Origin of the sequence: Dictyobacter kobayashii (assembly GCF_003967555.1) — a bacterium.
Taxonomy (GTDB): Bacteria; Chloroflexota; Ktedonobacteria; order Ktedonobacterales; family Ktedonobacteraceae; genus Dictyobacter; species Dictyobacter kobayashii.
Genome location: NZ_BIFS01000002.1, coordinates 749,727 through 807,397, shown reverse-complemented (window position 1 = coordinate 807,397; position 57,671 = coordinate 749,727). Strand labels below are relative to the sequence as shown.

Sequence of the window (57,671 nt, the reverse complement as noted above, 5' to 3'; positions counted from 1 at the left end):
TAAGTCCTGTGGTGCCGATCTGCCTGTTCGCTAGCCTTGCTAGCGCTACTAAAAGCTTCAGACCTCAGATTGCGCAGGGATCGCTATCTGTGTATAGGCTAGCTCAACTGGCGGATCGGTCTGTGGGCTCTCGAGTTGTCGGATGATTGAGGGGACGCCTGGCACAGCCTCTCCGGCCAGGAGGGTAGTGGCCAGTGTCTTTAATTCTTTGGGCCAGAGGGGAAGCTGAGGAACTGTGGCTAGTGGAATCCAGGCTGGTATTGGAAAATCAGGTCCCTCTTGTTGTAAGGTTTGCCCTGCTCTGATCGGATGGGCATAGACATGCACCTCCAGTGTATATCCATAGTGCATCCTCTTATGGGGACAGGGTGCATAAGTAGGATAGATCCATTCTCCCAGGAAGGCGATGCTGGTGGCCTCTACCTCGATTCCGGTCTCCTCGCGAACCTCGCGGGCGGCACAATCCAGCAGGCTTTCATATGGTTCTAACCCTCCTCCCGGCAATCTCCACGTACCATCGTCATTTAATAAAAGTATTTGATTTTCTTGCAAGACAATTACGCGTGTGCGAATATTGTCATAAATATTCTGGCTCATCTTTTCTCCTTTCTCTGCCAAGCTTCAAATATGGTACCAGTCAGGTACATCCCTGCTATTTGTACCATAATGCCATCCTAAACGCTAGCGGGCGTGCGCATTCGCGCCCGAGCCCATTTATATGTTGTTGCGGCAGGGTGCGATGCACCCTGCCGCAACAACATATAAATGGGCTCGGGGTCAGGTACACCCTGCTCCCTTTTATGTAGGGTTGGGATCAGGGTGTACCTGACCTTGACCGCACCTCTCTCTAAATATTATGAGCGCAGCTCTATTTTATAGTAATAAGTGCAAAAAATGTGTCCACATCTTTGCCATCGCAACCTGAAAAGCATTATGAGCGCAGCTCTATTTTATAGTAATAAGTGCAAAAAATGTGCCCACATCTTTACCACCGCAAAATGAAAAGCATTATGAGATTAGCTCTACTTTATAGTAATAAGTGCAAAAAATGTGTCCACATCTTTGCCATCGCAACATGAAAAGCATTATGAGCGCAGCTATATTTTATAGTAATAAGTGCAAAAAATGTGCCCACATCTTTACCACCGCAAAATGAAAAGCATTATGAGATTAGCTCTACTTTATAGTAATAAGTGCAAAAAATGTGTCCACATCTTTGCCATCGCAACATGAAAAGCATTATGAGCGCAGCTATATTTTATAGTAATAAGTGCAAAAAATGTGCTGGGCACATTTTTTGCACTTATTACTATAAATGGTCGGGCGCGAATGCGCACGCCCACACGCGCCAACGTCGTTATATGGGAGCTAGCCCCACCTAGCTCCCATATAACGACCCCCCAACCCCTTTTTAAAGGTTTTGTGATTGATGATGCGTTGTTCAGAGATAAAGATGCCGAGTAGGATTAAAAACACACCCAGCCACTGGACCAGGGTGATATGTTCATGCAATACCAGGGCGGAACTGGTGATGACCACCGGCAACTCAATTGAACCAAGGATTGAAGCCATCGCAGAACCCACCACCGGGATGCCCCGCGCATACAGATAGAGCGGAATAATCACGCCGAAGAGCCCCAGCAGGACCGCGAAGATCCAGAGATTTGGTCTGGTTGTGCCATTGAAAAGGAAGAATGGCGGGAAGATAAGCAGCGTGGTGATAGCTGACCCGCTGACCATCAAGGTGCTGCGCAGAATGGATGGTACCTGTAACTCGACCCGTCCATTCACGGCCAGATTTCCTGTATAGCTGGCGGCGGCCAGTAAGCCAAAGATAACTCCAATCAGGTTGAGGTGTTCGAAATGCAATGCCTCATAGCCAGCCGCCAGTACCGTTCCAATCAACACTACCACAATCGCGATCCATTGGCTGACTGTTGGCCGGCGTCTCTCAAGCAACCAGGCCAGCAAAAATCCCATCCAGACAAACTGGAATAGCAAGATTACGCCGAAGGATGCCGAGAGCCATTGCAGTGCCAGGTAGTAGAAGACACCGGTCAGCCCACCAAAGACGCCGCTGGCAATTAACTTACCAATTGTCATTCTTGAAAGCGTGCGCAAGTCTTTAAAGGAAGGGATACTGAAGAGCCAGAGGCAGAGGCAGCCAAATAATATCTGACTACTTGTGATCTGCGCCGTCGAAAAACCCTGGCTATAGCTTATTTTGACAATGGTCGATAAAATGCCGAAGGAGGCCGCACCTATCAAGACCAGGATGCTGGCGGTCAATCTTTTCACAACGAATTTCCTTCTACTGATATGCTCAGAAAGTAGGTAGAGCCGGCTATCTGGTCAGCGTGTCATACCTTTGCAGGCAAAAAAAAACCAGCTCTACACCCATCACATAGATGAGGTCTAGCTAGAGTGAGCCGATACTGCCGGTTAGGAAACCCGTATTTGTTATATGAAGCAATAGGAAGATGCCAGATTATATATGTATCTATGCTTCTCTGCTCATTCAGCAACTTTTACGCGGCCAGATTATACCATCCCTACAAAGTCGCTGTCAATCGCGCGGGGTATGGAGTGTGTTTGGTGGACGGCCGCGGCCATCCACCAAACACACTCCATACCTGAAAGAAGGTGTATCTAATATTCGGCGCTGGGTTTGAGGATACGTTTGCGGAAAACCCAGTAGTTCCAGGCCTGGTAGCCCAGGACGATAGGGACAAAGATCAGGGCTACCCAGCTCATGACGGTCAAGGTATAAGGGCTGGATGAGGCGTTATAGATGGTCAGGTTCCAGGCTGGATTGAGGCTGGAGATCATGACACGCGGGAATAGTCCCTGGAAGATGGTGAAGGTGGAGAGGACTATGGTGAGCCCCGTCATGATAAATGCCCAGCCACTGCGTTGGTGGCGCAGAAACCACAGGACCAGCGCCAGGGCGACTCCAGCACCGATGGGGGCAACGCCGGGATCAATACCCAGGTGGCCGAAGACATCGGTGACAAAGTAGCCGATGATGACATAGAGTCCAACCAGGATGATGGCTGGTAACCAGAGTTTCTGGGCCGCACTATGGGCGCGCGCGTTCATTTCTCCGGATGTTTTCAGGTCGAGAAAGATTGCGCCGTGGAGTAGGAAGAGCGCGACGAAGGCCAATCCACCTAATAGTGCATAGGGATTGAGCAGATTCCAGAAGCCGCCCACATACTCCATGTGGCTGTCTATGGGAACTCCTTCGATGATATTAGAGATAGCCACGCCCCACAGAAAACCAGGTAGGGCGCTACCAATAAAGATGGCCCAGTCCCAGAGTGTGCGCCAGCGCTTGCTTTCATCTTTATTGCGAAATTCGAAGGCCACGGCGCGCAGTATCAGTGCCACCAGCATAAGCATCAAGGCCAGGTAAAAGCCACTAAACAGGGTCGCATACCAGTTGGGGAAGGCCGCGAAGATTGCGCCACCGGCCGTAATCAACCAGACCTCATTGCCATCCCAGAAAGGCAAAATTGTTTCAACTATCTGGCGTCGTTCCTCATCTTTTTTGCCCAGGAATGGCATCAGCATGCCTATGCCGAAATCAAAGCCTTCGAGGAAGAAGAAGCCGATGAAGAGGACCGTGATCAAGATAAACCAGACAATATTGAGATCCATGATGTGTTTCTCACCTCTCTATTAATATGCACCCACGACAGGCTCTTCTTGTACTATACTCTCAACTGGCGGCGTAGGATCATCGCTGTGTTTGACATGTTTGACCATCAGGTAGACATCGGCGATAGCCAGTACAGCGTAGAGCAGGGTGAAGACAATGAGTGAGATTAACACACTGGATGCCCCAACGGTTGGCGAGACTGCGCTACTTGTCTTGAGCAGCCCGAAAACAATCCAGGGCTGCCGTCCGATCTCAGTCATTATCCAGCCAGTTGTGTTGCCGATATACGGTAAGGCGATGCAGAACGGTAGCACCCAGAGGAGCCAGCGGATATTTTCCAGCCGTTTGCGCATAAAGAAGAAGAGGGCCAGCAGGCTGATTAAGATCATGGCCATGCCGGAACCGACCATCAGACGGAATGACCAGTAGGTCACGGCTACCGGCGGTACATAGTCACCAGGACCATATTTGGCGACGTATTCTTTTTGTAGTTCGTTGATGCCTGGAACGGTGCCGTTTGGCGTGTTATAGGCCAGGATACTCAAGGCGTCGGGTATCTTGATCGCGAACACATCCTGGCGACTATTCTCGTTGCCGATGGTGAAGAGCGAGAAAGCTGCCGGATCTTCCGAGGTCCACAGTGCTTCGGCTGCCGCCATTTTCATTGGTTGGGTCTGAATCATATGCTGGGCCTGGGTATGACCGGCCATTGCTACCAGGATGCTGGAAATGACCCCGGCCGTAATGGCGATGGTGGCTGAATGCCTGAACATATCCAGATCACCTTTTTGGCGTAGCAGTTTATAGGCGCTGATACCCAGTACAAAGAATGCGGCCGTCGCGACGCCGGCTGTCAGAACGTGTGGATATTGGACCCAGAGATTAGGATTGCGCAGCAGGGCAAAGAAGTCTGTCATTTCAGCGCGCCCGTTGCGTAGTGTATAACCGACCGGCTCTTGCATAAATGAGTTCGCTACCAGGATCCAGAAGGCCGAGATATTAGAACCGATAACCACCAGCCAGATGGCCAGCAGGTGGAGTCTTTTCGGAATGCGATCCCAGCCGAATAGCCAGATACCTAAAAAGGTGGATTCCAGGAAGAAGGCCAGCAGGGCCTCGATTGCCAGTGGTGCCCCAAAGATATCTCCCATAAAACGTGCATAAGAAGACCAGTTCATACCAAATTGGAATTCCTGGACGATACCAGTGGCGATACCCATGGCGAAGTTAATCAAGAAGAGGTGGCCCCAGAATTTAGCCATGCGTTTATAGGTTTCATTGCCGCTGCGCACATAGATGGTCTCCATGATTGCTACCAGCAAGGAGAGTCCGAGTGTCAATGGAACAAAGAAAAAATGATAAACGGTAGTGATACCAAATTGCCAGCGGGCCAGTGTTAAGGCATCCATACGTCCTCCGTGACGTTAAAATAAATATGAATATGTGACTTTTTAAAATGATTGGATGGGATGGACTTTTACAGTGCGGCTACATCCCATCCCTAGAGAGCTATGCGTTAATGTTTTCCTGCCTTGGCCGCTTGTTCCTGCAGGCGTATTACCAGGAGTGGTAGCCGTGTCTCGCCCAACATATGTTCGCTGACATGTTCACCGAACCAGTAGCTGATGCCATGATTGCCATGCGTCACAACCGCGATTGCATCATATCCTGCATAAGGATTATTCGGGGTCGCCAGTCCCTGTTCAGCAGTCTGAATAATGGTCCTGGGAATATCTATATCCAGCACCACTGAAGAAGTTACCTCTAAAGGTAGTGCTCCACTCATTTTTTGTTGGATACTGTCTTTGAGTTTGTTCAGATGGATCCTTGACTCTTCAATCGCGCGCTGATTTGTTTCGTCCGCAAGTTTCTGGCCAGCATGACGTGGTTTTACAATATGGAGCATGTGCAGCTTGCCTACATGGGGTACCGAAAGGGCGGCGCTTAGCTGCGCAGCTGGCAGCAGCGCTTGTTCAGCATTATCTGTACCATCTAGCGCTACCAGGACGCTGAATTGCTTTTCGCTAATAGCGGTATCGATACAACCATCTCTAAGAATAAGGAGCGGAACTGAACTACTGCGGATCAATTCCTGTGCGATACTGCCTAGCACCAGGCGCTTAAAGCCGGTTGCTGCTCGACTGCACATCACAATCAAGTCAATATGTTTCATGTGTGCTAATGATGGCAACAGCTTATGAGGAAGACCAGAGAGCAGTTCGGTCTGGATTACTATACCTCGGAGGAGCTTTGAATACACAATGTTCTCCAAATAGTTCTCGGCCTCGCGAACCTCTTCATCATAGCATTCTTCCATGCTAATTGAGCCATCCATCAGGGTGTAAGGATATTCTCGTGGCTGCGCAAGGATGCGCACAATTGTCATGGTTGCTCCTGTGGAGCGTGCGATCCTGGCGGCTACCGGGAGTGCCTGTTCTGCGCAGGCCGATCCGTCTACTGGAACAAGTATATGCTGCAACATAGACATCCCTCTTCTATTCTTGTGACTGCAACAGTGTCTACTTTTATAGTAAAGGTGGGGTGTCACAATGGAGTCACTGGCTATAAAACATGGATCACATTTGTGTCACGACCACCTCTACCAGCTATGAATGTATAAATGTATAAAGCGCGCGGCTTCTTGGCTTAGACCGTGACTAGCTCGGGTAGCTTTACCAGGTTGGTGGGTCTACCCTGGGCGAAGGCATAAACATTCTCAACGGTAGTATCCAGGATGCGCCGTAGCGCTTCCGTGGTATTGAAGGCAACATGCGGTGTAATAAAGACATTCTGGCGCTTCTGTAATGCCAGGGTTGCCTGGTAGAGTTTATCTTGATCGCTGTTGCTAGCGCTCGTTTCAAAATGTTGCAGCAACTCTTCCCCCTCAAGCGCGTCCAACCCGGCCCCTCTGAGTATGCCTGCTTCCAGTGCCCAGGCCAGAGCCTCGGTATCGACCAGCGAGCCACGGGCGGTATTGATAAGGATGGCGCCTTTTTTCATACCTGACAGCGAGTCCCGGTTAATTAGATGATATGTGCTGGGTAGTGCCGGTGCATGCAGGGTCACGATATCCGCATTGCTCAGCACCTCCGCGCGTGATGTATAGCGGAAACCCAGTACCTCAGCGGCAAATTTATTTTGGACTATGTCGTTTGCTATGACCTCCATACCAAAGCCCCGGGCAATGCGGATCACATGCAATCCGATGGCGCCGGTTCCGATTACACCCAGGGTTTTTCCATAGAGATCAAAGCCCTGCAGGCCTTCCACACTATAGTTTCCCTCCTTGATGCGATCGTAGGTGGTCTGCATTTTGCGCGATAAGGTGAGGAGGAGCGCGAATGTATGCTCGGCGACCGCCGTTTCACCATAGCCTGGTACATTGGCGATGAGAATACCACGCTCGGCTGCGGCTGCGCGATCAATATGATCATAACCAGTTGAACGGGTCGCGATTAATTTCAGGCGGGGCATGGTTTCCAATTGAGCGCGTTTAATATGTGGTTGAATGAACGGCAAGAGAATATTGGTTCGGGCCAATGTATCTTTATCCACCTCATCCAGGGTGCCTTCCAGGATGGTGAGTGAGAAATCTTTATCCAGCTTCATCGCGAGATATTTTCCATCTTCTTCATTGATAGTTGGGACCAGAATATGCATGCGGGTATCATCGTGTGAAGTCAGTGACATGGCTCTGTGTCCTTCCAGGATATAATTGTTTTTTTATTATTGCGCCTTTAAGATCGCAGTAATGTTTTTATTTCTTTTCCTGAGAAGAGTATAGTTTTTTACCCTCACATTGCGGTCACGGTCCGTGAGGGTTGAATCACATCCATGTCACAGGCACTGGTCTATCCGGTCGGCCCTGAGCACGCTCAGCTAGACAATGCTTATAGAGTGTCTTGATCGCAGGGAGGTTTTTCAGTGGAGAGCTGACAATCGTTGTTGCTGGGGGCAGGCAGGTTGGAGAGATGTTTGTTGCCAAATTTTTCCAGGGCCGCGATGACGTCCCCTAGTTCTTGCCCTTTTTCAGTTATATGATACTCGACCCGTGGTGGAATTTCCAGAAACGCCTTGCGTTGCACAAATCCCAATTCTTCCAGTAATTTGAGCCGATTGGATAGGGTCTTAGAACTAATATGATTTAACGTTGCTCGCAAAGTATTGAAGCGCATGGAACCTCGTAAGAGATTCATGATGATTAATAACACCCAGCTATCTCCCAGAAGATGGATGGCACGGCCTAGAGGGGTGGCGGTGCAGTCATTCTGCTGATTTGTTCCATTTGCTTGATCAGATACTTTCATAACCTAACTATAGCATTATTTTTCAGAGAAAACAACTCACTTGACAAATGTAAGTTTTCAATATAATCTTAGTTTCGTAAGGAAACTAATAGGCAATGGGAAACTATTTTGTATCGACTTCCTGCTGCCAGAATAGAAGATGTGCTTACAAAGATTGGAGAATATCTGAAATGTTTATAGCGTATATCGTCCTTGCCGTTATCATGTCGCTGCTTCTCGTTATGTCCGGTGTGGGCAAGTTAAGACGCGATCCCCGTATCGTCCATTCAATCCACGAGGTCATTGGAGTACCGCTGCGCTGGCTACCATGGTTGGCTGCCTGTGAGTTCGCCGGAGCGGCTGGTCTGCTGATTGGTATTGTCTGGTGGCCCCTGGGTGTTGCCGCCGCCATCGGTGTAATCGCCTATTTTATTTGTGCCAGCATCGCCCATATGCGCGTGCGAGACTTCAAAGGTCTATCAGGCCCGCTACCAATCTTATTATTTGCAGTGATCGTCCTCGTCCTTCGCATCTTAAGCATCTAACAGCAACATACCTTATCCTTCCTCAACTATGAGTCATCCCGGATTTTTCAAAAATCCGAAAAACGGGTTTCGCGCTCCCAATGCGGGAGGTGCGGGGAAGACCCTGCACCCCCAGTTTTGGGAACTTTTTCAAAAGTTAGGGATGACTCATATGTTGAGTTTTGTTTCTACCACTTTGAAAAAGTGAAGATCGTGGAGATTATCATGAATGTTTAAGAAGACCATAAGAGAAGTGTAGATATTATGCCACTGATAAGCATAAGCCAGAAACCTATTTGATTAATATCATCATCTTTGATAAATGACATTTTAAATGCAATGATTGGCCCGATAATATAGATATAAATAAAAATGACACCGCACATCACCCCAAAACCTAAACCTGCAAGCATAAAAATAATTTCGATAACTATTCCTATACCAACACCAAATATTGTCGCAAAATAAATGGACATCAATGCACCATAAGCAATCCCATATAATAAGATGCCACAGATGATGCCTGTATTGAATGCCTTTAGCAGATATTTATGATCGATTTTGAATCTCCAGTCTTGATTAAGATTTTTTTTTGCCTTAACCTTATATAGACCTAATTGTTTCAGCCGCATTTTAAGTAGAACAAAAAATAAGATAACAATACACGATAAAAAAAGTGAAGAGAATGGTCCCCAATAAAGTGGCTGCAAAAATATGATCTTAATACAATAGATAAACAGCAACGGAAATGGTATAGCTGCGATAATCCAGAACAGGATAGTTGGCCATGATAACTGATCCCCAATTTTTTTGAATATTGATGAAGTAGCCAGGGGTTTTTTAGGGCTCAGCTTTAATAGATAGCCGATACTTCCTGCTAATAATCCAGCAATTGTACCAATAAATGGTCCAAGTAGCAGACCCACTGCCAGTCCCAGGCCAGTGCCGATAGCACACCATCCCAAAAAGTGATTAGATGCGCTTGCCGTTTTTTTGCTGTTTCCTTTCTGAAGCGATTGAGTAGGAGCGGGTTTAAACAGGACGGCATTTATTAAACCTATGAAAAAACCTAATAATATTCCTCCTACAAATACATAAATTAATAGCTCTTTTGCTATATTGATTAGATTGGTTACGTTAATAGATAAAAATAATAATTTTAGAAATGTAAAAGGGTTAAGATTTCTAGTTGCATTAATTTGTTTATATAAGGCGGGTCTGAAAAGAAGAACCAGTGGAAGCAATCCCAGATCCAGACAAATACTTCCAGCCAGACCACCTATCCCTCCTGTTAAAATACTTTGTGTCATCTTTTCCAATATACTTCTTTTGCGACCAAATATATTTGGCGCACTGTAAAAGCTTCCCAGTACGAGGGTTAATAGAATGAGCGTATAGAGACTATGTTTGTCCTCTAAAAGGATTTTAGTAATAGCTACTAAATCTATATTCATATCAACCCCTTCCCTGTTTTATGTGTATGGATTTATATTATAATGTTTTTTCTGCTGAGCCGATATGTATTTAACACAATAGGATAGATAGTTTGTGGAGCTTTGCTATAACGAATATTGATTACCTTTTGGCAAACGAACAGAGAGGCCATAAGTTGATGCTGAAATGTTATCGCTTTTCTAAAAAATAAGTATTAGACATATCATCTTTCTGACCATATACTTCTTGTATGGGTACCCACAAAAAGAGCCGCAAAGATTTATTTGCGGGCGTCTATGTATGAGTCAGGAAGAGGCATATATGACACAGAATTCAACCCATACGGGTGTATCGCAGCCGGAAGAGCAGGCACAGAACCAGTTGATACAGCAGCGCTTTGGAGTAGTGGCTAAAGATTATGTCACCAGCGCTGTCCATGCTCAAGGACCCGATCTGCCCTGGTTGGTGGAGGTCGCAGCTTTAACGGGTAATGAGGTGGTGGTGGACCTGGCTACGGGAGCTGGCCACACGGCTTATGCGCTGGCCCCCTATGCGCGTGAGGTTATTGCCATCGATTTCACGGTGCCGATGTTGGAGGCAGCCGAGAAGCGCGCTCAGGAATTGCGGCTGGACAATATTCGTTTTGTGGAGGGTGATGCGCACTCTCTTCCTCTGGCCGCTCAAAGCGTGGATGTGCTGGCCTGTCGGCTGGCCGCCCACCACTTCATCGATATCGAGCAGGCTGTACGCGAATGGGCCCGTGTCCTCAAATCAGGTGGAAAATTATTATTGATCGATTCCATCGGCCCTGAAGATCCCACCCTGGATGAGTATGTCAATCTGATTGAGGTACTGCGCGATCCGTCGCATGTGCGCAATCATAGTGTTTCTGAATGGATTGAACTGCTCAACGCGGCTGGCATTGCGGCCCGCCATGAGCGCACCTGGGGTATTCATATGGATGTTCCAACCTGGACCCAGCGTCAGCGCACGCCGGCACAAAATGTCGAGCGTATTCTGCAACTCTTTTCTACTGCCACGGTCGATGCTCGCACCTATCTCAACATCGAACTGAACGACAATATCTATACCTTCGATCTACCTGCTGCCTTGATCACCGGTATACGGGCATAGCCTTTCTGATCCCTTCGCGTCAGCGTATCATCTTTGATCACTGCGCGAGGGAGCAGGCTTGCTGTCAACGGCTCTGTGTGGCGGCATGTACTTCGCTATGGATAGGCGCACTTCTGGCTGTTCTCCAGCGCTGGTAGATCAGGTTGTCAAATGACCAGTCGCCAGCGCCTGAGATGATGAGGGCCAGGGCGAGTGCGCCTGAGAGGATAAAGAACTCGATGCCTTCGCCCTTCTGGTGGCCGGCCCAGTTCATAAAAAATCCATTGTGCAGGTGAACCATGGCGACCGCTACTATCATGATGCAGGCCAATCCGAGCGCCGCCAGGCGTGTGAGTAGTCCGCAGAGTAAGGCCAGCGGCGCAAAGAACTCAGTAAAAATGGCTAGCAGCGCAAAGAAAACAGGAATGTGCTCCATCTGTGTAAATCCGGTGAGCGTTGCCTGGAAGCCATGACCGCCAAACCACCCTAACATTTTTTGTGACCCGTGCGTGATGAAGACCGTGAATAATGCCAGGCGTGCTACCAGCAGGCTGGCATTGATCATTGGACTCGTGGGGGGGCTAAAAAATTTCATTCCGGCTCCTTCTCTATTGAAGAAATGCTTGAGCATCTCAAGTATCTCCCCAATGTTTGAAATGAATAATTAAGTATATCTGCAAATCAGGCAGAAAATACTTAACTATTCATGACATCTTTACACACTTATGACGTATAGCATTGTGGTATTATCTAGCTGATAGGACTTTTTGTCTTTCAGTTGATAAATTATATATAAATATATATCTACTGTATTTAATGGGGCGTCAATAAGAGCTGGATCAAAAAGAGTACGGCGAAGATATAGACCAGTGGATGCACTTCGCGCCAATGGCCAGTGACCAGTTTGGGGATCGGATAGAAGATGAAGCCCATGGCGATACCTACCGCGATACTTGAGGTCAGGGGCATGATCAGGATGGTGATAAAAGCTGGAAAGGCTTCCTCAAAAATCTCCCATTGGATATGTTGCACCTGTCCCATCATCAGCGAGCCAACAATGATCAGGGCCGGCCCGGTGATGGCCGCCACGCCTGAGACGGCGTTAACCAGCGGACTGAAAAAGGCTGTGAAGATAAAGAGGATGGCGACTGTCAGGGTGGTCAGGCCTGTGCGCCCGCCGACCGCGACGCCGGCTGCTGATTCTATATAGGCCGAGGTGGGACTGGTGCCGAACATGGAGCCGGCCAGGGTGGCAACCGAATCAGAGATAAAGGCTCGATCGGCGCGGGGCAGGGTATTTCCCTCCATCAAGCCAGCCTGCCGACTAACTCCGAGCACGGTGCCGGTGGTATCAAAGATGGTGACCAGCACAAATGAAAAGATGGCCCCGTAGAGGCCATAGCGGATGGTGTCATTGATGGCGCTAACAGGATTATAGGCCAGCAGACCTTCGGGTAGCTGTGGTAGCGCCGTCACTCCATGAAATGTTAGCTGGCCTGTGAGCAGGGCGACTATGGTTGTGAAGATGATGCCCACAAAAATTGCTCCTGGCACATTGAGAGACATCAGGATAACGGTAAAGAGCAGTCCTGCCAGTGCCAGTAGTACCTTGCCCGAGTGTAGATCGCCCAGTGCTACCAGATTGGTAGGATCAGCCTGTACGATACCTGTTAACCTCAGACCAATGAAGGCGATGAAGAGCCCGATACCCGCTGTAATCGCATACTTGAGATTTTCAGGGATGGCTTCAATTAATTTTGAGCGTAAGGGGGTTAAGGAGAGCAATACAAAGATGATTGCGGCCAGGAAAACGGCTGAGAAGGCCACATGATAATCAATTCCCTGGTGCCCTCGTGTCACAGAATACGCGAAATAAGCATTGAGCCCCATTCCGGGCGCGATCGCGATGGGATAATTGGCGTAGAGCGCCATCAATAGTGTTCCTACCACCGTTGCAATAATGGTCGCTGTAAAAGCCTGCTGAAACGGTACCCCTGCCGCGCCAAGTACAATTGGATTGACCACAGAGATATATGCCATTGTCACAAATGTCGTCACACCGGCCAGCGCTTCTCGTTTTAGAGAAACCCTGGCGAATTTTCCCTGGAGCATAAACCAAACCCTCGTATATGCACAAACAGTTAGCTATCTGCCACCTCAAAAAGAACGACTTTATGTAAGAAACATCGCCGCCTGATTGTATGCCATGCCATAACTAGAGTTCAAGGACATGCTTTAACCTCGAATGTCCGCGCCAGCCAGATACTGGCGTAGGCTTTTCCAGGTGGAGGGTCTGGCGCGAGTCTTAATCCAGCGCGGCCAGCAGCTTTTGTAATTCAGGGACCAGCCCGACACGGGGCTTAATGTGTCGATAATCGATGCCAAATGAGCGTATCACCTGGCCAAATTCTCGTCTCCATCATCGATCAGCACACTTTCACCGTACGCTATCTGCTGCTTTTGTAGATACGCATCAAAGAAGACACTATGACCGCTGGCATCAACATCGGCTTTGAGTCCCTGCAGATCATAAGAATTAAGTACATCATCAAACAGGGTATGTAACTGTAGTGCCGGTGTCGTCCAGCGTGTGAACGTGTCCATATTATCGGTTGCAACCACTACTTTGATACCTCTGGCCCGCAACCGGCTCACATAGGTCGGAACCTGTGGTGACACAAATTGCATGCGGCTACAGCTCAGTTCCAGCTCTGCCAGCAGCATCTCAGGATCTAAGTCCACGTGCTGCTGGCAGACCGCTGCCACCACATCCTCGCTGGTAAGCTTGCCTCGCATCCAGTCAAGCATCAGTTCATGCATACCCTGTTTACCAAACAGCGCCTTTTGTATGATCTGAAATGCCCGAAAATGTGTATGCTCAGGATCATTTAAATGTTCCCAGAATAACGAATTAGATAGCGTAAAGGCCCAGTCCAGGAAAACACATTTATATGTACTCATTTTTTAATCGTTTCCTTGCTTTGCAGGCATAAATGCCTATTGTTTATACATAAAGACGTATAAATCTTACAAAAAAGCAACAAACAAAGATGATTTCCATCGGTTCGGATTGTGCACCTGCTTTTCCCTTTCGGCCCGAAAAATCAATAATAAACACGATCTGTACGTGCGGGGCTTGTCCCCGCTTTTAATCTCCCTGCTCGAAAGAGCAACAATAAGAAGTAGCTATTTTTTGAGTGCATTGCATTATTCTTGTTTTTTCAGGCAGGAACGGATTAAGCGGGGACAAGCCCTGCACGTACAGATCGCTGTTCTTGTTGCGTTCCAGGGGTGATTCAGGTGCGAGTTTGTGGTTGGATGCTGTTGGGTGTGCCCTGCAGATAGATAGGGTCGGCGTTCAGGGTCAACACGATATGATTTTGGGTGGGCGTGTAGGTGTGGCTGCTGCCGTCTATGGTGATAATTGTGAGGGGGGTCGAAGTTGTGATCGTGATTGTTCGCGGACCCGTGGGACTCCAGAGTACACGTAGATTATTGCTAAATAGTTCGGAGTAGAGATTAGCTGCGAGCTTCTCACTTTTGATAAAGCTTCTCCCATTTATTTCTTGTACCAGAACCGCGAAGGCTGTGTAGGCAGGCTTCGGTGCATAATGTCCGTTTACATCGGGAAAACGTAGCACGCCAAAGTGATTTTCAGGATTGGCATCTATGCCGTCGTCCAGTAGCTCATACCAGAAAAATTTTTGTACCCCGCCCGCGAGCGCCAGGATGGCGCTGCGTACCAGGTAATCGGCCTGAGTATGTTCATCGACATGCGTGATACATGTGGGCCAGCCCAGTTCGCTGATCCAGATGGGTTTGGACCATCCTATATTGTAGCGCTGGATCAGCTGTTGCAGGCTGACCATTTGTTGATCCAATGGCCCGGACTCAGGTGGGGCGGTCTGAGCGTTCGTATAGGGATGGTCCGAAATAACATCCGCATATTTGAGGCCCCCGGCTTTAAAAAGCTGCTCGAACCAATCCAGGCTGAGCTCGGAGACGGCCCCGCCTACCACTATCACATCCGGGCGCATAGCCTTTACCGCTTGATAGGTATATTGGAGCAGTTTACTATAGCAGAGCGCGCTTCGCTGGCAGGGACCAACCGAGAATTTGCTATTGTACTCATTATAGACCTCTAGCGCCGTGATTTGTTTGCCATAATGTTTCAGCACCGCGCAGGCATAGTTCGCAAAAGCTTGATAACCTTCAACATCATAGGGAGTTTGCCCATGATCATAGAGTGGATTAGTATAATCCAGGGTGATCAGAAGTGTAAGCGCGTTTTTTTGCGCACTGGCCAGCCAGGGATCATAAATAGAGAAATTATACTGTCCCTTGCTCTGCTCTACGATCTCCCAGCGAATATCTGCTCGCACCTGCTTGATGCCCATCCCTGGTAGCCAGGAGGCTAAATTGGGATTATTGTATTCAAAATGAAGCTGAATACCAAATGGCGTTACAGGGGCAGGGTCAACTTGCGGCGTGGCATGAGCCAGGCCTGAATACAAAAGAGGGGAAAACGTAGAGGACAACAATAGTATTAAGTTAATCATCACAATATGCTGTAATGCGCGATTCCTGTATGGTTGAAGGCGCTGATAACCCATAAAGTATTATATCCTTTCAGCTTTTAGCTTACGTGTTTTTTTAAGAGAAAGATTTAATTATATTTAAGGTAAATAGTTGAGTGGCTGAACTCGGCTTGCAGAAAAAATTGTGGTAAGGTTAAACTGGTCCTTTTTATATTGGGCTGTCGAGATAATACGTGCTGAAATAAGGAGATACAGAGCATGGCAGCTGGAATCGTTGAGACGCGCTATGGAAAGATCCAGGGTTTTGAGCAGAAAGGTATCCAGGTATGGAAAGGGATTCCATATGCGCAGCCGCCGCTGGGGCCGTTGCGTTTTCGGGCTCCCCAACCACCACAGGCCTGGTCTGGGGTGCGCGAGACAAAAAAATTTGGACCAAATGCGGCCCAACCCAATGATGCTTTAGGCGGTTTTCTAGGCGGCATGTCTACCCCTCCGCCTTCGAGTGAGGATTGCCTCTATTTGAATATCTGGTCGCCGGGCGCTGATCAGCAGAAGCGTCCGGTGCTGGTCTGGATTCATGGTGGCGCCTTTGTGGCTGGTTCTGGCTCGGAGCCCTGGTATAATGGAGACTCGTTCGCGCGCAATGGTGATATTGTGGTTGTCACCATTAACTATCGGCTGGGCGCCCTGGGTTTTCTCTATCTGGGAGAACTGGGTGGTGAAGAATATGCTTCCTCGGCCAACTGTGGTTTGCAGGACCAGATCGCGGCCCTGGAGTGGGTGCGTGATAATATCGAGAGCTTCGGTGGCGATCCCGCTAATGTGACGATCGCTGGCGAGTCGGCGGGAGCTATGAGTATCGGCGCGCTGCTGGCGGCGCCCCGGGCGCAGGGTCTCTTTCAGCGTGCTATTCTGGAGAGTGGGGCGGCCCACAATGTCTTGTCTCGCGACACCGCCGCTGGCATGACACATGCTTTTCTCAAGCATCTCGATCTGTCGCAGACTCAACTCTCGGCCCTGGAAAGCTTGCCCGTGGCCAGGATACTGGAGGCTCAGCAGCTCAATTCGCGTAGCACACTCGGGGGACCTGTCATTGATGGTACAGTGATACCGGACTCACCCCTTGAAATGATTGCGGCTGGCTCAGCCGCGCAGGTCTCGTTGTTGATTGGCACCAACCGGGATGAGGCCCGACTGTTTTCGCTCTTGAGTGGACGGGAGCCGAAGGTTAACCATGCGGAATTAGAGCGCCTATTTGGAACTGCCGGGCCAGAGGTTTTTGCGACCTATTTGCAGGCCAGGGATGACCATTCGGAGCCCTATGCCTGGATGGATATCGTGACTGATCGCACGTTCCGTATTCCCGCGCTGCGCCTGGTGGAGAAGCAGTTGTCACACACCTCCTCTGTCTGGGTGTACCGTTTTGACTGGCCCTCGCCCGCCTTTGGCGGACGCCTGGGAGCCTGCCACGCACTGGAGATTCCATTCGCCTGGAACACTCTAGATGCAGAGATGTCCCAGCTCTTCATCGAAGAATCCCCGGCCGCTCAACCTATCGCCGCTACCATGCATGCTGTCTGGATCGCCTTTATTCGCAGCGGCAATCCTCAAACCCCTCAACTGCCTGCCTGGCCTGGCTATCAACTAACTCAGCGCTCCACCATGCTCTTTCACGAACACAATCAATTGACACAGGACCCTCAGAGCGTTGAGCGTCAGTATTGGGAAAATATTATTTAATGTAGCATGCAACTGTATGCGTGCTAATGAGTAGCTGCAATTGGCCGGCGACTATAATTGGTTGCTCGGCCAATTGCGGCTTATTTCTGTTTCCCATGCGGTGTTTTCTTTGGTTTTTGATTCTTCGGGGCTTGTTGTGGCTGTGCCTGCTGTGTTGACTGCGCTACTGTTGCGGTTATAGCTTTTGGCGTTGATACTGCTGTCACCGTCGTCTTGGTTGAGATGGCGGTAGGGTGGGCGTTCTGTCCGGATTGATTGTGTCTGGCATTATGGGCAGTGGCATTTGTTAAGAGCAGAATGAGTATCAACAGGGCTAATAAGGCTGCTCCGCAGATCCAGATCACACGCGGCATGCGTTGCAAATTAAATTTCTTCGGTGTGGGTGCTGGCAATACATTGATCAATGAAGGTGGTGGGAGCGTACTGCTATGGATATTTGCCACAGGCTCGGGTGCTGCATCTACCCGGTACGCCTGGTGAAAGGCATTCGCCAACGCCTTGGGCGTGCGAAAGCGGCGCATGGGATCTTTTTCGAGCGTCTGCAATATGACACGTTCAACGTCGGGGGGAACGGCAGGATTTATTTGTGATGGACTGGGAGGCTGTTCACGCATATGTTTCATCACAATATTGACTGGATTGGTTCCCCTGAAAGGGACACTGCCGGTTACCATCTGATAGAGTAATACCCCCAACGCATAGATATCGCTGGCTGGAGTCGCGCTCTCTTCGACCAGTTCTGGAGCCATATACTCAGGGGTACCGATCAAGAAGCCAGAGCGAGTCAGACTGTAATTGTCCTCAATACTCTTCACCAGGCCAAAATCTGTCAGGTAGGCGTAGTGCCCATCGCGTAAAAGGACGTTTGAGGCCTTGATATCGCGATGCAGCATACCATGTTCATGGGCGAATTGCAGAGCATTGGCAACCTGTGACAGGATATGGCCCGCCTCCTCCAGGGGCATTGGTCCCTCCGCTACCCTGCGTGTCAGGGTGCCGTACTCAATATAAGGCGTGACCATATAGGCCCATTGATCATATTCTCCGTAATCGAGGGCAGGCAGAATATGCGGATGGTGCAATTGAACCATCGCGCGCGCCTCGCGGCGGAATCGCTCATAGTACTCGCCCGCGCTCCGCCGTACCATTTTCAACGCTACAATCTGTTGATTACGTTGGTCCCGCGCCAGGTAAACCTCGGACATTCCGCCCTTGGCGAGACTGCGTTCTATATAGTAGTAACTTATTGTTTTATTTATGAGCTCTTGCATGAGCGTTATTAACTCCTTGCATCCCAGCATAATAGAGAGATGAGTATAGAAAGTATACGCACAGATCGTGGTTTTTGTGTCGCGATTAGTAATTCGAAGCTAGCAATGGATAGGAATATGTAATAGCTTCAGGTGAGTGTGATTTATAATTTGTTTGGATCACACATAAGTGCATAATGAAATATTGGATAAAGAGGGCATTGGCATCCCTCATGTTGTAGCTGGCTGAATAATGTAACTTTATCATAAACCCCGGTGGACCGGTTCTGCAAGCAATGTGACCATCCTACTGGTAGTGTTCAGATTCAATTACGGGTATACTTGAATTTATCTGAATGTTATTGTCTGTTGTCAGGCAGGAAAAAAGTGGTGCTAGTACATAGAAAATTTATACATACACAACCAACAAAGGCGCTGTGGCCACGCACCTCGCAGATGTATATATGGGATCAAGAGACACGTATTGATCTTCCTTTCTCTTTGCGCCTGGAAAACTTAATCTATATTGGGGTCGCCGGCAGCGTAAACTGGCATGTGCGGCCCCATTATCACGATCATTTTGAGATGTGCTATGTAGATGAAGGTCAGGGCTGTTTTGCCATTGATGATTGCTCCTATGCTGTCAAACAGGGCGATGTTTTTTTGACCTTGCCAGGAGAAGTGCATCAGGGAGGTGCGGCCGGCGATGCGCCATTCCGGCTCTATTATATAGGTTTTCAGCTGGAACATTTGAGTACCCTGGAACTGGATTACTATCAGTTGGGTATGCAGCGGGTGGTGCCAGATGGCGACCGCCAGATCAAGGCTCTCTTCGATGCGATTTTTTTTAAAGAGTTACAGCAACGTCAATCCCATGCATTGGAAATGGTTCAGAGCTTATTTCTAAGCTTACTGGTTAGCTTGCTACGTATCTATGAGCAAGGCAGAGAGATGGAGATTGTGCAACCAGTACTGCTCAGCCCGGCTCTGAAATCCGTACTACAGTCTCTACATACCGATCTGGGTAGGTATCAAAGTATCGATGCGCTAGCCGTGCAGGTAAACCTGAGTCGTTCACACCTGACCCGAGAATTTAAGCGCGCGATGGGTATTTCTCTGGGACAGTATGCACGCTCGATTTCTTTGCAATATGCCCGCTTTTATTTGCGTGAGACCAGCGATTCAGTTTCTGCTATCGCGGAACGGCTACACTTTACCTCCATCCACACTTTTAGCATCTTCTTCAAGCGTCACACTGGTATGTCGCCGCAAGAATACCGCAAATTATTCAAACTTCGAGGCTGAAAGGCTGATTTTCAAATGTAATTATAGCCATTCCATGATAATATTGTGTGCATAGCAATAAGAATTATGGTTCTGCTTTGTATCTGGTAGAGGTAATCACTCGTGTCATTAAATAAGGTAGGATGCTTTCTTCTGGCTATGATCACTATACGCTCTGGTGAGCGCTAAACCATTGTTGGTGAGGTGTCTGAACTACTATGAGTGCAGAGCAGCATTTTCCTGGTGAGCAGGAGCGTGAGCCTTCTCTAGCAACATCTAACACATCTTCTTTTCCGCCTTTAGGGCCTCATGCTAAATATAAAAATCTGTGGGACAATCCGCGTTTGCGCTGGCGTTCTCATACTTTTGCGCCTGCGTTTTTGCCGGTTGCTTTGCAGAAGCCGGAGGCTGGCTATCTTGTCGCCCTGTTGAGCCAGATGCTGGTAGTAATGTTAATGACATTGCTGATGCGTTATTCCGCCCATTTCCGTTTTTTGGAGGCACCCACCTTGCTGGTGGTGTTGCTGGTCGCGCTGGGATGGGGTGTTCTTCCCGGGCTGCTAGCAACTCTGATCGGATCCGGCTGGATCATATACCTGGCTCTGCCTATTTACATCCCCTATTCAGGAAGCTACACCGAAGATCTGGCCAGTGTCTGCTTCTATTTGATTGTTAGCATCACTATCTGTGTCGTTGCCAGTCAGACACAACGTGGTCGTCTACGGGCCGAGCAATTGGCTCTGCGCTTGCTTAGTTCCGAGCGTGAAGCGGCTGAACGGGCCAATCAGCTAGAAGTTGTGTATGAAGCCATGATCGATGGGGTAATTATCTATGATAGCGAGGGACATATTCTGCGTATGAACTCGGCCTATCGACACATGGTGGCGCTTGATACCAATCCTGCCCACGCCGCATTAACGCCCGAGCAGAGGGGCACGATGTTGCGTATCCGTGATGAAAAAGGGGTGCCCCTAAATGGGCCGCAAATGCCGGTCCAGCGTACCCTGTCGGGCGAGACCTTTACGGCTGAGCGTGCTATGGATATTCGCGTACGGGCCCTTGATGGGCGCGAGGTACAATTTAATATTACTGGTTCACCACTCTATAACAGTGTCGGAAAGTTGACTGGTGGTGTTTTGATTTTTCGCGATGTCACTGAACGGCGCCACCTGGAGCGTAAGACGCAGCAAGCTCTGGAATCGCTCTTATTGCTGGCTGAGGAACTGGTCCAGATGCCGGCGGTAGCCTCCAATTTAAGCAATAGTCGCCTTTTTGCTTCCACTACTGTTGCCCATCGATTACTTGAACATATTTGTTTGATCTCAGGTTGTACGCGCATCGGCCTGATGCTGGTCAATCAAACAACAGGCGTCGTTTTTCCGCTGGCCGCGCTGGGTTTATCAGCTGATTTAGAGCGCAATTGGTTGGACCAGCGCCAGGATTATCCTGTTGAGCAGTTGTTACAAACTCCAGTTATCGGTCCCATCTTGCGTGCTCATGATGTAGGGGTACTGGATTTTACGCAGCCTCAACTCAGCCATCTTGCTAATCCTTATGGCATCTCTCAAGCCGTGGTGGCACCTATGTATATAGAGAGCCGCTTGATTGGTTTTCTGTTCCTGGATCATGGGGGGCGCCACATACTTATACAGCGTCTGAGCTGGCTTTGATCAAGGCTGTGGCTGAGTTGACTGCGCTGGTACTGGAACGTGAGCGGTTGGTCGCCGAGCAGGCGGAAGCGCAAGCTAATGTTCTGGCGGCCCGTGAGGCCAATCACATGATGGAAGATTTTCTGGGTATTGCTGGCCATGAGTTGCGTACGCCATTGACCACCATCAAGGCCAGTGTGCAACTAGCGAGGCGACAAATTGTCCGACTTTCCAGTCAGGAAGCTGAGCTTATGCCACAAATCCTGAGTAGCATCAATGTTGTGCAGGATCTGCTTAATCGGACCGAGCGCCAGGTTGGCATGCAGAGCCGCCTGATTAATGATTTGCTGGATGTGTCGCGCATTCAGATGGGGAGATTGGAGCTACAGCCTGATTTGCAAGATCTCGTGCTCATCACGCGCCAGGTTGTCGAAGACCAACGCTTATTGAATCCTGTGCGGCTCATCCAATTAGAACTGTCCGCCGCTGCAGAGCTATTGGTTACCCTGGATGCTGATCGCATTCGCCAGGTTATCAGTAATTATCTATCTAACGCGCTTAAATATTCTGATGTAGATCAACCCGTGTTCGTACAAATTAGCGTAGATGCGCGGGCAAAAAATGTCCGCGTCGCCGTGCGCGATAGTGGTCCTGGTTTGACTGAGGACCAGCAGCAGCGTGTCTGGGAGCGTTTTTATCGCGTGCCAGAGATCAATGTACGCAGTGGTTCAGGCGTTGGCCTGGGCCTGGGTTTGCATATCACTAAAATGATCATTGAGCGTCTGGGAGGTTCGGTCGGCATCGATAGTCAGCCCGGCCATGGTTCAACGTTCTGGTTTACCCTGCCCCTGGAAGGGGTATCGGATTAAAGGATAGGAGCCAAAAGTTTAAAAAGAGGGTGCGGTTGGTAAAAGACAATCCTGTATTCCTCAGGTATAGTGATGATGTTACGTGCAATGCTTGTTTCAACAAGGAGGTATCACATGCAACTGACTGAGGAAGAACTGCTTTTATTGCCAACTGACGAAGATGTAGCATTTTATCGAGCCCATGGTTATTATAAATCCCTCAAGCTTTTTACCGCTGCTGAGATTGATGCGGCCATCGCTGGCAGCGAACGTTATTATGCGGGGGAGCGCGATTTTTCGCTCCCAGGTGATGCGCGAGGTTGGCGGCCAGAGCATGGCAATGTTTTGCGTAAGAATGATTATGCTTCATTACAGAATCGAGAACTGGCGGCCCTGGTACGCAAACCGCTATTAGGCGCGGTGGCGGCCCGTTTGTGCGGTGCTCCAATTCGCCTCTGGCACGATCAACTGCTATATAAGCCGACCAGCAATCCTGAAAAAGCAGCCAATGTAGGCTGGCATACCGATCGCGGCTATTGGAAGACCTGTTCTTCGGCACAAATGTTGACGGCCTGGATCCCCTTTCATGACTGCGATGAACGGATGGGTACCATTACAATGATTGATCAAAGCCACGAATGGCCTGATAACACCGAAGGCCTGGATTTTTTTAGTAATGACTTGCAGGGACTGGAGAAGAAATTCAAGACAGGTGGGCGTCCCGTGATAAAAGTGCCGGTCAACCTGGCTAAAGGCGAGGTCAGTTTCCATTCGTGCCTGACGATTCATGGTAGCGGACCCAATCTTACTCCCAATCCGCGACGCTCAATCGCTGTTCACATGCAAGACGAAAGTAATCATTTCCAGGTCCATCGCTACGCGGACGGCACGTTGGCGCGCCATCCAAATGATCTGCTCTGCCGCCATCAAGAACAGGACGGCCAATCTTACCCAGACTACACAGACCCCGCCATCTGCCCTCAACTCTGGCCACGTTAAAAAACAGTATGAAAATATAGTAGGGCCTGAGGCCACAGCCCCAGGCCCTACTATATTTTCATATTTCGATTAAGTAAACAGGCAGTAGTAAATTCGGCACATGACTATCTTTTTTCTTCCATAATTTGCTATAGTAAGTTGTGAGAAATATACACATCCGTACGTATATATCTATTGGGAAAGGCAAGTACCAGGTTTTTGACGCTCGCTAGAGAAGTGGCTCGCACCATTAACATGCGTATGGTGCCGGGCGGCATTTTTCAGCGTCAAATACATCATTACTGGTAGCCTGGTCCTATGTGCATTTTGGACAGATGTTATACGATATTATGTCTATATTCGTTGTGATCTAGTCGGATTTATAAAGATGAGGAGAAATTCCCTTTTGGCCGCTAACGCTTTTGGCATAGCATTGAAAGAGGCAAGCTATCTTCATTGCTTTATAAAGACGACGTACAAGCGCTGCAAGCGTATTGTACGCATAGATGAAATTATTTTTTTCACAATCTCCTTGGAGAGCGAAGAAAGGATCCAACCCCTATGAGAAGGTCTGGCGCTCCTAGCCTGCTTGTCTCGCTATTTGTTTTGTGCGGCATTCTGCTTTCTGCCTGTGGCGGTAGCACACCCTCTACCTCTAGTTCTTCTGGTGGTGGCTCCGCACCTGCACCTAAGACTGTAACCCTGGTCACTGACATCGGTGGTTTGAATGACCAGAGCTTTAACCAGTCAGCTAATATTGGTTACACGAAAGCGCAGAATCAATTTAATTTCCGCCGTCAGGTTATCGAAACCAAGTCTGAGAATGACTATGTTAGCAACCTGACTCGTGCCGCCCAGACCTCTGATTTGGTGATCGGCGTTGGTTTCTTGATGGCCACTGCTATGGATCAGGTGGCAAAGGCTAATCCTACTAAATCCTTTGCGCTGATTGATGCATGTCCTGCCGATGCCAAGGGCAATTGTGATCCTTTAAGCAACGTTGCTCCCCTCTACTTTAAAGAGCAGCAGGCCGGCTGTCTGGCTGGCGTAGTTGCTGGTGAAATGGAAGTCCTGGGCAAGAGCAAAGTCAGCAAACTGCTGGGTAGCAACACTATTGGTGCTGTTGGTGGTCAGTCGATCCCTCCTGTAGATCACTATATCGCTGGTTACCAGTTCTGTGCCAAGAAGGTTGATCCTAGCGTCACCGTTAAAGTGAACTACTCTCAGTCTTTCGACAATACCGCTAAATGTCAGGATATCGCGAACAACCAGATCGATACCGCCAAAGCCGACATCATCTTCCAGGTGGCCGGTGGCTGTGGCGTAGGTGCCTTGCAGGCTGCCAAAGCCAAAGGTGTCTATAGCATCGGTGTTGATAGCGACCAGTCCCATGTGAATGATAGCGTGATCACCAGTGCTGTGAAGCGTGTTGATCAGGCCGTCTACCTGACCATCAAAAATTTTCAGGGTGGTAAATTCAGCAACAATCCTCCTGCTTTCGACCTGACCAATGACGGCGTTGGCTATGCACCTTTGAGCAGCCAGGTACCCGCCGAAATCAAAACTACGGTTGATAAGTACGCCCAGGATATCAAATCTGGTGCCCTGGTGGTTCCGGATACCGTCCAGAAGTAAGCGTAGACCTCTAAATCACCGTGGAGGCGACACATTGGCGCTGCTCTTCTTTCTATCTTTTGATAAGGAAGTCGGTGCCTATGTCCTTTCACGGTGATGTTTATGTTTGATAGGATATCCTCGTTTTCCCTGGATCTTTCTCTATTGCTTGTCTAAAAGATGTGGATTCTGGATGAGCAGGCTGGTGGATGGTTGAAATAGTGTGGTGAAAAATCAATGCTCGTGTATAATACGGTATAATTTCATCTATACCATGTTTTTATTCTCTGTATTGCGCGCAGGAGGAGCCATATGGCAGTGCCAACAGTGCAGGGCAGGACTTCTGCTCCTGCGTCACGGTTAGCCAGGTGGATGCAACGGTTTAGAGCCGCCCTTGGGCGACCGCTGATTGCAGTCTTAGTAGCTTTTGTGCTGGGTGGTATCATCGTGATGATCACTACACCAGGACCGCTGGATAACCGTTTTATTACTGCTGTTTCGAGTTATTACTATCTTCTACAGGGTTCTTTTGGCAGTATTCAAAGTATTTCTTTTACCCTGGCGAGAGCGACTCCGCTCATTTTCGCTGGCCTTGCTGTGGCTATCGCTTTTCGGGCTGGACTCTTTAATATTGGTGCCGCTGGTCAATTAACGGTTGGCTCGATGGCGGCTGGTATGATTGGTCTCCGGTTCTCGATGCTGCCCGGTTGGGTGCTGGTCCCTTTGATGCTATTGGGAAGTATGGCGGCTGGCGGCTTGTGGGGAGGCATCGTCGGACTTTTAAAGGCCTGGCGCGGTGCCCACGAGGTGGTTACCTCAATTATGTTGAACTGGACCGCTTTCTATATTTGTGCTTACCTGGTCGAGGGCCCTTTTCAGGCTCCTAAACTTTCACAGCAGACCTTGCCTTTGCCTGCTCAGGCGACTATTCCCTCACTGGCAAACCTTTATAATCAAACCCTGGGCACTTTTCTGCCACAAATTCCTCTGCCTGCTCAATATACCGTCGATGCTGGCCTGTTGCTGGCCTTTATTGCGTTGATCATCTACTGGTTTATTACCGCACGCACTACCTTTGGTTATGAGTTGCGCGTCATTGGTCAGAATCCTAAGGCGGCCAGGTATGCTGGTATTTCGGTCAAAAAGAATATTCTGCTGGCCATGATTCTGGCAGGCGCCTTTGCGGGCCTGGCGGGCTCAGTACGCTTGATGGGGCAGGCCCCTTACCAGTTGATCAGTTCGGCTTTTTCAGTTGACTCTACCGGCTTTGATGCGATTGGTGTTGCCCTGCTGGGGCGTACGACCTCAGTGGGTGTGTTGCTGGCCTCCTTGCTTTTTGGTGGCTTACAAGAGGCCGGGCCGTATCTGCAGAGTTATGTGAATGTGCCTGGCGATATTATCACCATTATGCAGTCTCTGGTCCTTTTTAGCATTGCGGTCGAGTATGTGCCTTCTTTCCAGCGTTTCCTGCCAGGCTTTTTGGCCAGAAGTTCCAGGCCTGCTCTGGTTCCGAGTATGATCAAGGTTGAAACCTCTGCGGTTCCCGCTGACGTTGACCTGGCTGATGGGCCAGCGAGCGAGCAGGACAATGAACCAACGAATAAAGGTGTTGAAACGGCTGGCACTGTCCCCGCACCACTGAGGCAGGAGGAATAATCGTGTTTTTTCAGATACTTGAGAGGGTTTTAATCTCATCCGATTTCTGGCAGGCGGCCCTGCAATTTGCAGCCTTGCTCCTGTTGCCAGCTCTAGGCGGTCTGATCTCAGAGCGTAGTGGCGTAATCAATATTGCCATGGAAGGCATGATGTTGCTCGGCGCCTATGTAGGCGTGATGATGGCGATTGCCACCCACAATGTCTGGCTGGGTGTGCTGGGCGCTATGATTGCTGGTGGCCTGTTAGCCTTGCTGCATGCGATTGTCTCAATTAACTTTATGGCCAATCAGACCGTCAGTGGCATCGCTATTAACCTGGCGGCCCTGGGTTTGACCAATTTCCTATTGCCAATCCAGACGCAAGGGCAGGGTATTAAAGCGCTGGATGATTCGTTGCGCCTGCCTCAGCTGTCCTGGGGACCCCTGGCGAATATCCCTTTTGTTGGTCCGGTGCTTTTCCAGCAAAATGTCATCTTCTATATCGCGCTGGTAATTCTGTTTGCCATCCAATTCTTGCTTTTCCGCACCAATATTGGTCTGCGTATTCGCGCTGTAGGTGAGCATCCACATGCGGCTGATACCGCTGGCGTCAATGTACGGCTGGTCCGCTATCTATGTGTGATCAGTAGTGGTCTACTCTCAGGCCTGGCCGGTGCCTTTTTGTCTTTAGGTATTGCCGGTATTTTCAACCAGAATATGACCGCTGGCGCGGGCTATATTGCTCTGGCAGCTGTGATTTTTGGCAAATATACCCCCATCGGTGCGGCTGGCGCCTGTCTGATCTTTGGTCTTGGTGAAGCTTTGAGTCCGCGCCTCCAGGATACAGGTATCTCGGCGAACCTGCTGAGCACCCTGCCTTATATCCTGACCCTGATCGCCCTCGTTGGCCTGGTTGGCCGTACGACTGCGCCTGCTGCGGATGGTATACCTTACGAGCCAGCATCAGAGTAGGAGGAATAGATTCATGCAAGAAAGTACTGTAATCACGCGACCGCAAGAGGGCTCATCACCCTATGCGGTGGAGATGCGCGATATCTATAAAGCCTGGCCTGGTGTGGTGGCCAGTAACCATGTGAATCTGCTGGTGAAGAAGGGTGAGATTCATGCTCTGGTGGGTGAGAATGGGGCCGGCAAGTCGACGTTGATGAATATCCTTTATGGTATTGTTAAGCCAGATAGTGGCGAGGTGCGCATCAACGGTAAGGTTGTGCAGATTGCTGGTCCACGCGATGCGATTCGCCTGGGTATAGGTATGGTGCACCAGCATTTTATGTTGATCCCGCCTTTGACGGTGGCCGAAAATATTGTGCTGGGTAGTGAACCCGGTGGCCTGCGTTCAACTTATGATCGCCAGCGTGCCCGCAAAGAAATTCAGCGCCTGAGTGCCCGTTATGGCCTGCCCATCGATCCCGATGTACGCATCGAAAAGCTATCGGTCGGCCAGCAGCAGCGCGTTGAGATCCTGAAGATGCTCTATCGGGGCGCTGATATCCTGGTGATGGATGAGCCGACCGGTGTATTGACGCCACAAGAGACCGATGAGCTGTTTGTGGTGCTGCGTGACCTGGTCAAGCAGGGTAAGACGATTATCTTTATTACCCATAAGCTGCGTGAAGTGCTGGATGTAACCGACGCTATTACGGTCTTGCGCCGTGGTCAAAATGTCGGTGAGCTGGTCACCAAAGAGACCAATCAGCGTGACATCGCCCGGGCTATGGTGGGCCGCGATGTGCTCTTGCGCGTCGAGAAATCACCGGCTCAACCAGGACCTGTGGTTTTGCATGTCGAGGATTTACAGGCTCAATCAGATCGTGATTTAGCGGTGTTGCATAATGTGAGCTTTGACATCCACGCCGGTGAGATTCTTGGTATTGCCGGTGTTGAGGGCAATGGTCAGACTGAACTGGTAGAAGTGCTGACCGGGATGCGCAAGCCGACCGGGGGTAAGATCACTTTGACCCGCGTGGTAGATGGCCAGCCTGGGAAGGCTCAGGATATTACGGAGCTGGGTGCGCGCGGCGTACGTATCTCTGGTATGTCTCACATTCCGGAAGATCGCCGTGATAGTGGTCTGGTGATCAATGAATCCATTGAGGAGAATTCGATACTGGGCCGTCATCGCTGGAAACAGTTCTCATGGCGCGGCATGGTATTGCAGCTCAAAAGTATTGCCAGCTGGGCTGAAAAGCTCATCAAAGATTTCGATGTGCGTACCCCTTCGGCTACAGCCGCCATGCGCACACTCTCGGGTGGTAACCAGCAGAAGCTGATCATTGCGCGTGAGCTGAGCTCTAACCCGATCATGCTGGTCGCTGCCCAACCTACCCGTGGCGTCGATATCGGTGCCATCGAATTTATCCATCGCCAGTTGATCGAGCAGCGCGATGCTGGTAAAGCGGTCCTGCTGGTCTCAGCCGAACTCGACGAGATCCGTTCTCTATCGGATCGCATCGCCGTCATGTACGAAGGACAGATCGTGGACATCGTCTCCCCCGATGTGACCGAAGAAGAGCTCGGTATCTTGATGACCGGTGGCCATCAAGAAGCCGCCTCTTAATCTTAAGCAACTATAAAAACGAATTGTGCGTGCGGGACAAGCCCCACATGGACAATTTGTTTTTATAGGCTTTCTCCTCTTTCTGGTTAGCGATCAAACGATTCCGCGCCCGCTACAATTTCGAGTAGCTGCATGGTGATGATTTCTTGACGTGCTTTATTCATGACCAGCGTCAGGTCCTGTACCAGTTCGTTGGCGTTGTCGGTGGCGTTCTTCATCGCGACCATCTGGGCTGATTGCTGGCTGGCGGCGGTCTCCAATAGCGCCTGGTAGATCTGGATGTCTATGTAGCGTGGTAGCAGGGCGGCAAAGATACGTTGCTGGTCTGGCTCGTAGAGATAGTCATCGGCCTGCCTGGACTCACTTTTATCTACCGTAGGCGCTTGAATGGGGAGCAATTGGATGGTCTCGGGCTGTTGTGAGAGGGTACTGACATAGTGTGAGTAGGTGAGCAGTACCAGGTCTACCTCCTGTTTCAGGAAAGCATCTACCGCTATGCGGGCGATCGCTGTGGCATCGCTTAAAGCAGGCCAATCGCCATAATTGGTAAATTCAGCCAGCAGCGGTTGTTCGGTGCGCACAATGAAATCCCGACCACGTTTGCCAACGGCAATAAAGCTGCTGTCCGGCCTGGCTCCCGACCGCATGTGGCTAGTTTGTGCGGACCGCGTCTCGGCCATCGCCTTGCGGTTGATATTGCTTGGCAAGGCGCCACATAAATTGCGATCCGGTGTAATGACGATCATGCATATTACGCGCATCGGACGCTGTTGCAGCAACTCCAATTCTGTGATTTTTTCATCCTCGCTTGTTTGGGCCAGGCGCGCGACCAGCTGCCGCAACTGCTCCGCGTACGGCTGGGATTGCTGTACACGCTCCTGGGCACGGCGCATCTTGCTGCTCGCCACCATCTGCATCGCTTTGGTCATTTTGGCAATATTCTTAATCGATTTAATGCGCCTTCTTAGCTCTCGAACAGAAGACATATAAGCCTCTCCGCTTCTTGAAATACTGAATAGAATTCAAATACTAATTGGTATTTGTACTGTATGGTATCATGATACTAACCAGTATGTCAAGAAAGGATATGGAGTACGTGACACGGAAACGTTTGACGCGTGAAGAGAGTCGGCAGCAGACACGGGAGCGTCTGTTAGAGGCTGCGGCGGCCCTGTTTAGCAGGCAGGGATTTGATGCCACGGCGGTGGATCAGATAGCTGAAGAGGCGGGTTTCTCCAAGGGCGCCGTCTATTCCAACTTTGCCAGCAAGGAAGAATTATTTATGGTCTTGCTGGATCGCCATTTAGAGGCCGAGCTGCAGGGAATGTCTATGGCGGCTCAAATTCAGTCTGCGGGTAGATCCGCTAGCGAGCCCGCCGCTGCGCAGCAGCAGACCTCCTTTGCCACCCTCATAGAAGAGAAGCGCACCTGGAATATCCTGACCTTTGAATTTCTGCTCTATGCGATGCGCCATCCTTCGGCCCAACAGTTGCTGGCTGAGCGTTATCGGGTTGCGCGCGAGCACCTCACCAGATTATTACAAAACACAACCACTGTACAGGGAAAACAGCCAGCCCTGCCAGTCGAGTATGCTGCCTGGGCTCTGATAGGCCTGGGCAGCGGTTTAATGCTCCAGGCCTATCTTGAACCCGGAGCCCTACCTGATGGCTTGTATTCTGCGGTCGTCTCTCGCCTGTTGGGTGGCACCCAGCCTGAGGCCGTTCAAGATCCTTCAATAGTGCCTGATTGAATTCTCAAGTGCATCAAAATAGCTAACATATCCATAAAAACTTGTTATTCTTAACAGAATGCAGTACTCTTCTCATAAGGGCAGATGGCCTTGACAGCCTTGCGACCTCGCAGGACGGTCAATATGAGAAGGAAGTGGCAATGAATCACAACGACAACCAGGAGGCAGTGATGTCCGACTCTTCTGGCGTGGAGTCACACCTGACCAGGCATGGAGGCCTCTCCTACCTGCACATACCTGCCGTTGATGCTCATCAGTCAGCCGACTTTTACGAGCAGGTTTTTGGTTGGAGTATCCACGGACGTGATACCGACCATCCCGGGTTTGATGATGGAAGTGGTTATATCAGCGGCGCGTGGATAACCGATCAAGCAGTATCACACGAACCGGGGTTGTTGCCGTACATCTATGTGGATCGTATCGATGATGCCATCGCACGGATCGAGGCCCAGGGCGGCAAGGTCGTCAAGGCTCCTTATCCCGAAGGAGACCTGTGGGTGGCAACTTTCCGTGATCCCGCTGGCAACGTGCTTGGTCTCTGGCACTAACTTGTTGAGTCGTCTTCATGGCTTTTTCATGTTCGCCCAGAGATCGCAGGGAGTGTACATTCTTTCATGTGTGGAGAGTGTGATGGGCGGCCGCGGCCGTCCATCACACTCCCAACCCGGCGCCGCAGGCGCCAAAGAGGAAAAGTAAAAAGCCCTGAGTTGTCTTTGTCAAAACTTGACTCTAACTGTAAAAATGGGTATGCTTTGACGAGAGCTAATAGAAGTACATCTCTTCTTTTTTGTTTATACAAAGGACTTTTGATGCATAGTATGTTGAAGGTAGAATTCATGCCAGAACAATATTGGTGCATGAATTGCTGTGGGCACTATAAACCTCGTCTTCAGGCCCACGGCCATACTATGCCCTTTTTCAGGTTCAATATCCTGAAGTTATAGCCAACTTTTAAACAAGACTGCTAAAAACAGGGCCGTGGGTGATACCGTATCGATCGCCCACGGCCCTGTTTTTCTGCTTCTACTGGCTAGTTTAAAACATCGTGAGGCGAGCCTGCCGGCTGTCCACGGTGTTTTTCTTTTTGGCTATCCTGGCACGCTCCCTCATCTATATGCATGTCTGAGGAATCAAGCTATGACCTCAAAAGCTGCGCGCTCTTTATTTGTTCGACTATATTATGGAAAGGGATCACAACGCTAATGTTTATCTTGAGTGCCTTGACCCACCGTTCTTTTGCCCTGCTATGGAGCGGGCAAATTATCTCCAGGCTGGGGGATAGCCTTTTTACCATTGCACTGGCCTGGTGGGTCTTACAAAAAACCGGCTCAGCGACGGCCATGGGTATTGTCCTGATCTGCTCGACCATCCCCATGCTCCTCTTCCTTTTGCTGGGAGGCGTTGTAGGAGATCGCTGGCCGCGCGTGCGTCTGATGTTAGGTTCAGACCTTATTCGTGCAGGTGTGGTTATCCTGATCGCTTTCCTGGCCTTTATGCAATGGCTTCAGCTCTGGGAAGTTTTTGTGATGAGCGCCATCTTTGGCACCGTCGAGGCCTTTTTCTATCCCGCCTACACAGCGCTCATCCCTGAGATAGTGCCAGGTGATCTGCTGCCCAACGCTAACTCGCTTAGAAGCATTGGCCTGCAGGCTGCTCAGATCGTTGGCCCGGCCATTGCTGCGGCTATTATCGCCCTGGGAGGAACCTCACTGACCTTCGCCCTGGATGGTGTCTCCTTTCTGTTTTCCGCTGGCTGTGTAGTTGCCCTGCCGCGCGTGGCGGCCCTGCGCAATCCTGCTGAGGTCGAAACTGGCATATTACAAGATCTGCACAAGGGCATTATTACCGTGCTGGCCTCTCCCTGGCTCTGGCTGACATTGCTGATCGCCTGCGTCAGCACCATCTTCCTGGTTGGCCCGGCGGAAGCCGCCCTGCCCTTGCTGGTAAAACAGCGCTTTGGGGCGCAGGTAGGGTACTATGCTTTGTTAACCACCCTTTCCGCGCTTGGCTCTCTGCTTGCAGCCTTCTGGCTGGGACACGTTAAACGGCTGCGCCGGCGCGGGCCACTCACATATGGTGCCTGGTTGCTTGCCAGCTTAATGTTACTGGTCATGGGTCTTCAAATTCCTATAGCCTTAATAGCCCTGGCCTTCTTCGTCCAGGGCATGTCCTTTACCACCCTGGGACTGGCCTGGACGAATTCCCTGCAAGAGTTTGTGCCCTCTGACCTGCTGGGGCGCGTCTCCAGTATCGATATGCTGGTCTCTTCTGGCTTGCTTCCCATTGGCTATGGCCTGGCCGGCATTGCCGCTGATCGATTTGGTGCCGCGCCCATCTTTATTCTCGGAGGAGTCATTGCCGCCTCCATTATCGCCCTGGGTTTGCTACACCCTGCTATTCGCAAGGTAGATTAGCTCCGCAATAAAAAACAAGAATTGTATAAGTTTGAGCACCTCAGCGCTCAAACTTATACAATTCTTGTTTTTTATTGCGGATTTTGCATTTTAAAATTATAACATTGACCTTATGCAACAATATGAATGATAATACATATAGTACAGATCAATGAATATTTGAATAGTGATGTTGATGCCTGGAAGAAATGTGAATTTTAAATATATCCAGGGATGCAAGTGAGGAGAGCGTTATGAAGCAGATCGATATGGTTATAAAGACCGAGCAGAATATCCACTGGCTACCACAGCCTAATGAGGGTCAGCATGTTCTTTCCTCGTCCCTGCCGCCTCTGGATGCAATTTCCACTGCTTTTGTCTTTGCGTTTTCGGGCGAGCAGCTACTTATGAGCCAGCTGGTTCAGCGAGGTTGGGATATTCCCGGGGGCATATCGAGCCTGGTGAGACGCCCGAGGAGGCGGCCCGCCGTGAATTATTTGAGGAGACCGGGGCACGCGTTGGGCCATTGCAACTGTTTGGCTATCAACGTTTGCGCTTGCTGGGTCCCAGGCCTGCAACCTACACCTACCCTTATCCAGATAGCTATCAGGTTTTTTATCTGGCCCGCATCATTACCCTGGAAGATTTTTCCAGCACTTTCGAGACGCATGGGCGCGGACTCTTTGCGCCTGATGATGCTTGCCAGCTTGCCTGGGTGCGGCGGAACCTTGATTTTTATGAAGCTGCCTTACAAGCTCTACAGCAGGGATCTTGACGTATACGTATACGTCAAAAATATTACGCTGATCCCTTTCTATAGCGGACGGAACTGTTAGATAGGAGTGTGGAGTGTGTGTGATGGGCGGCCGCGGCCGCCCATCACACACACTCCACACGGGAAAGAATGTAATCTTATCTCTTGCTTGTGATTACAGCCAGTCCACCAACCATTCCCGCAAGCTATATTAAGACAAGAGCAATAGAGCTTATCTGATTACGTCAGTCAAACTGCTTGTCCTTTCGCTGAACGTCTGTTATAACTTTTGTTTAGATGCAAAATAAAGAGAGCAAGGGAGCGTAGAGACGTTTCATGGAGACTGAAGATAAGCTTTCTCTATCCACTATAGAACAAGCAGAGAAGCGACCACAGGGTACATTCCTGGAAGTGTTGGGCGTTTTCGCTAAACTGGGTCTGACCTCGTTTGGGGGCCGGTGGCGCATCTGGGCTACTTTCGGCAAGAAGTGGTCGTACGCCGTAAGTGGTTGGATGAGCATAACTATGCGGATTTGCTGGCCCTCTGTCAGTTTTTGCCGGGACCTTCGAGTAGTCAGTTAGGGATTGCGCTTGGTATCACGCGGGCGGGCGTCTGGGGCGGTCTGGCGGCCTGGCTGGGTTTTACGTTGCCCTCGGCCATCGCCCTCGTCCTCTTTGCCTATGCCACTACCCTTTTTCATGCCACCGCCGCTACTGGTTGGCTGCATGGATTACTGCTCGCTGCGGTCGCGGTTGTAGCACAGGCCGTATGGGGAATGGCCACCACGCTCTGCCCTGATAAACAACGCGCGACCGTGGCCCTGCTGGCTGCCATTGTTATCTTACTCTGGCCAGTTGCGCTCGCCCAGATTATCATCCTGATCGTGGCTGGCCTGGTGGGTTGGCGCTGGTTAAGTGGAGCATCCCTGGCAAAGCCATCAGACTTGCACATCGCGGTACCACGGCGACTGTCTATTATATGCGCCGTACTCTTTTTTGCATTGTTGCTGGGGCTGCCTCTGGCACGCCTGTTTATACACAACCAGGGGCTGGCCCTGTTCGATACGTTTTTCCGGGTGGGTTCACTGGTATTTGGTGGGGGACATGTGGTCCTGCCATTGCTGCAGCGAGAAGTCGTACCTGCCGGTTGGGTCACCAATGACCAGTTTATTACCGGCTATGCGGCGGCCCAGGCGGTCCCCGGTCCCTTATTTACATTCTCTGCTTACCTGGGAGCGGTCGCGCGACCCACGCCAAATGGCTGGCTGGGAGCAAGCATCGCCCTGGTGGCTATCTTTCTGCCTTCATTTTTCTTTGTAATCGGGATTCTGCCATTCTGGAATCGGCTGCGCATCTATCAACCATTTCAGTCGGCATTGAGAGGTATCAATGCCGCGGTGGTAGGCATCCTGCTGGCTGCCCTCTACCAACCGATCTGGACCAGTGCTATCCATGCGCCGATCGATTTTGCCCTGACGCTGGTCGCCTTTGGTCTACTTGTGATCTGGAAAATCCCACCCTGGGCGGTTGTGCTTATTTCAGCCCTGCTGGGCATAATAATACAATTCCTCTAAGCTCTTCTTCGAAGTTCTGAAGAGCCAGGAAGTAATGAAGTCGAAAGGCTTAGCGAGCAGCTTTAGCGCGTATATCTGCATTACATTTTTAGATAAACGTAATCGGTGAGATTGAAAAGCTGCTCGGTTTTCGTGCCACTGATGGGATCAGTATAACTGAGGAACAGATAATCGCTATCCCGGCGCACCCCCAGGACACGTACCTCTTCCTGCATCACAATAATTACACTGCCACGTTCGATTAATTGTACATTTTTCCAGACATATATTGTCTGCTGGCTTGCGAACAGGAGTTGCTGCTGCTCCTGTTTATTCTGCGGCACTCGCTTCTCTACCATTCATCTCTGCTTTCTGACTTGACATATTATGCTGCCTGCTACAGCATCCCTGGTTGCCAAAGACGGCTTGATGGATAGCATCGGGAAAGCCTGTAATTTTTCCTTTTGGGGCATCACAAAAGGTATAGCGCATTCTCTAACCGTACAGATTTTCCCTTCTTTATATATTATACCAGTTTTTTCATTAAACTACCTCATCCAGTAGAAAAAATCTCCTTTTTGGCCAATTGAAATAGTAGCCAGAGCCCTCTCTATAACTAGAACATTTGTTCTAGTTATAGAGAGGGCTCTGGTAGTGCTTATTGCTCACATGGTATCGGCAATTAGCTGAGCTTAAAACTGGTTTGTATGTTGCCCGACGTTTGCTGTTTGGCTTTATACGTGAATATGAAGGCCAGCAGGAGGGCTAGCGGTGCCCTCTCTCTTTATCTCATATATCCCCGTGGCAAGCGCTTCTCCAGGGCGGCTGAAGCTTTTTGCGCTTATTGTGATTGTTGGCCTTTAGCTAAGAAGGCAGCCTCGCTGGTTGGACGCTCAATTAATTCTTCATAGATGTTGCCCATTAATTCAATTGGATAAGGCATATTATGGTCCAACCACCATTCAATTAAAGCGATACTGGAGGCAACGATATGGTTAGAGGCAATTTCAAGTGGAACTACGCTCCCTGGCCGGGGACCGGTTTCGCTGATCGTAGTGTTAGTGGCGGCTTTAAGTAGTTGCTGGCGCAGGTTATGGGTGCCCAGTAGGGCACGGACGACTTCGTTATGTTCCTGGACATAGCGAAATAATAGCACTCCTGTTGTACTATTTGAGTTGCCAGCCGGGTAAGATGAACGCAGCAAATTGACCAGCTCTATTAACACGACATCCAGCACATCTTTTAGCAGTTCATGCTTATCCTTATAGTGGCGAAAGAAGGTTGCATAACCAATATCAGCACGGTCAGTAATATCGCGAATCGTCACAGCATCAAACCCCTTCTCTAGCGTCAAAGCGATTAATGCCTTGGCCAGAAGATGTTGTGTGCGTTTAACTCTGCGATCCTGCGTGTCCATGTTACTCCCCGTTTGCTTGTATAAATTGTGCGTACTAAGCATACCACATCCATGCATAAAGGGGAATAGGGACATTAATGCCGCCTTGTTTCGCTCATACGTATGAGCGAAACAAGGCGGCATAGGTGTTTGTATCATGTGGTGTAGAACACGATAAAAACGGGGCTCGGGCGCGCCAGCGCAGGTCTACACAGGAGCGATTTGCTTCCCATACCTATGGGAAGCAAACACACCACACGCTTAGCGGCTGGCCCAGAGCATGCCACGTTGCATAATGGTCAAAGCTTCGGGAACATCAAAATCGGTACGCACATGGCCTAAGGATGAATAGAAGACACGGCCTTTGCCCCATTGTTTTTTCCAGGCCACAGGTACAACGCTACCGGCGATCCATTCTGCATATTCTCCACTAAACGTGGTGGTTGCGAGTACTTCAATTTTGGGGTCGATATGCATATAATATTGCTCTGAATGCATATTGAAATCCGATAGGCCGGCGGTAATTGGATCATCGTGATTGGTAATATTGACCTTATAATCGATAATATTGCCGGGATGGGCTACCCACTGGCCGCCGACCATAAATTGATATTCTGTATTGTTGCGATAGGAATCGGCCATACAGCCATGCCATCCAGCGATACCCACGCCATTTTTAACCGCGGAGAGCAGTCCGCGCTCTTGCTCATTAGTAATGGTTCCCATCGTCCAGATCGGCACAATTAGATCCAGTGCCTGCATCTTGGCCTCATCCAGATAGACATCCAGGTTGGTGGCTACTTCTACTTCGTAGCCCTGTTCGCGCAGAAAAGGAGCAAAGAGGGCTGCTCCCTTCTCGGGCTCGTGGCCTTCCCATCCTCCCCAGACAATCAGTGCTGATTTCATGTTGTTTTCCATTCTATCAAGTCAGCGAAAACTTGAAATATAGCCTCGGCTTAGAAAAATAGAGGATGCTAATTTGCCTTACCATCGTCCTCGCTTGTCGTTCATTCGACGCACCATCTGATTGTGGCGATAGCTTGATTGGCATATTGCATCAGTGCTGTACTTTGCGAGAAGTACTTGCTATGCCCATTTAAAAAGTATAGGGTTCGCCTGCTCGTTTGTCAACGAAACAAGATCTATCCCAGGGCTTTTTACTTGTCCTCTTTGGCGTCTGCGGCGCCGGGTTGGGAGTGTGGAGTGTATGTGGTGGGCGTCTGCGGCCGCCCACCACATACACTCCACACATGAAAGAATGTCCACTTCCTTTATAAAACCATGCTATATAAGGATTGTTCAGGAGTAATCAGCTTTTGCTGGTATGGATTAAGAGGAGCATGCCACCTTCAATAGTGACGCTGGCACGATCCTTTTGTAGCTCATTGCTGATACCGCGCGGCGTGCCGAGCCGTAAACTCTCGCCATGCAGTGGATAGGCCAGGTTGGTGGTGGTGATAGTCGTTACCTCGGGGGTGATTGGGAAGAGGGAGAGGAAGTCGCCTGGCTCTCCAATGACCTCGCTCTGGCCGGGACCCTGGAGCAGCCAGCAGGTGGTGGGTCCATCGACGATACGGATGGAGAGCTCTGGAAAACCTGTGAGCAAGAAGACATTGGCCAGTGTATGCTCGAAGCGTTCACCGCCCAATGCGCCCAACAATGTGATAGAGCTGGCGCCTTGCTTTTTTGCTTCCAGCAAGGCCAGCTCCGTATCAGTCTCGTCTTTTTGACTGGGGACGCGTACAATCTGACTTCCCAGCCGCTGCACCTGCTCTAAGTGTTCGCTGGCTAAGGAGTCAAAATCTCCTAAAATCATGGCAGGGATACACCCATACTCTAAAGCTGTGGCCGCCCCACTATCGGCAGCTAAAATCAGATCGGCCGCCTCGATGGCCTGGCGGACAGTCCGGCTCGCATGCAATGTACCACCGGCAAAGATTACAACGTGCATTACCTCTCCCTACATAGAATCTATTTCGTTTTTTTGTGGCTATTTTTGGACAGGCCGACAACTTTCAATGGCTTCCAACAACCTTTTGTAAAGCCATTCATCATTATCATCTGCCCAGGTTAGTTGCAGCTGCTGCAAGATTGGGTAGAGGCGTGGATCACCAATCTCTGCCGCAGCTTCGAGCGCAGCATTACTAATCCAACCCTGTTCTAGATCGGCAATGAGTGGTTCAACCATATGTGGATCGCCTCTCTGTGCCAACCCGACTATAGCTTCACTTCTGGTATTTTCATCAGTATCGTTAAGGCGAGCCAGCAATGCTTCACGAATGGCCAGTGTGTCAAGTTCAATCTGTGATCCCAGCGCAAAGGTTGCCCAATCGCGCACGTCTACATCGATATCTGTAGAGCATTCGATCAATGTTTGAATCGCTAGCTCATCCTCATAACCCATCAAGCCAAAGACCATACCGAAGCGTACCGCTTCATCTGGATGATGCTTCAGACGGGCGAGGGCTTTAATTGCGCGTGGATCATTCCGATGTCCTAATGCCACGGCAACAGACTTCAATACTTCTGACTCTTGCTCTTGTTGGAGCATAGCCAGCAATACTACAAATATTTCTTCATGAAATGGACGCTCAAGTAAGCCTAATTGGCCCAGGATATCGGCCCCTACGCGCCGTTTTTTCGTTTCTGATGAGATGCAGAACTGATGGGCCTGCTCAAAAATGTCACGGTTACCACGCCGCTGCAGCTCTGTGATAGCTTCCCACGCAATTTCATCATCATCATTTAGTGCCAGCAGAAATAATTCTTCATTTGTGCGAGAATCAGTATTTCTTTCTTTGTATTCTTTGTATCCCTCCGGGTGAGCACTAGATCCGTCCATCTTTCCTCCTGAAAGAAGAAAACTATTCGAGCATAAAACTCAGCGGTTAGTCCCTCTAATCAAGAATGTAGCATAGTATCCTTTCCTCTGTCCAGATGGGATGTGCGCTATTCAGGGCTTTTAAAATTTCCTCTTTGGCGCCTACGGCACCGGGTTGGGAGTGTGGAATGTATGTGGTGGGTGGCCACGGCCACCCACCACATACATTCCACACCACACCTTCTCCCTTCCCCGCCGTTGAAGGTGGCAAAATAAAACTTTAAATAGTCCTGATTTATGATTGGTAGAGTATAAAAGGTCAATTGAAACGTTTATTATAACGATTAATCTGTGCTATCTAAGCACAAAAATGGTTAGAGAAAGGACTCAATTATGGATATTATCTCTAAGACGGACGGTGGAAACACAACTATTGAGAAGCATAAACAAATTATCAATACACCTTTTCCTCGTCTCGATGCCACGCAATGGCATTTCCCGAAATTCGCGCATAAGCATTCTCCTATAATCAACGTCAATGAAGCTCAAAGTGAAAATTTGACGCGCGGCGCCAAAATTGCTGATGCCGTGGCTGCTACTGTGGGAAGCTGGCCTTTCATTATTATCCAATCAATTATTTTGCTGGCCTGGATTATCTTAAATGTGGTTGGTTGGATCAAAGCCTGGGACCCGTATCCATTTATTTTATTGAACCTGGCGTTATCGTTTCAGGCGGCTTATGCGGCCCCCTTCGTTATGATGAGCCAGAATCGGCAGGCCCAGAAAGATCGACTGACAGCTGAAAATGATTATCTGACCGACTGTAAAGGCGAAGCGGAGTTGCGCAATGTGATGGAGCACCTGGATCATCAAGATCATATGATCATCGAGTTATTACAGCACATTGAAACTCAGCATGAGCGTATCGAGGCTCTGCATCAAATTATTATCCAGCGTATGGAGCAGATGCCCTCCGAGGTCGTTAAAACCACATTGACAGATATCGAACAAATCCAGCAGGCCGCTCCCGATCAGCAGCAGTAACTCCTGTTAGCATCATTACAGCAGCATAATAAGAACCGGGCCCAGGCATTCCCGGTTCTTATTAGATGTTCTTTTTCTACTTCCTTCTCTCTTCCTTGTGGCTCACAAATGTCAGGTTGCTGTATTACTCAATAGCTCTGCTATTATTGCTTTTGGTTTTTTGCGCCCTTTATACTGAATATGAATTGCCCTGATCGCTCTTTGGGCTGTTTCTGGGGTGGCTATTGAAGTAGAAAGAAAGAGTAATGTGTAATGAAGCAACCAGAGCATACAGAATTCAGATCACCAGGTAGGTATCCCCTGCCACTTATACTGCTGTCTATTTGTATATTATGTCTCTTACTGGTAGGAAGTCAGTTGTTGATGGGGAGTAACCTGCTGCCTCATCCAGTGACTGCTCAGGGTCTGGTCAGAGAGGGACATTTGTCCAGAGTGATTAAAGTTCCAGCCCATCATCACCGTATCTCTGGCAAAAAACAACGTAGCTCCAGACATACAGCTAAACATGTAAAGCAGCAGCGCCATGTCAAGAAACAAAAGAAGCAGACGGTCGCTGGCTCACCCACTGTAACGGTGACGGTTGCTGGCTCGCCCACGGCGACGGTCATAGCAAGCTCGACAGTGACGGCTATCGCCACGCCATTGGTGCCTGCGCCAGATCTTTACCTGCACCTGCTGCGCTTAAGCGAAAGTCACTTAAAAGCTGGTAAGAAGCTGACCTATGTCTTAATTGCTGGCAACAGTGCTGGCGCGGCCAGGATAAGCAAGAAAAATTCTATTGTCATCATGGAGGTTGTGCCATTGGGTTTGACGCACTTGAAAGCCCAGGGCAGACATTGGAAAATTAGCCTCAGCGACACGGTTAGCCCGGCTGTCCTGACTGCCACTTATGATGGGACGTATCCAGTTAAGGCCGATACCACATTGGCACCCATCTTCTTTTCGGGTATGTTGAATGCTGATGCTGAACCTTCTATTACCACCACCGCCTCTATCGATGCGCCGGGTAATACAAATGCGCTTGATAGCACAGCTACAGATACGGCTTTTATCGGTTCTATGTTGCCTGTCACCTTCGCGCCGGTCGCAGATACAACGACACCTACCCCTGGCTCTGCAACACCGACGGTGACAGCAACCCTTGCTGCAACCGCGACAACATCTGTAACCGCAACATCAATGCCGAGCCCAACGCCATCAGTAACCATGACGCCGGTGCCGAGCCCAACGCACGCGGTAACTGTGACGCCAAAACCGAGTCCAACCTTTCCGGTGACCATGACTCCGACGCCAGATCTAATCATCCATCTAACGGCTACCCCAACGGTAAGCGCTATCCCACCTGTAAGTCCTAAGTTCCGGATCTCGATTAGTCGGCCAGGCGCAGCGGCAGGAGATACTTACACTGTTGGGCAGAATGTGAATTATGTGTTGCAGGCTAGTAATATACAGGGAGCAGAGAATCAGATTGTGACCGTGTTGGATATTGCTTCGGTCGGTATCAGCAATATTACTGTCAGGGGTGCGGGCTGGACCATTGGCGTCTCAAATACAGTTGGGCCAGCGGCACTGACGGCTACTTTTAATGGTCCCTATCCGATTGCTGCCGGCACAAATCTGCCACCTATTACTATCAGTGGCACCCTTACCGGTGCCGCCGGGCCATTATTCTCAAACGCTGTAGGTATAACTTCTAGTGATGATCCAGATTCGTCGTCCAATATTAGTATCGATTCTATTGCGGTAAGAACTGCCACTTTAGCGACGGTTACAATCCCAACGGTAATCGAGACCGCAACCCCAACGGTAATCGAGACCGCAACCCCAACGGCCGTAATGACCGCGCTATCAAGCGCGACGCCAGCTGTGACGCCAACCCTGGGGGTGGCGAGCTCACCTACCGTCCAGGCCGCCTCCAACCGGCGTCCAATGGCTGGCTCTCGCCTGGTGCAAGTACGGAGGCCCGACCTGACCATTGTTAATACTAATATATATGGTGATTATGCCTTGGCTCACGGTCTGGTCAATCTCAACCTGGTAGTCGCAAATAAGGGGAATTCCGCTTCGGTAGTACATTCCAACACCATTATTGTTGATGATGTCATTCCACTGGGATTGCGCAACATTCAGGTGAAGGGGAAAAACTGGCACATCACGTTGAGTGATACGATAAGCCCTGCGGTAATCCATGCCCAATATACCGGGCCAGCCACGCTTGAGGCGGACATGGCCTTACCACCGATAGAGATTACCGGCGAGCTCACCGATGATGCCGACCCTATTCTGACCTCCACTGCTATGGTAAGCATTTTGGGCGATATGGAGTCCAGTGAAAATACTGTTTCTGATACCCTCCTGGTACGGAGTACATCATTTAGCAACCAGACAAGCAAATGAGCGCAACAATAAACACGAATTGTGCGTGCGGGACTTGTTACCGCTTTTACCCTCCCTGCTCGAAAAATTAGAAAAAAAGGACGATTTGTATAGGTTCTGTGCTCGTCCCCGAACCTATACGATCGCTGTTATTGTTGTTTTTTCGGGCGGGAGCGGCTAAAGCGAGGGCAAGCCTCGCACGTACAATTCGTGTTTATTGGGTTTTCTCCTCTGGTTGTTAGCCATTGTATTTATATATGTGAACCCAATCTACATCCATCGATACTGGGAAGACTGTGGTGGGATCGGGATCGCCTGTGAAGGCGTCTCCGGAACTGATGGCGATCCCAAACCACATCGGGAAATTGGGAATATCTTTGGTTAATGAGCCTTGATCAATCCCGTCTACCAGAAAACGGATGCGGCCAGGGGTCCATTCATAGGTTAATACGTGGAAGCCGTCGGCGAAACTGCCATGCGCCTGCACCTGGTCAAATGTACCATCGACACCATGATTGGTGCAATAAAGCGTATCTTTATTGACGGGCGGGCTTTCAAATAGATCCACCTGCGCTGCATTTGGTTGCTGGGTGTTGGGCCAGAGGATGGTGTAGGGATCGAGGCCCTTGCCGTATGGTAATCTGACCCGTATTTCGTATTTGCCATAGATCTGAGCCAGGCTAAAAGCGGCCAGGCCACCTGTAGTAATGGCATAGCCGTTGGTGTTTTTACGCTCAGCATTCACGTGCAGGAAACCATTGGATACCTGGACTTCAGCGGGCGAATAGTAGCTCTTGCCACCACCATGCGGACCGTTGTACGTTCCCCATGGAGCATTGAGGGTGGTCCCATTAAAATCATCATTTAATATCAAGGTCCAACTGGCATTATCGCTGGTCACGCCAGTGTTTGCGCTTGCCGTAGGCGGTAGGGTGGTTGGCTTTGCCGCAGGGACTGGCGTTGGAGGTGCGACCGACTTATGTGGGATAAGCTGAATATTTACATCTTTAGTCGTCCTGTTGCCTGCTTGCTGGCTACTGGCGCCGCTGGTCGCCTGGGTTGCGGGTATCGGTGTTACTTTTTGGGTTGAGTGTGAGAATGCTGGATAAATAAATACAGTTGCAACAATCAGTACACACAACACGATTAATCCACCGACAAGTAACAGTCGCTGTTTCTGCTTCACGGCCCTATATTCTCCTTTTTGGATATCTGGGGAGCAGAAGGCAGCGAGAAAATAAGTAAGTAAAAATAAAAGATTCTCTACCCGGCTAAACCGTGCCTGCACATATCCTGTCTGTTCCGCCTCATATAGCATAGCATGTTGATCAGGGCCTGTTCGTATACTTTATTTATTATTAGCAGGAAAGTACTTTATTTAGTTGAAGCGGTGAATTGTATTCGAAGAAGCGAGGTGGCTGCCAGTCGACAATCACCCCGCTTCTTATAGCCTAAGAGCTTGCTACAAACGTCTAACTGGGTACGACATTCCCACACAAGATTGGATTATAACCTGTCTGTGTGGAGAGATTATTTGTGTAGTGGACATTGATATCCCAGCCTGTACTCGGTATGGCTGAGACTCCCTTGAAAGTCATTGTTTTGCTGGCATTGCCAGCGCTGTCAGACTGCAGTGGACTCAAATCGTAGAGTACCTGCATGGTGGCCTGACAGTTGCCGGCATGGATATGGGCGGCGTGCTGCGTATTTGGAGCCAGTCCACTTACATTTAGGGTGACGGTTAGCGTATTATTGTTCACCTGCAAGTGAGCGGTACCCGTGGCATTTTCATTGCCACTCGCTGATGCTCCCAGCGGAGTGTTTACGGTTGTCAGGGCCCTGGGGTTCTGAATGCTTGCGCAGGCGATAGCTGTGTCCTGGGCAGCTGGTTGCAGATTGGGGCCATTGTGGACGATGAGATACCAGCCAGTCGCGGGTATTCCACCTGCCACATTAGGTATGACGGTCGTCGCTGTGCCCTGTCCTACGGCGTTGGCGACCACATTTTGCAGCGGATATTTAATGTTAGCTTCTGAGGATGTGCAGCCTCCTTGATGGATATGGGTAGGATGAGTGCTATTAGGGGCCAGTCCGACCAGGCTGGTGGTAACCGTAAGTGTCTTAGTGTTGGGATTGTAGCTCAATTGAGCGTTCCCGGTGGGACTGTGGAGGAGCTTGACAGTAGCCATTGTGCCTCCAGCCGCCACTGCGGTTCTGGATAGTATGCCCAGGTTAATTGTCAGTATCAATATTGTTACTACTGACATGAGCGCCAGGATGGTCTTCGCTGTTCGAGCCGAATTGTTCAAAAACATACCAACTCCTTATCTCTCATCATGACAATGACACCATCAGGTATTATGTCTGCTTGCTTATGCCAATTGCAATGTCAACAATGGCGTGTTGATATGGAGTGCACATGTTTAATGATTCTTTAAGCTTGCTGCCATTCACGGATGTAATTATCTATATAAGTGCTAAACTTATCCAACTTCTCTTCTTCAAATGCGCGTTCTGCTGAGCGACCTCGATAGATATCCAGCGCTTGTGTGATGATACCTATAAACTCGGCTGGCAAGGTGGTCAATCCATAGATGCCCCTTCATCCTTTGAGTAGATGTGGCTGGCTTGTAGATAGGCATGGACACGGCACGCGTTAAGCAAGAAATAGACGGGAGCGCTCAATTTTTTTTCGCGTGCCTCATTGTAATCAGCGATGATCGTGGCGATGTAGTAATTGGCCGGTACCACAGGAAATATCTGTTGGTGCTCCTGTCCATAAAGAGTGAGGCCACGCTGACGCAAGATGGTTAGATGGGCATCAAGATCGCTATCGGTTGCCTGGTGTTCATTCCAGTGTTGCCAGGCGCCACTATCCAGATCAGCCAGAGTTTTCGCGCGCCAGGTTTCGCTATAATGGAGCTCAAAAGGTAATGGATGTCGATAGGGATTGATCTGTTCGGCGACCAGAAAGCTGATTTCCAGTGGACTGGGCTGTTGCGAGGATTGCAAGATTTGCAGCATGAGCTGGCGTTTCACAAAGACACTCAATGGTTGCTGGGTCACGACCAGCAGATCAATATCGCTGCTTTTGGGATTAAAGCATCCCATGGCTAGCGAGCCATGGAGATAGATGCCGACCAGTTGTGTATCCAGGGTGGTGCGCAGGCCTTCGCAGAGTAAATTTAACTGTACACGGGTGGAAGTAGGGCAGGATGCCCATCCATATTGAGCCAAAATAGTACAGTGTCCTTTCTTTTGGTTTCCCTTTTTTGTATTTTTCGGACCCCTTATATATTGTACTGATATTCGCTTGTTGTGGATGAATAGATATCGGGTATAATAATATTGATCAATATTTATGGATGGAACGTGTTTCTTCGCGTAGAATCCGTATAAATGCTTTAGCGGCATCCGAAAGATCATCAACGCGCTGGTGCTGTATGACCACAAATTCGCGCTGGAGTTCAGGCCTGGGATGGACTGCCAGTTCAACCAATTTTCCGCTTTGCAGTCCATGGCGTGCAAATGAGCGTGTCATAAATGCTACTCCGATCCCACTGCTCAGTAAGTCATAAGCGGTCTGCGGCGGAACTTCAAGCACCGCTTTCTGCGCTGGTGTTAAGCTATGGGCCTGCCAGTAGCGGGCTTCCAGGCTCCAGTCAATCGAGAAAAAAGGATTGCTACTGATCGCCAGTTCAGCTATGCTTACCTGTTTTTGTTGAGTCAGTGGATGGTTGGCGTGGGCCATCGCGATCAATGGTTCCTGTAGCTGTAAAATATTTTGTAGTGCGGGCGAGAAAAAAGGTCCGGTGACAATGCCGAGCTGGACAAAGCCTTCATGCACCATTTCTACAATCTGTTGATTATGACCTGTATGCACCGCGATATCCAGCTCAGGCTGTTCCCTTCGCAGCCGTATGAGCGTGGTAGCGAAAAAGCCGGTGGTCAGTGTCGGAGCGGTGCCTAGCATCAATTGCCCTTTCTTCCCCTGCAATGTATGCTGGGCGGTTTCCAATCCGGTCGTCATCGCCTGTAAAGCCTGGCGCGCATGGGGCGAGAAGTTCTTTCCCAGCACGGTTAACTGTAAACGACTGCCCCCACGAATGAATAGCGCGCCACCTACCTCCTGTTCCAACGCCTGTATACGCAGACTGATCGATGGCTGCGAAATATTCAACCTGCGCGCCGCCTTACTAAAACTTCCCTGTTGGATAATCTGATCAAATGCCTGGAGTTGATTGAGATCCATAAATAGCAGCTTTGCCCTTGTTCAATTATAAATTCCCATCATCATTATAGTGGATAGTATCTTGTGAGGATATGCCTGTAATACAAAGCAAAGAAAGCAACGCGAGACCCATCTGAGTCTCGCGTTGCTGGTAGTTATTCATTTCATTTCGTTCTCTGGTCGAAGTGGGGTTGGCGTTTTTCGAGGAAGGCGTGCATGCCTTCGCTGGCATCGGGTATCTGGGAGGCCGAGGCCATGACGTCCTGGGCATATTCGTAGGCCTGCGGTTGGGGCAGGTCGATCTGGGTATAGAAGGCCTGCTTTCCGATACTGCGGGCGTTGACGCTGTTGTTGCTGGCGGCTCTAAGCAGGCGTAGAGCTTCATTACGCAATTGCTCGACTGCTACCGCGCGGTTTATCAATCCCCAGTCCGCGGCGGTCTGCGCAGTGATCGGATCGCCGGTAAACAACATCTCCAGCGCGCGCTTGTGCCCGATATTGCGACTTAAGGCTACCATTGGAGTTGTGCAGAACCAACCGATTTTAACGCCGGGGGTGGCAAAACTGGCGGTGGTTGCTGCCACCGCCAGGTCACAGGTGGCTACAAGTTGACAGCCTGCCGCTGTGGCCACTCCCTGGACACAGGCCAGCACTGGTTGTGGAATCTCTTGGATCGTATTCATGAGCGTGGTACAGGTTTCTAGCAGACAGCTCATGAACGAGACATCTTGATCTACCATCTCTGAAAGATCATGGCCGGAGCAGAAGACGGCGCCATTGGCCGCCAGCAAAACGCCGCTGGCCTGGCTCTCACCAACCTCGCGAAAGGCACTGGTCAGCTCTTGCATGTGTGCCAGTGAGAGTGCATTGCGCCGCTTGACATTATTCATGGTGACGATGGCTAGATCCTGCTCGTAGCTCAATTCGATCAATTGATAGGACATGGAAAACTCTCCTTATATATGTGGGCGCTCAGCGTCGTTTCTTTTTAGTGAATACGCTTCTGCTGACCAGTCCAGACCTTGTCGCGCAAGATATATTTCTGTATTTTGCCGGTCGAGGTTTTCGGTAAAGGACCAAATTCGACGGCGACCGGACACTTAAAGTGCGCTAACCTGGCTTTGCAGAAACTGATCAATTCCGACTCGCTCAGTTGCTGTTCTGGCTTCAATGTCACGAACGCCTTGGGGCGTTCACCCCAGGTCTCATCCGGGATGGCGATGACCGCGCACTCAAGGACCGCGGGTTGTTGCACAATTGTCTGTTCGACCTCGATGGTCGAGATATTTTCGCCGCCAGAGATAATGATGTCTTTGGCTCGATCGCGCAGTTCGATATAACTATCACTATACCAGACTCCGATATCGCCAGAATGGAACCAGCCATTCTCAAAGGCGCGTGCGGTCGCCGTGGGATTTTCATAATATCCTTTGGCGATTGTGTTGCCGCGCATCATCACTTCGCCCATCGTCTCGCCATCGCGCGGTGCCTCTTGCATGTCTGGACTAATGACACGTGTCTGGCCGGCCGTCGTATGCACCTGTCCCTGGCGTGCTCGAATCCGCGCCTGTTCGGCGGGGAGAGGGCATCCCATTCAGGATGCCATGCGCAAACGGTATTGGGTCCATAGGTCTCGGTTAGGCCATAAAGATGTAAAACATGAATGTTGAGTTGCTCCATCTGTGCCAGTAAGGTTGGCGATGGGGGAGCACCACCGATGGCGACGGTGGCGGGCCGCGCCAATCTATGCGCTTTGGGATGATTGACCAGGAAAATATGCACCGTGGGAGCGCCATTATAGTGGGTCACACCCTCTTGATCCAGGATATCCCACACGCGCTCTGGATCGAGTCGACGCAGGCAGACATGGGTTGCTCCGATCGCGGTGACGGCCCAGGTAAAACACCAACCATTGCAATGAAACATCGGCAGCGTCCACAGGTAGACGCTGTTATTAGTCAACTGCGTTTCAATGACGATCCCAAGTGCATTGAGATAGGCTCCTCGATAAGTATACATGACGCCTTTAGGGTTGCCTGTCGTGCCCGAAGTATAGTTGATGGATATCGTTTCTTCTTCATCTGCCAGCCAGCTCTCAACTGGTTCGGGTGAGCCAGCGGCCAGAAATTGTTCATACGGATCATCTGGCTGGCCGCTGTCCTGAATCTGTATGACCTGGATACCTGCCAGATTCGCTGTTTTGAGCAGAGGGGCCAGTTCATGATCTACAAAGAGGAAAGTGCAGCCCGCATGGTGCAGGATAAAGTCGACCTCACTGCTGTTCAGCCGTGTATTGATGGCCACTAGAATGCCGCCAGCCGCCGGAACGGCGTAGTGGGCCTCAAGCAAGGCCGGGGTATTGGGACAGAGAAACGCCACCCGCTCATGTTTACGCAGTCCCAGTGCGCGCAGCCTGGAAGCCAGGCGATAGACGCGCTCCGCAAACTCGCGGTAGCTATAGGATCGATTCTCATGAATGATCGCGGTCTTGTCAGGAAATATCAGGGCGCTGCGTTGCAGAAAACTCACTGGCGTCAACTCGGTTCGATAGACTTTTGGCTCCATTGCAATTGCCTTTCACCGATTTATACAGGCTTTAATCTATACATCATGGTTGAAGTCAATTAATACGTTTCTCGCGTCCAGCCCAGGCCTTATCGCGCAACACATATTTCTGGACTTTGCCGGTCGATGTTTTGGGTAGGGGACCGAACTCGATGGCGACCGGACACTTGAAGTGGGCCAGGCGTGCCTTACAAAACGTAATCAGCTCTTGTTCTGTGGTCTCGTGGTCCGCTGCCAGGGTCACAAATGCCTTGGGGCGTTCCCCCAGGTTTCATCCGGGATGGCTACGACCGCGCATTCAAGGACCGCCGGATGCTGCACGAGGGTCTGTTCAACCTCGATGGTCGAGATATTTTCGCCGCCCGAAATAATTACATCCTTAGCCCGGTCACGTAGCTCAATATAGCTGTCGGCATGCCAGACCCCGATATCGCCAGAATGGAACCAGCCACCCTCAAAGGAGCGTGCGGTCGCCTCCGGATTTTCATAATAGCCCTTGGCCACATTATTGCCGCGCATGATTACCTCACCCATCGTCGCGCCATCCCATGCCACATCCTGCATATTGGGATCGACCACGCGCGCCCGCTCAGCGGTCACATAGCCCTGACCCTGCCGTGCCAGCAGACGTGCCTGCTCCTCTTGTGGCAAGCTAGCCCACTCCTCATGCCACTCACAGACGGTATAAGGTCCGTATGTCTCGGTCAGGCCGTAGACGTGGATCGGGCGCATATTGAGCTGTTTTAGTTGGGCCAGCAAAGTCGGCGAGGGTGGAGCACCGGCGATGGTTACTGTGATCTGCTGTTCCAGGCGATGCGCCTTGGGGTGATGTGCCAGGAAAATATGTACCGTGGGTGCCCCATTATAATGGGTAATCTTCTCGCTCTCAAACAACTCCCAGATATGGGATGGATCAACTTTACGCAGGCAGACATGGGTTGCTCCCACTGCGGTGACGCCCCAGGTAAAGCACCAGCCATTACAGTGAAACATTGGTAGCGTCCAGAGATAAATGCTGCTGCTATTCAAGCCGCTTTCGATTACTTCGGAGAGGGCATTGAGGTAAGCGCCACGATACGTATACATAACACCTTTAGGGTTGCCAGTTGTGCCTGAGGTATAGTTAATCGAGATGGTCTCCTCTTCATCTTCCAGCCAGCTCTTAACTGGTTCAGGCGTACCCGCAGCTAGAAACTGCTCATAAGGATCTTCGGGGGCGCCGCTATCGTCAATGCGGATAATCTGTGTTAACTGTTCCAGGTTTAAGGCTTCAATCAAGGGGAAAAATTCGTGGTCGACAAAAAGATATTTGCTGCCTGAATGCTGTAAAATAAAACCAATTTCGGGGCTGCTCAGTCGATTGTTAATGGCGACCAGGATACCGCCGGCCGCCGGGATGGCGTAGTGAGCTTCAAGCAGGGCTGGAGTATTGGGACAGAGAAACGCCACCCGCTCATGTTTCTGCAGTCCCAGCGCACGCAGTCGCGAGGCCAGACGATAGACCCGCTCAGCCATCTCTTGATACGTATAGGACCGCTCCCCATGGATAACAGCTGTCTTATCAGGAAAAATCAGGGCACTCCGCTCCAGAAAACTCAAAGGGGTAAGTTCTGTTCGATAGACCTTTTGCTCCATCTCTTTCACCTTTCTCTGGGAAGGGCAAAACCTGACAACATTGTGTCAATATTATACTATACATCGCTATACATCTCGATGTGCCCCATCACATTTTATGTTGGAACTGCCTGCCTGAAGCGCTCGGCTCACAATTTGATCGGCATCAGCTATACCCATGGCTGCCTATCCCAGCGTCTTGTCGTCAGTTGTCTATCCGTGGTAGAGTTTTGAACAAAGAGCAAGCACTCACTGCTGTTCTCGATTATCAATATTTATTAGGAGTAGTTATAAATATGACCATGCAAGGTACTCACATTCAGGACCCATTTGCTTTTCTCGCACCCCATGAATTTATTGTGTTAACCACTTATCGTAAAGATGGCCGCGCCGTGCCTACCACCGTCTGGTTTGCCTATGAGCAGGGTAAAGTGTATGTCACCACCTCCACTAATGCAGGCAAAGTCAAGCGCGTGCGCGCTACCGGCCGTGTTACTATGACACCTTCTGATCGGGTAGGTAACTTGAAGGGTGAGCCCGAGGTTGATGGAGTTGGTCGTGATGCCAGTACCGAAGAGCGGCCCGCCGCCCGTGCCGCCCTGGAGAAAAAATACGGAGAACAATTCCAGCGTATCGCTGGCACGGAGACGCCAGATCGCGCTTATATCGTCATCGAAGCTGCCGCTAAATAAGCTCAAGCATCAATACGTACGATTCTCGCGCCTTTTGTCTCTGACACCCTGGCCCACGCGGTGCCCAAAAGGATGGTCCGTTTTTGGGTACCGCGTGAGGGAAAGGCGATGCCATGGGGTGCCTGAGCGCTGGGATACGGGGCCGCCGGGGCGGCAAGCGACCGCCGAGGGTCGCACCTACGGTGTTTGTGTTTCTGGGAGGTTGAGGGTGATGCCGAATTGTTGTGAGAGCAGCTGCCATTTGTGTGCTGTTGCAGGTGATAGCTGGCCTGCTTGCACATGTTCTTGTTGAAATAGCTGCCCCATCTTTTCAAAGTAGTGTTCCAGGCCGGATGGTAGGATAAAGACCAGGACGCGGGCAGTTTCTGTATGGATAATGAATGAGTGTTGCTGGTCTCTGGGTAGCCAGATGAAGGTTCCGGCAGATACTGGAAAGGATTGCTGCCCTATCGTGAAGGTGGCGGCCCCTTCGAGGATGTAAAAAGCCTCGTCTTCGCGTGTATGGGTATGGGGCAGTGGCTCCTGCCCTCGATGGATGATCGCCTCACTTAATGTTAACTGCCCCGCTGTATCCTCACCTTTTGCCAGGTAGGTAGCCGGCAGCAATTCATCACCTTTTAGCGCGTCGTGGAGGTTGCGTGCATAGGGAATCGTTTGTTGCCGGTCGCTCTGTTCTGCCATCATGGCCCTGCTCCTTTTCTGCTAACCTGTTGAGATACATTTGTGTTTGTGGATAGAGAGGATGGCTACTCCTGGGTTGCTGACATCATAGGTGGCGGATTGGGTACTTGTTCTTGCCGCATGCGTAGGGCGCGCTGGATCAGGAGGGCGCCGATAACGATGCCGCTAACACAGATAATAAATGGCGCTGATAGCGCGACTGTGGTGAGTGATACCGAGAGAAAACCACCTAAGGGTACAATCAAAAAGAGCAGGGTAATGCCGACAATGAGGCTCAGCACGCCGACCCCTGTATCATCCCATTCTTTATTGCGTATCCCCTGCAATATTTCGATAATTCCATAGACGATGCCTAGAATTGCTCCTGCCAGGAAGATTGCGGGTGGCAAGACAGCCAGGCTCCAGACACGGAAGATCATTAGTAGTATACCGGCGATAACTCCTACTGCCGCAACCACAACTTTGAATTTGGGATATGTTTTGTTGCGATACATGTTGAAGAATAGTAAGAGTCCGGAGATGAAAAGGTAGGCACCTAATAAGCGCACCATTAATGCGGATAGTTTAAATGGTGCTAGCAATACGAGTAGTCCGAGGCCAATGGCGATGATGCCCTGGAGAAGTACAACCCACCAGGTGGTGGTAGAGCGAACTCTATGAACTAAATGCTGCATATATTTTCTCCTCGTGAACTGGCGACCTTCGCCCCGATATCTCACGTGTTAGACAGAATATAGCATGCTTATCTGGTGCCTGGTATCCTCCAAAGGGATGAAAAAGGCGCCTTGCCAGTAACATACTGGCAAGACGCTGTTCTTTTGCGGTGCCGCCGACAGGCGGCCCCGGGGGTGTACGAGAGGCCGGGGGCACAGCCCCGGAGCCCCCGGGCAAGGGGCTGGCCGCCCCTTGCAACCCCGCCTTGCGTGCTGGGGAGTGGTTGGGTAGAGCTCCCGGGCAAGGGGCGACCAGCCCCTTGCAACCCCGTCTTGCGTGCTGGGGGGGGAGGATGAGATAATTTATTGGTAGCGTTGGAAGATGAGGCTGGTGTTGTGGCCTCCGAAGCCCATGGAGTTGGAGAGTGCGATATTTACTTGTGCGGCACGGGCTTGATTGGGGATGTAATCGAGGTCGCATTCAGGGTCGGGATTGTGCAGGTTGATGGTGGGTGGCATCAGGTTGTGGACGATGCTTAACACTGAGATGGCGGCCTCTACGGCTCCGGCTGCTCCAAAGGTGTGACCTAGCATGGATTTTGTTGAGCTGATGGCTACTTTGTGGGCATAGTCACCAAAGCAGGTTTTTATGGCCTGCGTCTCGCGGGCATCGTTGAGGGATGTGGAGGTGCCATGTGCGTTGATATAGTCAATCTGTTCGGGCTGCAAGCCGGCGACCTGTAGCGCGCGTTGCATGGCCATGACCAGTCCTGTGCCACCAGGGGCTGGCTCGGTGATATGATAGGCGTCAGCCGTTGAGCCGTAGCCGACCAGTTCAGCCAGGATCGGGGCCCCGTGTTCCAGGGCTAGCTCCAGGTCTTCGAGCATGAGAACTCCAGCACCCTCGCCCATGACGAAACCATCGCGCGTGGCATCAAATGGCCGGCTGGCACCTTGCGGATCTTCGTTGCGCCGTGAGAGGGCATGCATGTTGGCGAATGAGGCCATACCAAGCGGGGTAACAGCCTTCTCTGATCCACCTGCCAGCATGGCCCGGGCTGTCCCGCGGCGTATCGTTTCCCAGGCCTCGCCGATGGCATTGCCGCTGGTCGCGCAGGCCGAAACAGCGGCCCAGGCTGGTCCGCGTGCCCCCACCAGCTGTGAAACAAGGCCTGGTGCTGCGTTGATCATCAACATCGGGATTAAGAATGGGCTGACTCGTGTCGGACCTTTGTCGTGCAGGACGTTGAATTGCTCATGTAAGGTAATCAGGCCCCCAACGCCGCTGCCAATGCAGACTCCAACCTCGGGTGCCAGTTCCCTGGTGATCTCCAATCCCGATTGCGTCAATGCCTGGCGTGAGGCGGCTACCGCCAGGTGGGTAAATGGATCATTGCGGCGTATCTCTTTGCGGTCCATATAGGGGGTGGCATCAAAGCCCTTGACCTCGCCTGCGAAGGTTACTGGATAGCCACTGGAGTCAAAATTGGTAATCGGCCCGATGCCTGAACGCCCCTGGCTTACTCCTTCCCAGGTCTCTTCAACAGTATGTCCCAACGAAGTTACCAGTCCAATGCCTGTAACAACAACACGCTTCATAGTTTTATGCTCCTTCATATATGATCAGTTGAGTGGTAATGTAAACCAGAAGGTTGATCCGTGCCCCGGGGTGCTCTCAACCCCAACCAGCCCGTGGTGGTGTGCGATAATCGATTGACAGATGTAGAGCCCAATGCCCAGTCCTACCCCGGATCTGTTTTGCACCAGGATGCCAGGCTCTTGATAGAAGCGCTTCCACACCTGTTGCTGTGCATGAGCAGAGAGGCCCGGGCCGTGATCCTGTACCCAGACGCGCGCCTGCTGGTCAGCCAGCGCCAACCCGACGGTGACCGCTTGCTCATTGCTGGAATATTTGATGGCATTGGTGAGATAGTTACAGATGACCTGTCCAATGCGGTCCTTGTCAGCCTGGACCATAACTGGTTCCGAGGTCTGTAGCTCTAGCTGTATCTCACGATTTGGGGTACTGGCACGCTGATCCTCAACGCTGTCCTGTACCAGTGCTCGTAAGTCATATGTCTCAATGGAGAGCTTCAATTTGTCGCTAGTAATACGCGAGACATCCAATAGATCATTGATGAGCCGTTGTTGGACCGCTACCTGGCGCAATGTCCGTCCCAGTCGCTGCTGCACCTCTTGCAGCGTCGTCTGCACCTGGGTTTCCTGTCCATCGGCTACGAGCTTGTCTACCTGGCGGCTTGCCAGTTGAAGATTGCCTTTGATTGCTGTCAGTGGGCTCCTCAATTCGTGGCCGGCCATGCTGATAAAAGCATCTTTGCGGCTCTCCTGCTCCTTAAGCTCTGTGATGTCATAGGTAATGACCAGGATCGAGTTGAGTTTCTGTTCACGATCATATTCTGGAATCATCCTTGACTGATAGTGCCGCAGTTGATCATGATGGGTGAAGTTGTATTCTACTGTGAGAGGAATGCCCGTTTGTGCTACCTGCTTGAGCTGTTGCTCAAAAAATTGACACTCCTCTTCTGCCATACCTAACTCTCGTGGGGTCTTGCCAGGAAAGGCATCTGGTGAAATACCCGTTGTGTAAGTGACGGCCGGGTTAGCATAGAGATAGCGTAACGTCCTGGCGTCATGGCGTGTGATCATATCTGGGACGTGATCGGCCAGGGTTTGAAATGCTTGTACCGCGCGTGACAACTGGTCGGTGATCCGTTTTTGTTCTGAGAGATCCATCACGAAGCAGGCCCACTGTATAGGGTGCTCTTGCACCATCGCGGCCCCGATCAGAATGGGTACCCGGTTCCCATCTTTGTGGAAATATTCTTTTTCATATGGCGTACTGGCCCCTCGGGTCAGAAGTTCACGGAGCGCGCGTTCATCGAGTGGAGCATATTCTGGTGGGGTCATGGCGACCCAATCGATCCGGCGCGCTTGTATATCCTCTCGACTATAGCCAATCATTTGTAGATAGGCATCATTGGCTTCAATGATTCTGGTCCCTTCTGCGAATGCAACACCAATGATATTGGAATCCAATAAGCGTCGTAGCCGCGCTTCACTATATTGTAGCTCTTCATGTGCCTGGCGCAGGGCCGTCACATCGCGTGCCACAGATAGTACAGAAACTATCTCTCCTGCTTGATCTCGCTCAGCGGCCAGTCTTGACTGATACCACCGCAGTCGTCCGTCAGCCGCTGGAAAGCAAAATTCGATGGTTCCGTTTTCGCCGGTGGCAAAGACCGCCTGCAAGGCTGCATCCCAGGCATCGACTTGCGTAATAGGCATCCCCACCTCTCGATTGGTCCGGCCAAGAAATTCGCTGGTTGGCCGGCCTGTCGCCCTGGTTGCCGCGAGATTAATTGAGAGATGGCGTAAGTTACGATCAAAGCGCGCAATGATATCGGGGGCATTGTTGACCATCTGTTGCAAGAGCTGGTTCTGCTGGTAGAGGGTCTCCTCCAGATGTTTGCGTTGGCTGATGTCTTCAATGACAGAGATAAAGTAGTGTGGGGCTCCGTCTTCATGGCGCACCAGCGAAACCGTCAAATTAACCCAGACAAGAGAGCCATCGCGACGAATATAGCGTTTTTCCATTGTATATGTAGCGCATTCGCCTGCCAGGATCTGGTTGACATAAGCGATATCCTCTTCCAGATCAGGGGGATAAGTAATATCTTGAAAAGTGCGCATGAATAGCTCTGCGTGCGTATAGCCTACAATATCGCAGAGCTTCTGGTTGACCGCCAGAAAGTGACCTGAGGGAGCAACATGTGCCATTCCTACTGCAGCCTGCTCGAAAGTCGCTCGAAAGCGTTGCTCCATTTCTTGCATAGCCTTATAGGAGGGCAGGCTCTGTTCATCCTGCCTCGCTTGCTCTGGCTTCTGTCCCACAGGTTATCTCTCTCTTTCTATCCACGCCCAAGAAATATTTTGCCCACAGTTTGAGGATGGGGCTGTTATATTGAATGGTGACATGCATGTCTGCCAGGGGGCTTT

General features: G+C 50.4%; 49 protein-coding genes and 2 pseudogenes (1 of these 51 only partly in view). 20 read left to right on the top strand and 31 right to left on the bottom strand.

Annotated elements, in window-relative coordinates:
• A protein-coding gene (locus EL645_RS30250; protein WP_126555748.1) for a LacI family DNA-binding transcriptional regulator crosses the window boundary here: on the top strand, nucleotides 1–34 show its 3' end. The gene continues 1,082 nt to the left of window position 1, outside the view; the window shows 34 of its 1,116 coding nt (coding positions 1,083–1,116); its start codon lies off the left edge, out of view; it ends in the stop codon at nucleotides 32–34.
• A 23-nt stretch (nucleotides 35–57) separates the two neighbouring features.
• On the opposite strand, the gene EL645_RS30245 is transcribed toward EL645_RS30250, so the two are convergent.
• The 7 genes from EL645_RS30245 to EL645_RS30215 form a co-directional block, all read right to left on the bottom strand.
• A complete protein-coding gene (locus EL645_RS30245; RefSeq protein ID WP_126555746.1) occupies nucleotides 58–597 on the bottom strand; it encodes an NUDIX domain-containing protein in 540 nt (179 codons plus the stop codon).
• A gap of 771 nt (nucleotides 598–1,368) precedes the next feature.
• Nucleotides 1,369–2,298: an EamA family transporter gene (locus EL645_RS30240; protein WP_126555743.1), complete on the bottom strand. Its 930-nt coding sequence runs from the start codon at nucleotides 2,296–2,298 to the stop codon at nucleotides 1,369–1,371.
• Nucleotides 2,299–2,649: 351 nt separating this feature from the next.
• Nucleotides 2,650–3,660, bottom strand: coding sequence for a cytochrome d ubiquinol oxidase subunit II (gene cydB, locus EL645_RS30235; protein WP_126555740.1), 1,011 nt, complete (start codon nucleotides 3,658–3,660; stop codon nucleotides 2,650–2,652).
• Nucleotides 3,661–3,681: 21 nt separating this feature from the next.
• Nucleotides 3,682–5,070, bottom strand: coding sequence for a cytochrome ubiquinol oxidase subunit I (locus tag EL645_RS30230; RefSeq protein ID WP_126555737.1), 1,389 nt, complete (start codon nucleotides 5,068–5,070; stop codon nucleotides 3,682–3,684).
• Between the two features lie 107 nt (nucleotides 5,071–5,177).
• Nucleotides 5,178–6,143 (bottom strand): universal stress protein, encoded by a 966-nt coding sequence (locus EL645_RS30225; RefSeq protein WP_161977817.1) that lies wholly within the window; start codon nucleotides 6,141–6,143, stop codon nucleotides 5,178–5,180.
• A 164-nt stretch (nucleotides 6,144–6,307) separates the two neighbouring features.
• The gene (locus EL645_RS30220; RefSeq protein WP_218032134.1) at nucleotides 6,308–7,351 is read right to left on the bottom strand and encodes an NAD(P)-dependent oxidoreductase; all 1,044 of its coding nucleotides are present in this window, start codon (nucleotides 7,349–7,351) and stop codon (nucleotides 6,308–6,310) included.
• A 200-nt stretch (nucleotides 7,352–7,551) separates the two neighbouring features.
• The gene (locus EL645_RS30215; protein ID WP_126555731.1) at nucleotides 7,552–7,968 is read right to left on the bottom strand and encodes a winged helix-turn-helix transcriptional regulator; all 417 of its coding nucleotides are present in this window, start codon (nucleotides 7,966–7,968) and stop codon (nucleotides 7,552–7,554) included.
• 170 nt (nucleotides 7,969–8,138) lie between these two features.
• On the opposite strand from EL645_RS30215, the gene EL645_RS30210 reads away from it, so the two are divergent.
• Nucleotides 8,139–8,492, top strand: a complete 354-nt coding sequence (locus EL645_RS30210; RefSeq protein ID WP_126555728.1) for a DoxX family protein — start codon at nucleotides 8,139–8,141, stop codon at nucleotides 8,490–8,492.
• 212 nt (nucleotides 8,493–8,704) lie between these two features.
• On the opposite strand, the gene EL645_RS30205 is transcribed toward EL645_RS30210, so the two are convergent.
• The gene (locus tag EL645_RS30205; RefSeq protein WP_126555726.1) at nucleotides 8,705–9,925 is read right to left on the bottom strand and encodes a hypothetical protein; all 1,221 of its coding nucleotides are present in this window, start codon (nucleotides 9,923–9,925) and stop codon (nucleotides 8,705–8,707) included.
• A 301-nt stretch (nucleotides 9,926–10,226) separates the two neighbouring features.
• Between EL645_RS30205 and EL645_RS30200 the strand changes: the two genes are divergently transcribed.
• Nucleotides 10,227–11,039, top strand: coding sequence for a class I SAM-dependent methyltransferase (locus EL645_RS30200; RefSeq protein WP_161977816.1), 813 nt, complete (start codon nucleotides 10,227–10,229; stop codon nucleotides 11,037–11,039).
• Between the two features lie 64 nt (nucleotides 11,040–11,103).
• Here EL645_RS30200 and EL645_RS30195 read toward each other — a convergent pair whose 3' ends face one another.
• From EL645_RS30195 to EL645_RS30180, 4 genes are all read right to left on the bottom strand, one after another.
• The gene (locus EL645_RS30195; protein WP_218032133.1) at nucleotides 11,104–11,613 is read right to left on the bottom strand and encodes a DoxX family protein; all 510 of its coding nucleotides are present in this window, start codon (nucleotides 11,611–11,613) and stop codon (nucleotides 11,104–11,106) included.
• 218 nt (nucleotides 11,614–11,831) lie between these two features.
• Entirely contained in the window at nucleotides 11,832–13,130 is a 1,299-nt protein-coding gene (locus EL645_RS30190; RefSeq protein ID WP_126555719.1) for an NCS2 family permease, read from the bottom strand.
• A 282-nt stretch (nucleotides 13,131–13,412) separates the two neighbouring features.
• A complete protein-coding gene (locus EL645_RS30185; RefSeq protein ID WP_126555716.1) occupies nucleotides 13,413–13,979 on the bottom strand; it encodes an HAD family hydrolase in 567 nt (188 codons plus the stop codon).
• A gap of 335 nt (nucleotides 13,980–14,314) precedes the next feature.
• Nucleotides 14,315–15,631: a glycosyl hydrolase gene (locus EL645_RS30180; protein WP_126555713.1), complete on the bottom strand. Its 1,317-nt coding sequence runs from the start codon at nucleotides 15,629–15,631 to the stop codon at nucleotides 14,315–14,317.
• Between the two features lie 183 nt (nucleotides 15,632–15,814).
• Here EL645_RS30180 and EL645_RS30175 point away from each other — a divergent pair, with 183 nt between their 5' ends.
• Nucleotides 15,815–17,296, top strand: a complete 1,482-nt coding sequence (locus tag EL645_RS30175) for a carboxylesterase/lipase family protein (protein ID WP_126555711.1) — start codon at nucleotides 15,815–15,817, stop codon at nucleotides 17,294–17,296.
• Between the two features lie 80 nt (nucleotides 17,297–17,376).
• Here the strand turns inward: EL645_RS30175 and EL645_RS30170 are convergent, their stop codons facing one another.
• Nucleotides 17,377–18,567: a serine/threonine protein kinase gene (locus EL645_RS30170; RefSeq protein WP_161977815.1), complete on the bottom strand. Its 1,191-nt coding sequence runs from the start codon at nucleotides 18,565–18,567 to the stop codon at nucleotides 17,377–17,379.
• Nucleotides 18,568–18,936: 369 nt separating this feature from the next.
• Between EL645_RS30170 and EL645_RS30165 the strand changes: the two genes are divergently transcribed.
• From EL645_RS30165 to EL645_RS30130, 8 genes are all read left to right on the top strand, one after another.
• Nucleotides 18,937–19,851, top strand: coding sequence for a helix-turn-helix transcriptional regulator (locus EL645_RS30165; protein WP_218032132.1), 915 nt, complete (start codon nucleotides 18,937–18,939; stop codon nucleotides 19,849–19,851).
• 197 nt (nucleotides 19,852–20,048) lie between these two features.
• Entirely contained in the window at nucleotides 20,049–21,500 is a 1,452-nt protein-coding gene (locus EL645_RS30160) for a DUF4118 domain-containing protein (protein ID WP_126555704.1), read from the top strand.
• Nucleotides 21,501–21,508: 8 nt separating this feature from the next.
• A complete protein-coding gene (locus EL645_RS30155; RefSeq protein WP_126555702.1) occupies nucleotides 21,509–22,348 on the top strand; it encodes a sensor histidine kinase in 840 nt (279 codons plus the stop codon).
• Between the two features lie 114 nt (nucleotides 22,349–22,462).
• A complete protein-coding gene (locus tag EL645_RS30150; RefSeq protein ID WP_126555700.1) occupies nucleotides 22,463–23,326 on the top strand; it encodes a phytanoyl-CoA dioxygenase family protein in 864 nt (287 codons plus the stop codon).
• A 540-nt stretch (nucleotides 23,327–23,866) separates the two neighbouring features.
• On the top strand, nucleotides 23,867–24,940 hold the full coding sequence (locus EL645_RS30145; protein ID WP_126555697.1) for a BMP family lipoprotein: 1,074 nt from the start codon (nucleotides 23,867–23,869) through the stop codon (nucleotides 24,938–24,940).
• Nucleotides 24,941–25,231: 291 nt separating this feature from the next.
• Complete coding sequence (locus tag EL645_RS30140; protein ID WP_126555694.1) at nucleotides 25,232–26,575, top strand: ABC transporter permease; 1,344 nt, start codon at nucleotides 25,232–25,234, stop codon at nucleotides 26,573–26,575.
• Nucleotides 26,576–26,577: 2 nt separating this feature from the next.
• The gene (locus EL645_RS30135; protein ID WP_246035630.1) at nucleotides 26,578–27,525 is read left to right on the top strand and encodes an ABC transporter permease; all 948 of its coding nucleotides are present in this window, start codon (nucleotides 26,578–26,580) and stop codon (nucleotides 27,523–27,525) included.
• 13 nt (nucleotides 27,526–27,538) lie between these two features.
• Nucleotides 27,539–29,131 (top strand): ABC transporter ATP-binding protein, encoded by a 1,593-nt coding sequence (locus EL645_RS30130; RefSeq protein ID WP_126555692.1) that lies wholly within the window; start codon nucleotides 27,539–27,541, stop codon nucleotides 29,129–29,131.
• A gap of 86 nt (nucleotides 29,132–29,217) precedes the next feature.
• Here EL645_RS30130 and atpG read toward each other — a convergent pair whose 3' ends face one another.
• Nucleotides 29,218–30,117, bottom strand: a complete 900-nt coding sequence (atpG, locus tag EL645_RS30125) for an ATP synthase F1 subunit gamma (protein WP_126555690.1) — start codon at nucleotides 30,115–30,117, stop codon at nucleotides 29,218–29,220.
• Nucleotides 30,118–30,227: 110 nt separating this feature from the next.
• Here atpG and EL645_RS30120 point away from each other — a divergent pair, with 110 nt between their 5' ends.
• The 5 genes from EL645_RS30120 (at nucleotide 30,228) to chrA (ending at nucleotide 35,602) form a co-directional block, all read left to right on the top strand.
• Nucleotides 30,228–30,881 carry a TetR/AcrR family transcriptional regulator gene (locus EL645_RS30120; RefSeq protein ID WP_161977814.1) on the top strand — a complete coding sequence of 218 codons (654 nt, stop codon included), beginning with the start codon at nucleotides 30,228–30,230 and terminating at the stop codon, nucleotides 30,879–30,881.
• Between the two features lie 140 nt (nucleotides 30,882–31,021).
• A complete protein-coding gene (locus tag EL645_RS30115; protein WP_126555683.1) occupies nucleotides 31,022–31,429 on the top strand; it encodes a VOC family protein in 408 nt (135 codons plus the stop codon).
• A gap of 654 nt (nucleotides 31,430–32,083) precedes the next feature.
• Entirely contained in the window at nucleotides 32,084–33,295 is a 1,212-nt protein-coding gene (locus EL645_RS30110; RefSeq protein WP_161977813.1) for an MFS transporter, read from the top strand.
• A 409-nt stretch (nucleotides 33,296–33,704) separates the two neighbouring features.
• Nucleotides 33,705–34,049 carry an NUDIX hydrolase gene (locus EL645_RS30105; protein ID WP_126555678.1) on the top strand — a complete coding sequence of 115 codons (345 nt, stop codon included), beginning with the start codon at nucleotides 33,705–33,707 and terminating at the stop codon, nucleotides 34,047–34,049.
• Nucleotides 34,050–34,486: 437 nt separating this feature from the next.
• Nucleotides 34,487–35,602, top strand: coding sequence for a chromate efflux transporter (gene chrA, locus EL645_RS30100; protein ID WP_246035629.1), 1,116 nt, complete (start codon nucleotides 34,487–34,489; stop codon nucleotides 35,600–35,602).
• An 80-nt stretch (nucleotides 35,603–35,682) separates the two neighbouring features.
• Here the strand turns inward: chrA and EL645_RS30095 are convergent, their stop codons facing one another.
• The 5 genes from EL645_RS30095 to EL645_RS30075 form a co-directional block, all read right to left on the bottom strand.
• Complete coding sequence (locus EL645_RS30095; RefSeq protein ID WP_126555675.1) at nucleotides 35,683–35,940, bottom strand: hypothetical protein; 258 nt, start codon at nucleotides 35,938–35,940, stop codon at nucleotides 35,683–35,685.
• A gap of 482 nt (nucleotides 35,941–36,422) precedes the next feature.
• On the bottom strand, nucleotides 36,423–36,998 hold the full coding sequence (locus EL645_RS30090) for a TetR/AcrR family transcriptional regulator (RefSeq protein WP_161977812.1): 576 nt from the start codon (nucleotides 36,996–36,998) through the stop codon (nucleotides 36,423–36,425).
• Between the two features lie 240 nt (nucleotides 36,999–37,238).
• Nucleotides 37,239–37,883 carry a ThuA domain-containing protein gene (locus EL645_RS30085; protein WP_126555669.1) on the bottom strand — a complete coding sequence of 215 codons (645 nt, stop codon included), beginning with the start codon at nucleotides 37,881–37,883 and terminating at the stop codon, nucleotides 37,239–37,241.
• Nucleotides 37,884–38,286: 403 nt separating this feature from the next.
• Entirely contained in the window at nucleotides 38,287–38,928 is a 642-nt protein-coding gene (locus EL645_RS30080) for a thiamine diphosphokinase (protein WP_126555665.1), read from the bottom strand.
• Between the two features lie 39 nt (nucleotides 38,929–38,967).
• Nucleotides 38,968–39,819 carry a HEAT repeat domain-containing protein gene (locus EL645_RS30075; RefSeq protein ID WP_126555662.1) on the bottom strand — a complete coding sequence of 284 codons (852 nt, stop codon included), beginning with the start codon at nucleotides 39,817–39,819 and terminating at the stop codon, nucleotides 38,968–38,970.
• 372 nt (nucleotides 39,820–40,191) lie between these two features.
• Here EL645_RS30075 and EL645_RS30070 point away from each other — a divergent pair, with 372 nt between their 5' ends.
• Together EL645_RS30070 and EL645_RS30065 are read left to right on the top strand one after the other, a co-directional pair.
• Complete coding sequence (locus tag EL645_RS30070) at nucleotides 40,192–40,842, top strand: DUF1003 domain-containing protein (protein WP_126555660.1); 651 nt, start codon at nucleotides 40,192–40,194, stop codon at nucleotides 40,840–40,842.
• 252 nt (nucleotides 40,843–41,094) lie between these two features.
• Nucleotides 41,095–43,239, top strand: a complete 2,145-nt coding sequence (locus tag EL645_RS30065) for a hypothetical protein (RefSeq protein WP_126555657.1) — start codon at nucleotides 41,095–41,097, stop codon at nucleotides 43,237–43,239.
• A gap of 217 nt (nucleotides 43,240–43,456) precedes the next feature.
• Here the strand turns inward: EL645_RS30065 and EL645_RS30060 are convergent, their stop codons facing one another.
• From EL645_RS30060 to EL645_RS30030, 8 genes and pseudogenes are all read right to left on the bottom strand, one after another.
• Nucleotides 43,457–44,404, bottom strand: coding sequence for a glycoside hydrolase family 16 protein (locus tag EL645_RS30060; RefSeq protein ID WP_161977811.1), 948 nt, complete (start codon nucleotides 44,402–44,404; stop codon nucleotides 43,457–43,459).
• 286 nt (nucleotides 44,405–44,690) lie between these two features.
• On the bottom strand, nucleotides 44,691–45,533 hold the full coding sequence (locus EL645_RS30055; RefSeq protein ID WP_126555651.1) for a CHRD domain-containing protein: 843 nt from the start codon (nucleotides 45,531–45,533) through the stop codon (nucleotides 44,691–44,693).
• Between the two features lie 119 nt (nucleotides 45,534–45,652).
• The gene (locus tag EL645_RS39685; protein ID WP_161977810.1) at nucleotides 45,653–45,805 is read right to left on the bottom strand and encodes a hypothetical protein; all 153 of its coding nucleotides are present in this window, start codon (nucleotides 45,803–45,805) and stop codon (nucleotides 45,653–45,655) included.
• On the bottom strand, nucleotides 45,802–46,455 hold the full coding sequence (locus EL645_RS30050; RefSeq protein ID WP_161977809.1) for an aminoglycoside adenylyltransferase domain-containing protein: 654 nt from the start codon (nucleotides 46,453–46,455) through the stop codon (nucleotides 45,802–45,804). Before EL645_RS30050 ends, EL645_RS39685 begins: the two co-directional genes overlap by 4 nt.
• Before the next feature lie 115 nt (nucleotides 46,456–46,570).
• Entirely contained in the window at nucleotides 46,571–47,470 is a 900-nt protein-coding gene (locus EL645_RS30045; RefSeq protein WP_126555645.1) for a LysR family transcriptional regulator, read from the bottom strand.
• Nucleotides 47,471–47,613: 143 nt separating this feature from the next.
• Nucleotides 47,614–48,393 (bottom strand): enoyl-CoA hydratase-related protein, encoded by a 780-nt coding sequence (locus tag EL645_RS30040; protein ID WP_126555642.1) that lies wholly within the window; start codon nucleotides 48,391–48,393, stop codon nucleotides 47,614–47,616.
• Between the two features lie 44 nt (nucleotides 48,394–48,437).
• Nucleotides 48,438–50,014: pseudogene (locus EL645_RS30035) on the bottom strand (acyl--CoA ligase family protein).
• A gap of 55 nt (nucleotides 50,015–50,069) precedes the next feature.
• A pseudogene (locus EL645_RS30030) lies at nucleotides 50,070–51,649 on the bottom strand (acyl--CoA ligase family protein).
• A 275-nt stretch (nucleotides 51,650–51,924) separates the two neighbouring features.
• Here EL645_RS30030 and EL645_RS30025 point away from each other — a divergent pair.
• Nucleotides 51,925–52,320 carry a PPOX class F420-dependent oxidoreductase gene (locus EL645_RS30025; RefSeq protein WP_126555638.1) on the top strand — a complete coding sequence of 132 codons (396 nt, stop codon included), beginning with the start codon at nucleotides 51,925–51,927 and terminating at the stop codon, nucleotides 52,318–52,320.
• Nucleotides 52,321–52,497: 177 nt separating this feature from the next.
• Here EL645_RS30025 and EL645_RS30020 read toward each other — a convergent pair whose 3' ends face one another.
• From EL645_RS30020 to EL645_RS30005, 4 genes are all read right to left on the bottom strand, one after another.
• Entirely contained in the window at nucleotides 52,498–53,004 is a 507-nt protein-coding gene (locus tag EL645_RS30020; protein ID WP_126555635.1) for a cupin domain-containing protein, read from the bottom strand.
• A gap of 62 nt (nucleotides 53,005–53,066) precedes the next feature.
• Nucleotides 53,067–53,675 carry a DUF308 domain-containing protein gene (locus EL645_RS30015; RefSeq protein ID WP_126555632.1) on the bottom strand — a complete coding sequence of 203 codons (609 nt, stop codon included), beginning with the start codon at nucleotides 53,673–53,675 and terminating at the stop codon, nucleotides 53,067–53,069.
• A 342-nt stretch (nucleotides 53,676–54,017) separates the two neighbouring features.
• Nucleotides 54,018–55,253, bottom strand: a complete 1,236-nt coding sequence (gene fabF, locus EL645_RS30010; protein WP_126555629.1) for a beta-ketoacyl-ACP synthase II — start codon at nucleotides 55,251–55,253, stop codon at nucleotides 54,018–54,020.
• A gap of 24 nt (nucleotides 55,254–55,277) precedes the next feature.
• On the bottom strand, nucleotides 55,278–57,566 hold the full coding sequence (locus tag EL645_RS30005; protein ID WP_126555626.1) for a PAS domain S-box protein: 2,289 nt from the start codon (nucleotides 57,564–57,566) through the stop codon (nucleotides 55,278–55,280).
• Nucleotides 57,567–57,671: the final 105 nt, after the last annotated feature.

Excerpts from the sequence above, each read along its gene's own strand:
- EL645_RS30025 (WP_126555638.1), top strand. The coding sequence starts at position 51,925 with ATGACCATGCAAGGTACTCACATTCAGGACCCATTTGCTTTTCTCGCA.
- EL645_RS30085 (WP_126555669.1), bottom strand. The coding sequence starts at position 37,883 with ATGAAATCAGCACTGATTGTCTGGGGAGGATGGGAAGGCCACGAGCCC.
- EL645_RS30175 (WP_126555711.1), top strand. The coding sequence starts at position 15,815 with ATGGCAGCTGGAATCGTTGAGACGCGCTATGGAAAGATCCAGGGTTTT.
- EL645_RS30140 (WP_126555694.1), top strand. The coding sequence starts at position 25,232 with ATGGCAGTGCCAACAGTGCAGGGCAGGACTTCTGCTCCTGCGTCACGG.
- EL645_RS30180 (WP_126555713.1), bottom strand. The coding sequence starts at position 15,631 with ATGGGTTATCAGCGCCTTCAACCATACAGGAATCGCGCATTACAGCAT.
- EL645_RS30020 (WP_126555635.1), bottom strand. The coding sequence starts at position 53,004 with ATGATGGCAGAACAGAGCGACCGGCAACAAACGATTCCCTATGCACGC.
- EL645_RS30065 (WP_126555657.1), top strand. The coding sequence starts at position 41,095 with ATGAAGCAACCAGAGCATACAGAATTCAGATCACCAGGTAGGTATCCC.
- EL645_RS30075 (WP_126555662.1), bottom strand. The coding sequence starts at position 39,819 with ATGGACGGATCTAGTGCTCACCCGGAGGGATACAAAGAATACAAAGAA.
- EL645_RS30110 (WP_161977813.1), top strand. The coding sequence starts at position 32,084 with ATGTTTATCTTGAGTGCCTTGACCCACCGTTCTTTTGCCCTGCTATGG.
- EL645_RS30150 (WP_126555700.1), top strand. The coding sequence starts at position 22,463 with ATGCAACTGACTGAGGAAGAACTGCTTTTATTGCCAACTGACGAAGAT.
- fabF (WP_126555629.1), bottom strand. The coding sequence starts at position 55,253 with ATGAAGCGTGTTGTTGTTACAGGCATTGGACTGGTAACTTCGTTGGGA.
- EL645_RS30090 (WP_161977812.1), bottom strand. The coding sequence starts at position 36,998 with ATGGACACGCAGGATCGCAGAGTTAAACGCACACAACATCTTCTGGCC.
- EL645_RS30210 (WP_126555728.1), top strand. The coding sequence starts at position 8,139 with ATGTTTATAGCGTATATCGTCCTTGCCGTTATCATGTCGCTGCTTCTC.
- EL645_RS30160 (WP_126555704.1), top strand. The coding sequence starts at position 20,049 with ATGAGTGCAGAGCAGCATTTTCCTGGTGAGCAGGAGCGTGAGCCTTCT.
- EL645_RS30045 (WP_126555645.1), bottom strand. The coding sequence starts at position 47,470 with ATGGATCTCAATCAACTCCAGGCATTTGATCAGATTATCCAACAGGGA.
- EL645_RS30190 (WP_126555719.1), bottom strand. The coding sequence starts at position 13,130 with ATGCTCCAGGGAAAATTCGCCAGGGTTTCTCTAAAACGAGAAGCGCTG.
- EL645_RS30205 (WP_126555726.1), bottom strand. The coding sequence starts at position 9,925 with ATGAATATAGATTTAGTAGCTATTACTAAAATCCTTTTAGAGGACAAA.
- cydB (WP_126555740.1), bottom strand. The coding sequence starts at position 3,660 with ATGGATCTCAATATTGTCTGGTTTATCTTGATCACGGTCCTCTTCATC.
- EL645_RS30225 (WP_161977817.1), bottom strand. The coding sequence starts at position 6,143 with ATGTTGCAGCATATACTTGTTCCAGTAGACGGATCGGCCTGCGCAGAA.
- EL645_RS30055 (WP_126555651.1), bottom strand. The coding sequence starts at position 45,533 with ATGTTTTTGAACAATTCGGCTCGAACAGCGAAGACCATCCTGGCGCTC.
- EL645_RS30115 (WP_126555683.1), top strand. The coding sequence starts at position 31,022 with ATGAATCACAACGACAACCAGGAGGCAGTGATGTCCGACTCTTCTGGC.
- atpG (WP_126555690.1), bottom strand. The coding sequence starts at position 30,117 with ATGTCTTCTGTTCGAGAGCTAAGAAGGCGCATTAAATCGATTAAGAAT.
- EL645_RS30095 (WP_126555675.1), bottom strand. The coding sequence starts at position 35,940 with ATGGTAGAGAAGCGAGTGCCGCAGAATAAACAGGAGCAGCAGCAACTC.
- EL645_RS30230 (WP_126555737.1), bottom strand. The coding sequence starts at position 5,070 with ATGGATGCCTTAACACTGGCCCGCTGGCAATTTGGTATCACTACCGTT.
- EL645_RS30185 (WP_126555716.1), bottom strand. The coding sequence starts at position 13,979 with ATGAGTACATATAAATGTGTTTTCCTGGACTGGGCCTTTACGCTATCT.
- EL645_RS30195 (WP_218032133.1), bottom strand. The coding sequence starts at position 11,613 with ATGAAATTTTTTAGCCCCCCCACGAGTCCAATGATCAATGCCAGCCTG.
- EL645_RS30215 (WP_126555731.1), bottom strand. The coding sequence starts at position 7,968 with ATGAAAGTATCTGATCAAGCAAATGGAACAAATCAGCAGAATGACTGC.
- EL645_RS30200 (WP_161977816.1), top strand. The coding sequence starts at position 10,227 with ATGACACAGAATTCAACCCATACGGGTGTATCGCAGCCGGAAGAGCAG.
- EL645_RS30170 (WP_161977815.1), bottom strand. The coding sequence starts at position 18,567 with ATGCAAGAGCTCATAAATAAAACAATAAGTTACTACTATATAGAACGC.
- EL645_RS30015 (WP_126555632.1), bottom strand. The coding sequence starts at position 53,675 with ATGCAGCATTTAGTTCATAGAGTTCGCTCTACCACCACCTGGTGGGTT.
- EL645_RS30080 (WP_126555665.1), bottom strand. The coding sequence starts at position 38,928 with ATGCACGTTGTAATCTTTGCCGGTGGTACATTGCATGCGAGCCGGACT.
- EL645_RS30220 (WP_218032134.1), bottom strand. The coding sequence starts at position 7,351 with ATGTCACTGACTTCACACGATGATACCCGCATGCATATTCTGGTCCCA.
- EL645_RS30130 (WP_126555692.1), top strand. The coding sequence starts at position 27,539 with ATGCAAGAAAGTACTGTAATCACGCGACCGCAAGAGGGCTCATCACCC.
- EL645_RS30245 (WP_126555746.1), bottom strand. The coding sequence starts at position 597 with ATGAGCCAGAATATTTATGACAATATTCGCACACGCGTAATTGTCTTG.
- EL645_RS30040 (WP_126555642.1), bottom strand. The coding sequence starts at position 48,393 with ATGTCCTATCAATTGATCGAATTGAGCTACGAGCAGGATCTAGCCATC.
- EL645_RS30145 (WP_126555697.1), top strand. The coding sequence starts at position 23,867 with ATGAGAAGGTCTGGCGCTCCTAGCCTGCTTGTCTCGCTATTTGTTTTG.
- EL645_RS30070 (WP_126555660.1), top strand. The coding sequence starts at position 40,192 with ATGGATATTATCTCTAAGACGGACGGTGGAAACACAACTATTGAGAAG.